This is a genomic window from Pelagihabitans pacificus (assembly GCF_009371985.2).
GTDB classification, from domain to species: Bacteria; Bacteroidota; Bacteroidia; order Flavobacteriales; family Flavobacteriaceae; genus Pelagihabitans; species Pelagihabitans pacificus.
Genome location: NZ_VIKU02000003.1, coordinates 461,372 through 519,042 on the forward strand (window position 1 = coordinate 461,372; position 57,671 = coordinate 519,042).

Genomic DNA, 57,671 nt, shown 5'->3' on the forward strand with positions numbered 1-57,671 from the left:
GTTTCATCGGAAGTCTTCAAAAAGCTTAAAAGATCCAATACCGCTTTCGTGGTGGTCGATTCGTTTCCGTGCATTTGCGACCACATCAAAATCTTCTGCGTACCCTTACCGACGGTTATGACAGGAATCGGATTGCCCATCACGGATTCCCCAACCTTGGTTACAAAAAAACCGGTCGATTTCTTTTTAAAAAAGGGTTCGAGATGGGCCAATGTAACATATCTACCGGTAACGGATTTTTCTTTAATCGTGTCGTAATCGAAAGCAATGCTGTTCATACCATCTTGAATCGGGATACAAATGTAACATCAATATAAATTACATTTGTAATCCGCATAAGTTACAGATGTTATTTAAAAAAGGAGCTCGAAACCTCTTTTTTTATACATCTGTAAACGAAAAAGGACGTATTCATAAGCTTGAATTATAAATAACTATTAATCAGTATTTTAAAATATGATACGTTAATTAAAACTATCAATTATTGAAGGTTGAAAACCAGCGTTTGGGAGGCTGGGAATGATTCTTTTTTGTATGTTTGATGAAAATTAGTTACAATGGTAAACACCGAGGATTTTATCCGGCGATTGGAGCAGTTGTTACACTATTATGGGCTCTCGGCTTCCGCTTTTGCAGATAAGGTTCAGGTGCAACGTTCCAGTATTTCGCACTTGCTTTCAGGTCGAAACAAACCAAGCCTTGATTTTGTCTTGAAGGTGGTGAAGACTTTTCCCGAGGTGAATCTTTATTGGTTGTTAAATGGCAAAGGAAGTTTTCCTGCCGAAGCCAAAAGCGGTGAATCTTCCAAAGCCGCTCCTGCCCCCTCGGTCACAAAATCGCTTCCCCAAGCGGACCCTTCCGAAAAAACAATCGAAAAAATTATCATTTTTTATTCCGACGGCAGTTTTAAGTCGTATCACGGCCACTGAGTTGTAAAACAATTTCTTTATTTTGCGACATGATGAGAAAAGTCTTTTTCAGTGTTCCTATTTTATTTCTAGCTTTCTCCTGCTATGCCCCGCAAAGGGATTGTAAGGCTTTCACCGACGGGAAGTTTTCCTTTACCACGGTCATCGATGGCGAAGAGGTTACCACAACCTTCTTGCGATCGGGTGATTTGGAAATCGACTATTTTCAAGGGAAAGCCGATTCTTCCTCGGTTCGATGGATCAATGACTGTGAATACATCGTTCGAAAACTAAGCCCGAAAAACAAGTCGGAGGAGCAGGCCGTACATATGAAAATATTGTCCACCACGGATAATTCCTATACATTTGAATACAACATGGTCGGTGCTAGTAAAAAGTCGAAGGGAACCGCCATAAAAATCGACTAAACTATGTTTGAAATCTTCACCAGTCCGGACGCATGGATCGCTTTGCTGACCCTGACGTTCTTGGAAATCGTTTTGGGTATCGATAACATTATCTTCATCTCTATCGCGGCAGGTAAACTCGAAAAGGGGCAACGTAAAAGAGCGACCAACATCGGATTGGCCCTAGCCATGGTGTTACGTATTGTGCTGCTGTTTGGTATTTCGTTACTCACCACCATGAAAAAACCCTTTTGGATGATCGATACCGATTGGATATCCGGCGGTATCAGCGGGCAGGCATTGATTCTGTTCGCAGGTGGCCTCTTCCTTCTCTATAAAAGCACCAAAGAGATTCATGAAAAGGTCGAGGATAGGGGCTATGATGAAAGGGAAGTAAAAAAAGCACGTTCTACTTCGTTTACCAATGCCATTTTGCAAATAACCGTTATTAACATTGTCTTTTCCTTTGATTCGATTCTAACGGCGATCGGGATGACCAACGGTATATCTCCCAACCCCAACGATGCCCTGATTCTGATGGTCGTGGCCGTGGTCATCTCGGTAATCATCATGATGCTTTTCGCCAACCCTGTCGGCAATTTTGTGAGCCGTCACCCTTCCGTCCAGATTTTAGGCCTTTCGTTCCTGATTCTCATCGGGTTTATGTTGGTTGCCGAAGCTGCCCACCTATCGCATTTGGTGGTCTTTGGAAACGAAGTCGGTACCATCCCAAAAGGATACCTCTATTTTGCAATTGCATTTTCGTTGATGGTCGAGTTTGTCGATTTGAAACGACTTAAAAATAAGAAGGTCCCCGCAGAGACCTTGGATAATGAATAACCCCGTATTAAAAAAAGTGCCCCCAAATGAAACATTTTGAAAAAAGAGTTTTTACCACCTTGGCCTGTGTTCTTCTTACCCTATTGGTAAAGGCACAGGATATATACGGCGAATGGAAAACCATCGATGACGAAACGGGAGAGGCCAAATCCGTGGTCGAAATTTATGAGAATGACGGTAAGGTCTATGGAAAAATAGTCGAGCTACTTCAGGAAGAAGACCGTGGAAGGCTTTGTACCAAATGTGAGGGGGATGACAAGAACAAACCGGTCAAAGGGCTGGTCATCATGAAGGAAATGAAAAAAGATGGGGATGAATATGAAGATGGCACCATTTTCGACCCCAAGAAAGGAAAGCGGTACGACTGTAAGATATGGATCGACGACGACAACCCCGACATCCTGAACGTTAGGGGGTATGTCAGCTTTTTCTACCGTACCCAGCAATGGCATCGGAAATGATGACTAAGGCATAGTCGCCGAAGTGCTACAGGAACGCGATTGCATCCTCTACCCCTCTTTCTGGTTTGTTTAAGCCTCCGGATCGCCTAATTGGGCCTACTAAAGGCCACCGCTGGATTTTTCTTTTTTTGCTCCCGGAAAAGGCGTTGCTGCTGCTTTACCGTCATGGTGCTACCGTCATGGCTCCACCCCGGGGGGCCAAAGATATACATGAGCTTATGGGTTAGTTTCGGAGACTTTTTGGTGTCGTTCCAGATATCTTTGAACTCATGGGTAAGAATAACCAAGGGATTATAGGAATTAGGCGCATGAATGACCCCGTACTTTACGTCGATATCATCGTCCAATTCTTTCCAAGTACCGAATAGTTTGTCAAAAATGTTTAAAAAGCCACCATGGTTTTTATCCAGATACTCCACGTTTTGGGCATGGTGTACCTGATGCATGGTATGGGTGTTGAAAATCTTTTCAACCCATCCCATCTTGGGAACATACACCGAATGTAACTGAAATTGCCACAATGCTTCGATACCCAAGGCAACGACCACCATTTCCGGAGGGAAACCGATGGCAGGCATCCACATATAGAACAAGGGCTTGTAAAGAATAGTGAACCAACCGTTACGAACCGCTGTACCCAAATTAAAATTGTCCGAGGAGTGGTGCACGATATGCGCAGCCCACAAAATGCGGATCTCATGATTTGCGCGGTGAAACCAATAATAGGTGAAGTCATCTGCCAACTGACAGAGCAACCAGACATACCAGGCATAGCCAAAAGATTCATAACCCATGATATTGGTACGCACCCCGTCTACCAGTGGATTGAAGAACTCAAAAGTATATTCAAAAATGACGATGGCCGAAACAACTTTGACCAAAGGAGCAATAATCGCCGATCCTATACCCATGGCACCACTGGCAAACAAATCCTTCCACTCGTATAAATGGTCGTCTCCGTGTGTTTTGCTATATGTTAATTCGAGAAGTATAAAAGCGATGAAGCAAGGAACACCGTATACCAGGGGGTTGGTAAAATCCATTTAAATTAATTTCCGTTAAATATAGGGATAAACATTTCTAATTGAAGAAGTTGTTTAACAGTTACCTCTGATTATAATCATTTTAAGGGAGGAATCATAAACAATTCACTCTTTTAACTGTTTTAACAAGCTGTTCTGTTCTTTCATCAATTGCTCCATACTGGCCAACAACTCGATGTCTTTCGGTGTTTTAACAGCCTCGTCCTTCGGGTCTTCCGCTTTGTCCTTGAATTTATTAAAAGCTTTCAGTACCACGAAAATGGTCAGGGCAATGACTCCAAAGTCGATAACGACCTCTAGCAATTCCCCGTATCCAATGGCCACCTCCTCTACCGTATCACCCGCTTCGCGAAGCACCCATTTCTTATTGGCCAAGGTAACATTATTGGTCAATAATGACAGCGGTGGCATGGCCACTTTCTTTACCAAAACATTTACTACGTTATTGAAAGCGGTACCGATGATGATTCCAATGGCCATATCGACCATATTCCCTTTCACCGCGAAATTTTTGAATTCCTTTACAAAGTTTTTCATCCGTATAGTTATGTTATATCAAAGGCAAGATATAATGCGCGATTGTTTTGCAGATGGATAGCACCGTTGTGGCCTTGCCTGAATACATAGCACTTAGAATAAGGTCAACGTACCGTCTTCATCGTCTTGTCCCTTGTCAGTTTTCTTTTTGTCACTGGTGTCTTTGGACGCTTTGGGGCTTTCTTTTTCTGCAGTTGCATCTACCTTCTCTTCGTCGATTACTTCGATTTCCTCTGGATTCTGGGGTTCCGGGGCTTCATAAGGGAGGGGTTCCATTGCGTTGATTTCCAATACTTTTTCTTTGGTAAGCTGATTGCCCATCGCCGTGATACCTTTAACGGCGATGAACTCCTCCAGATTGAGCTCAAGGTTCTCTTTACGATCCTGCCCCCGTTTCTTGGCAAAAACAATTTCCGCTTGAGGTCGGTAATCGGTAAAAATAGCTTCCAGATAGGATTTTGGATGGTCGCTGATAATCATTTCTTCCTTATCGGGATTCTCCACCAAGAAACGTTTCACGTAGAACAACTCTTTTTCCCCCGCCCAGTAGATGGCGCTCAGGGGTTTGTTTGGAATCCATTTTTCCAACACTACCATATCATCGTCAAACCGCAACGTCAACTCTGGAATAACCGTTTTGACCATGCCTCTTTGATTCACGATCAGCAAGCGGTCATCACTCGTAAACTCCCCGAGGTATTCCCCACGCTCATCGGTATTCAAACGTTGCACCGTGTCGTCGAACCAAAGCTTTCTGGGCTTCAGGGTAGAAAGGCCTTTTTCTTTCAGTTCAATTCGTTTTACCGAATATTTGGTAACGATATTGCCCTTGGAGGCCCGCCCCTTGATCAATACATCGGCAAAATCGACATCCCACTTTAATTTTTTGATGCTTCCTACCTGTCGAAGCATCACGGTAACCACTTCCGCCTCTCCATTGGGATTGGCCGAAAAATAGAGTACATCGGTCCCGGACTTCCCGGTTCCCAGGTCATAGGCCTTATCACGGGTTATACTAGTGACGGCAAAACGTTTGATGTACGTTGCGCCCCCTCTACCGTCTTTGTAGATCATGTTGTAAATAGTGCGTTTATCTTTCTTTTTAAAGACCGCGACATGCAAAATATTCTTACCGACAAACGTTTTCGAATCGACTTTGGTAACCATCATTTTGCCATCCTTGGTAAAGACGATAATATCATCGATGTCGCTACAATCCGTTACATACTCATCCCTTCGCAAGGACGTGCCTACAAAGCCCTCTTCCCGGTTCACGTAGAGCTTTGTATTGCGAATCACCACCTTGGTTGCCTCGATTTCATCGAATATGCGGATTTCCGACTTGCGTTCCCTACCCTGACCATAGGTGCTTTTCAGGTTTTTGAAGTAATCGATGGCAAAATCGACCAGATTTTCAAGGTGGTGTTGTACCTCGGCGATTTTTTTCTCGAGATTATCCAGATTTTGTTGGGCCTTATCCAAATCGAACTTGGAGATACGCTTGATACGGATTTCCGTCAAACGAACGATATCATCCTGGGTCACCGCTCTTTTCAAGTTTTTCACATGCGGTTTCAACCCCTTGTCGATGGCGGCAATGACCCCTTCCCAGGTTTCTTCCTCCTCGATATCCCGATATATACGGTTTTCGATAAAGATTCGCTCCAGCGAAGCATAATGCCATTGCTCTTCGAGTTCGTTCAGCTGTATTTCCAGCTCCTGTCTCAACAGGTCGACCGTGGCATCGGTAGAGCGACGTAGCATTTCAGTGACACCGATAAACAGGGGCTTATTGTCTTCTATAATACACGCCAACGGAGATATTGACGACTCACAGGAGGTAAAGGCATATAGGGCATCAATCGTCTTGTCTGGCGAAATACCGGAGGGCAAATGAACCAGAATCTCAACTTCCGCGGCCGTATTATCCTCGATTTTCTTGATTTTAATCTTCCCCTTATCATTGGCCTTGAGGATGGAATCGATTAAAGAAGAAGTATTGGTTCCGTAAGGTATTTCACTGATTTTCAGTGTATTTTTATCGTGCTGGGCAATCCTTGCCCGAACCCGGATCTTACCCCCTCGTAATCCGTCATTATAGTTGCTTACATCTATGATACCTGCGGTAGGGAAGTCAGGGAACAATTTGAATCGCTGTCCTTTCAAATGCTTAATCGAGGCATCTATCAGCTCGTTAAAATTGTGCGGCATCACTTTGGTCGAGAGCCCTACCGCAATTCCCTCGGCCCCTTGGGCAAGCAAGAGTGGGAATTTAACCGGAAGATGCACCGGTTCTTTTTTTCGACCGTCGTAAGAGAGTTGCCATTCGGTAATCTTCGGACTAAAAACTACCTCCAACGCAAACTTCGACAGGCGTGCTTCGATATACCGGCTAGCGGCCGCCCCATCCCCCGTTAGAATGTTCCCCCAGTTCCCCTGGGTATCGATCAATAGGTCTTTCTGACCGATCTGTACCATGGCATCCGCGATGCTGGCATCACCGTGGGGGTGGTATTGCATCGTATGCCCAACTACGTTGGCCACTTTGTTGTAGCGGCCATCGTCGAGCTCTTTCAAAGCATGCATAATACGTCGTTGTACCGGTTTAAAACCGTCCTCGATGGCGGGTACGGCCCGCTCCAAAATTACATAGGATGCATAATCGAGGAACCAATCCTTGTACATGCCCGACACCCGGGTCAGGGCATCGTCTTGCGCGGTATCCTCCACGGGCTCTTCGTCGGTAGTGTCTAACGTGTCTTCTGCTCCTTCTAGCGAATCCCCATTTTCATTAGGCCCTGCCGATTCATCATTGGATTGGCCTTCCTCTCCGCTCGGCAAGTTTAGTTCGTCATTTTCTTCCATTCGGAAAGATTCGTATTAGTCTGGTTATAGTTGGTTTTCTTCTACTAAATCTATTTCTACTTTCAAGTTTTCAATTATAAATTCCTGACGGCTTGGGGTATTTTTCCCCATATAAAAGCTCAACAGTTCCTCGATAGACATTGCCTTGTCGAGCATTACCGGTTCTAACCGGATATCGTCCCCGATAAAATGCTTGAATTCATCCGGAGAGATTTCGCCCAGCCCTTTGAAACGGGTGATTTCCGGTTTACCGGAAAGCTTGGCAATAGCCGCCTTTCGCTCCTCCTCGCTGTAGCAGTAGATAGTCTCTTTTTTGTTCCGCACACGGAACAAGGGGGTCTGCAGAATATACAAATGGCCTTCCTTGATCAATTCTGGAAAAAATTGTAGAAAGAAGGTAATCAGCAACAAGCGAATGTGCATGCCATCTACATCGGCGTCGGTCGCGATAACGATATTGTTATAACGCAGGTCCTCCATCGATTCCTCGATATTTAGTGCCGCTTGCAATAGGTTGAACTCCTCGTTTTCATAGACGATTTTTTTGGACATGCCGTAGGAGTTCAAAGGTTTGCCCCTTAAACTAAAAACCGCTTGGGTATTTACATCCCTGGACTTGGTAATCGAACCGGAGGCGGAATCCCCCTCTGTAATGAAAAGGGTACTATCCAAACGATTATCCTTTTTCATATCACCCAAATGTACCCGACAGTCCCGAAGTTTTTTGTTGTGTAGGTTCGATTTTTTGGCGCGATCCCTGGCCAGTTTCCGAATACCGGACAGTTCCTTACGCTCTTTTTCGGCCATCATGATCTTTCGCTGCAATTTTTCGGCCGTTTCGGAATTTTTATGAAGGTAGTTGTCGAGATACTTCCCGATAAAATCATTGATATAGGTACGAACCGTCGGAAAATCACCCCCCATATCGGTCGATCCCAGTTTGGTCTTGGTCTGGCTTTCGAATACAGGTTCCATGACCTTGATGGAAATGGCGGAAATAATCGATTTTCGAATGTCCGAGGCATCGTAGTTCTTTCCGTAAAAATCCCGAACGGTCTTAACAATGGCTTCCCTAAAAGCGGATTGATGTGTTCCCCCCTGCGTGGTATGCTGGCCGTTGACGAAGGAATGGTACTCCTCGCTATACTGGGTTTTGCTATGGGTGATGGCCACCTCGATATCGTCGCCCCTTAAATGGATGACGGGGTACAACAGGTCTTCACTGTTGTTATTATCCTCCAACAAATCCTTTAATCCGTTTTCCGAATGGAATTTTTCCCCGTTGAAAACGATTGTCAGTCCAGGATTTAGATACACATAATTTTTAAGCATGCGTTCTACATACTCATTACGGTATTTGAATTTCTTAAAAATGGCCTCATCGGGTATAAAAGTTACTTTGGTCCCCTTCCGCTTGGAGGTTTCCACCGGGCCTTCCTCGGTCACCAGATTGCCTTGCTTGAACTGCGCCGTTTTAATTTTGTTTTCCCTGGAGGATTGCACCTCGAAGTAGCTGGAAAGGGCATTCACTGCCTTGGTGCCCACTCCATTGAGACCGACGGATTTTTTGAACGCACGGGTATCATATTTACCCCCGGTATTCATTTTGGAAACCACGTCGACCACTTTTCCCAAAGGAATGCCACGACCGTAATCGCGCACCTTCACCGTTTGGTCCTTGATGCTGATTTCTATGGTCTTGCCCGCTCCCATGACAAATTCGTCGATACAGTTATCGATGACTTCCTTTAGCAGGATGTAAATTCCATCATCGGCAGAGGAGCCATCACCCAACTTTCCGATGTACATTCCAGGACGCAGACGAATATGCTCTTTCCAATCGAGCGAGCGAATATTATCTTCGGTATATTGGGTATTCTGAGACATCTTACGGGGTTTTGTGAAAGTGATGCTAAAGATAGCACGACTCTGAAAAAGATAAAACCCCTAAGTGTTAAAGTAATTAACAACGAAAATAGGGAGATTGTTGATAGCAGGGGTCTAAAGTTCCAAGTTGAAAATCAATGAATGCTATTTTTCAAAATTGAACCTTGAACAAAAAAGCTTGAATGAGGCCCTACACGTTGAACCTAAAATGCATCACATCACCGTCCTTGACGATGTACTCCTTGCCTTCGACACGCATTTTACCCGCTTCCTTTACTTTGGCCTCGCTGCCGTATTGCACATAGTCATCATAGGAAATCACCTCGGCCCGGATAAAGCCTTTTTCAAAATCGGTATGGATGACACCTGCCGCTTGAGGCGCGGTGGCACCTTTCGGAATCGTCCATGCGCGCACCTCCTTTTCCCCGGCGGTGAAATAGGTCTCCAGGTTCAACAATCGATAGGCACCCCGGATCAAAACTGCGGAACCCGGTTCGGAAAGCCCTAAATCCTCCAAAAATAGTTGACGTTCCTCATAGGTGTCCAGCTCGGTGATATCGGCCTCGGTGCCCACCGCCAGGTAAATTACCTCGGCATTCTCGTTCGCAACCGCCTTCTTCACCCGGTCCACATAGGCGTTGCCCGTTACGGCAGCTGCCTCATCCACATTACAGACATACATGACCGGTTTATCGGTAATAAATTGCAACGGTTTCACGTACTCCGCCCGGGCGTCCTTTTCGATGTCGATGGCGCGTACCGAAATACCCGCTTCCAATCCTTCCTTGATTTTTAATAAGACCGCCTCTTCTTTTTGGGCTTCCTTGTTTCCTGTTTTGGCGGCCCGTTTTACCTTATCGAGTTTCTTTTCTACCGTTTCCAAGTCCTTCAGCTGCAGCTCCATATCAATGGTCTCCTTGTCGCGTATGGGATCTACCGACCCGTCGACATGAACGACATTGTCATTGTCAAAGCATCGCAGCACGTGAAGAATGGCATCGGTCTCACGGATATTGCCCAAAAATTGATTTCCGAGTCCCTCACCCTTGCTAGCACCCTTCACCAGCCCGGCGATGTCGACAATCTCGACAGTAGCAGGGACCACCCGCTCCGGGTGCACCAAACTTTCGAGCTTTTCCAATCGTTCGTCCGGCACATTTACAACTCCGATATTGGGCTCTATGGTGCAGAAAGGAAAATTCGCGCTCTGCGCCTTGGCATTGGAGAGGCAATTAAAAAGGGTCGACTTACCTACATTGGGCAATCCTACGATACCTGCTTTCATTTTTTCTACTTTAGGGGCGCTGTGATATTCGCCATACTTCTAATTCGGGCGCAAAGATAGTTGTTACATTCCTATTGAGCGACACCCATGGCAATGAATTGGCGTCGAACACCGGGGAAGGATTTCGTACCCTAAGGTATAAAGGGGAGTTAGACGAAATACCTGTGCGCTTTTTAGTATTTTAGGCGGTATGCAAAACCAACTAGTGTTACAAGGAATACCCTATGACGAAAAGTCGTCCTTTCTGAGAGGCCCCGCCTTGGCGCCCCCATTGATTCGAAAAGCTTATCACAGCGATTCTGCCAATTACTTTGCGGAATCGGGATTGGAGCTGCGACCGGAAATCTTCAAGGATGTAGGGGACTATGAAATCGATTCGTATTTTGATATTGAAAAAATCACAGCTGAAAATCTAAGCAAAGGACACCCCTTGATTACCTTGGGCGGAGACCATTCCATCACCTTTCCAATCGTTAAAGCATTTCATCGGGTGTATGGTGCTGTACAAATATTGCATATCGACGCCCATGGGGATTTGTACCACGATTTTGAAGGAGACCCCTATTCCCACGCTTGTCCGTTTGCACGCATCATGGAGAACCAATTGGCTTCCCGACTGGTACAGGTGGGTGTGCGTACCCTCTCGACCCATCAAAGGGAGCAGGCAAAAAAGTTCAGGGTCGAGATTATAGAAATGAAGCATTTCGATGCAAATAAATTCCCTGAATTCAAGAAGCCCATCTACCTTTCCTTGGATATCGATGCAATCGATCCGGCCTACGCGCCGGGAGTTTCCCATTACGAGCCTGGCGGACTCAGCATAAGGCAGGTAATCGACATCATCCACAAAATAAGGGTGCCCATTCTCGGGGCCGATATCGTGGAATATAATCCTACCCGGGATATCAATGATATGACGGCAATGGCAAGCGCCAAGTTATTGAAGGAGATTGCGGCTAAAATATTGGAATATCGTTTGTAGCCAAAAAGGGTCCCAAAATTATAGGATGTTGAACCACTCCTTGTCATTGAAAAAAACAACATAGAGGATATAGAGAAAGAGCATCAGAAAAACAAGTAGGGTTAACATGCTCAGAAAACATCCCAACTTTTTCCAAAATCCCGTATACCCTTCCTTTCTTTCCATAAAAAAGCCCAGACATATATCCGGGCGAATCGTTTAGCGTACCGTGGTACTATCTAAAAAATAGCCTTCAAACTATTGCCCCTATCCGTCGGGGTGCATAAACTTTTGCTTGCCCAACAACTCTTCCTCCGTCTCCACTCGATCCTCGTCGGGCACACAACAATCTACCGGACAAACAGCGGCACATTGTGGCTCTTCGTGAAAGCCCATACACTCGGTGCATTTATCCGGCGCGATATAGTAAATTTCATCACTAAGGGGCTCTTGCACCTCATCGGCATTGACTTCTTTCCCGTCTGGTAGTACCACCGCACCCTTCAAGGAGGTGCCATCGCTGTAACGCCATTCATCGGCACCCTCGTAAATAGCGGTATTGGGGCATTCAGGTTCACAAGCTCCACAATTGATACATTCGTCAGTAATAATTATTGCCATATTTTCTTCTTCTTGATGCTGAATTTAATTAGTGCCGCTGAAATCGCGACTACTTTAAGCTCATAAATTCAATTGAGTATCCGTATTTTTGCGCAAAGGTAAAGCGGAATACAATCTTTGACAAATATATGGGCGGCCAACCTGAAACATTTAGTGCTTTCGTAAAACTCGGCGGGTTTCTTAGGGATTTCTGCAATGGTACCTCCGGGGAAGCGCCCTGGGTAGAAAAATTAACGAACGCTGTCACCCAAGCCAAACATCAGAATGGCTGGTTTACCGAGGATAACGTGCTGTTCGCGCTGAACAGCTGGGGAAACCTTCTAACCGAGGAAGCGCTCGGCGGCTGGCTATCGCGATATAAGCTTCTACAGGACCCGTATCCCGGGGAAGAAAAAACGGTTGCCCTTATTATGGCGGGCAACATTCCCTTGGTCGGTTTTCACGATTTTTTATCCATACTACTGACCGGAAATAGGGTACTGGCCAAATTATCCTCCAATGATACCGTATTAATCTCTTTTATAAGGGATTACCTAGTTTCACTTGAGCCAATAATACAATCTAAAGTTGTACTGGTGAAAGGTACATTGCAGGATTACGATGCGGTCATTGCCACGGGAAGTAACAACACGGCCCGTTACTTCGAATACTACTTCGGCAAAGGACCGAATATCATTCGAAAGAATCGAAATTCGGCAGCCGTACTCACTGGGAAGGAAACCAAGGAACAACTAGCAGGGTTGGGAGAAGATATTTTTCGCTACTACGGTTTAGGCTGTAGAAGTGTTTCCAAGCTTTTTGTACCCGATGGATACGATTTTGACCTTTTTTTTCAAGCCCTTTATCCTTTTCATGCAATTATCGACCAAGCGAAATACGCCAATAACTACGACTATAACAAAGCGGTTTATTTGATGTCCGATTTCCAGTTACTCGACAATGGTTTTCTTATCTTAAAGGAAGACACTGGATATGCCTCGCCCATTGCCAGCTTGTTCTATGAACACTATAAAGACCTCTCCTCCCTGAAGAGCCGGTTGCAAAATGATCGGGACCAATTACAATGTGTTGTTTCCGAAGGGGTCGTGGAAAACGAGGTCGCTTTTGGACAAACGCAGTCCCCTGCCCTTTCAGATTACGCAGACGGGGTGGATACTGTTGATTTCCTGTTGAAAATATAATACATTTAAAAGGTTCCTAATAGCAGGATTTCTCCCTAAATTTATGACCTTTGGCTTCATTTAACAATCATTTTAATCCGATATAAATTCTGCACCGGTATGAAAAAACACAATTTTAGCGCAGGTCCTTGTATACTGCCCCAAGAAGTACTTTTAAAAGCCTCCGAAGCGGTAATGGATCTCAACGGCTCGGGCCTGTCCTTGATAGAAATCTCCCACCGTAGCAAGGATTTCGTAGCCGTCATGGAAAAAGCGCGTTCATTGGCCTTGGAACTTCTTGGATTGGAAGACCAAGGGTACCAAGCCCTTTTCCTTCAGGGGGGTGCAAGTTTGGAATTTCTGATGGTCGCCTATAATCTCATGGAGTCCAAAGCCGGCTATTTGAATACAGGTACTTGGAGCGATAAAGCCATCAAGGAGGCCAAACTTTTCGGTGAAGTGGTCGAAGTGGGTTCCTCAAAAGACGAAAACTTTAATTATATCCCCAAAGGATACACCATCCCGGAAGGTCTCGATTATTTGCATTTAACATCGAACAACACCATTTTTGGCACCCAATTGAAAAAATTTCCAAAGACCGAAGCACCACTGGTGTGCGACATGAGTTCCGATATTTTTTCTAGGCAGCTCGATTTTTCACAATTCGACCTAATCTATGCAGGTGCACAAAAAAATATGGGTCCCGCCGGCACCACTTTGGTTGTGGTCAAGGAAGCTATTTTAGGGAAAGTATCCAGAAAAATCCCTTCGATGCTAGATTATCAGGTGCATATCGCAAAAGACAGTATGTTCAACACCCCTTCGGTATTTGCGGTATATGTATCGATGCTTACCCTGGAATGGCTCAAGAACTTGGGCGGAATTTCCGCAATAGAGGAAATAAACGAGAAGAAGGCGCAGTTGCTTTATTCGGAAATCGATTTGAATCCTGTGTTCGAAGGCTATGCCAACAAAGAAGACCGTTCCCACATGAACGCCACCTTCAATCTTGCCGATGAAGGCTTAAAGGAAACTTTTGACCATATGCTGAAAGAGGCAGGTATCAACGGCCTCAACGGACATCGTTCCGTTGGAGGGTACAGAGCGTCGATGTACAATGCCCTGTCTTTGGAAAGTGTCGGTGTCCTGGTCGATGTCATGAGTGAAATGGAACGTAAAGGATAATATACAGGGCCAATAAAACAACGGCCTTGGAATTATTCAATAGCCGTTTTGTATCGGAAACCAAAAACATAACAACCAGGAATATACTGATGAAAATATTAGCAAACGACGGAATCTCGGAGACCGGGGTGTCAGCATTGGAAAAAGGGGGGTTCGAGGTTATTACGGTAAAGGTTGCCCAGGAACAATTGGCAAACTATATCAATGAAAATAAGGTGGTCGGTCTGTTGGTACGTAGCGCCACCCAAGTACGCAAAGACCTAATAGATAGCTGTCCGGGCTTAAAGCTTATCGGTCGCGGAGGTGTGGGAATGGATAATATCGACGTGGAATATGCCAAGGAAAAGGGGCTGTACGTAATCAATACCCCGGCCGCATCCTCAGAGTCGGTAGCCGAACTGGTTTTTGCACACTTATTTGGCGGGGTACGTTTTCTACATGACTCGAACCGTGCCATGCCCCTAGAAGGTGACCGTAAGTTCAAAGACCTTAAAAAATCGTATGCCAAGGGAAGCGAACTACGTGGAAAGACCTTGGGAGTCATCGGTTTTGGAAGAATAGGGCAGGCAACTGCTAAAATAGCATTGGGTGTAGGTATGAAGGTCGTGTATACCGATCCATTCATAGAAAAAGCAAGCTTGGAAGTTCCCTTTTTCGATGGGCAATCGGTTTCCTTCGATTTTACTTCGGTCCCAAAAGAGGAAATTCTAAAAACTGCCGACTTCATAACGATTCACGTCCCCGCACAAAAGGAATATGTTATCGGAAAAAACGAATTTGCATTGATGAAAAAAGGTGTGGGTATCGTGAATGCGGCCCGCGGTGGTGTTTTGGACGAAGTAGCCTTGGTGGATGCCCTGGCCGATGGTACCGTCGCCTTCGCCGGACTCGATGTATTCGAATCGGAACCAAAACCGGAGATTCCCCTCTTGATGCATCCTAACATCTCATTGACACCGCATATCGGAGCGGCCACTCAAGAAGCCCAGGATAGGATCGGTACCGAATTAGCCACTCAAATTATCCATTTGTTGGGTGGGGGAAAATAAATACCACAAGCCTTTCGCCAAGGAGGCACTTTTTTGTACATTACCAGCCAATTTTTAAAACACTACACTATGGCAGGATTACTGGATTTATTGAACAGCCCCATGGGCAAACAGCTTATCAACGGGGTTGCCGGGCAAACTGGGCAACCCGAAAACAAGACCGCCGATGTACTTAGTATGGCGATGCCCTTGCTATTAGGGGCCATGAAGAAGAACGTCAAGTCTTCCCCACAAGGGGCACAAGGTCTCATGAACGCACTCTCAAACAAGCACGATGGAAGTATTTTGGACAACCTGGGCGGCCTTTTCGGGGGTGGTGTCGACGAATCGGTAGTAAACGACGGAGCAGGTATTTTGGGCCACGTGTTCGGCGACAGACAGCCACAAGTGGAAAATGCCTTAAGTGAAAAATCAGGGATGGATGCGGGATCGATCGCCAACATTCTAAAAATTGCCGCTCCCATTGTAATGGGTTTTGTTGGCAGACAAACCGCACAAAGTAATGTCAACGATGCCTCCGGCATGAATGCCTTGCTTGGAAGTATGCTGGGCGGACAGCCCCAACAAAATCAGAGCCTTATAACCACCTTGCTCGATGCAGACGGGGATGGTAGCATCCTAGACGATGTGGCCGATATGGTGATGGGAAGTAATAAGAAAAAAGGAGGACTTGGAGGACTTCTCGGAGGGCTGTTTGGCAAATAACGTACGTCTTAACATTTTTTAATAAAGCCGTTCCCCGTGTGGAATGGCTTTTTTCGTAACTTCCTAAGTATGAATAAGAACATACTAAAAATACTTGCTTTTTTGGTACTGATCGGTTTGTTTGCAACGAGTTGTGGTAGTACAAGGAAAACCATAGCCATTTCGGAAGCCGAAGAAGCGGTTTTCAATGAAACCGCAGAAGATACGGTACGGATTGCCAGCGATAAGACCGAGTATGAAATCATCATTATTGAACCGGGTTTCTACACATGGTTACAAAGTATTGCCAGGCCCGAGGGCTACTATTCACAGAATTACCTGGAGAGCCGTAACGCCATTTTTGTCATGAATTGGAACCAACGCGTTTTGATGCCACGACAGTTCAATCCCCAACTCTATTTGTTACAAATCGACTACAACCCACAAATCGATTATGGGTATGAGGTTAATTATAAGCTATACAACTACTTTATCTTTTTTCAACGAAAATACAACCAACGGCTGGGGCCGTTTCTTCCAAGAATCTGATATCTTTGCTAGCGAAAAAATCGCTATGGAAAAATTAAAGAAACGCTGGGGCATCGAATCGAACGTTCAAATAATCGTCATTTGTATTGTCTTTGCCATCACCGGTTCCTCCTCGGTATACGTCGCCAAACCCTTTTTGGAATGGATTGGTATGGCCCGAGAGGCTTTTCCTGAAAATGGTCTTGGTGGGTTCCTCTACTGGACCCTTCGGATTTTGCTGATTTTCCCGTTCTATCAGGTACTGCTTGTAATTTTCGGATGGATGTTCGGCCAATTCCGGTTTTTCTGGAACTTTGAAAAGAAAATGCTTTCCCGGATGGGACTTGGCTTTCTGTTCAAATGAAATTGTGTTTTCTTTAACATGAATGACAATCCATATTGGCTACTTTTAACTCGTGAAAAGTAAAAGTTTCTATCTGAGAATATCTTTTCTGCTTTTGATCCTTTTGGCGGTCAAGGTTTCCTCGTTTCATGTGTATGCCCATGAAGTATATGATGAAACGGTTATCGAGCACTGCAGTATCTGCGATATTGCCGTCGAAAACCAACACCCCCCGTTAAGCCCAAGTCTCGACTATTGGTATGATTTTGTTGAGATTCCTTCCGCTACAACTATCCAATTCGACTACCAGGCGTTGACCTATCAACGGCTTCAGCGTGCTTCGCTCTTCGGAAGACCACCCCCCTGTTAGGATATTGACCCATAGTGCCCAGTGCCCTTCCAAAAATGGGATTTTGGCAGGTAATCCTAATAATTTCAAAAATGAAATTCCTTTTTCTATGCTTCATGACCTTTGGGTCTGTAGCGATTGTTTTAGCACAAGAATGTCCCTATAGCTTAAGCGGTACGGTCATCGATTTTCATGACAAAACCCCTTTGGCCGGTGCTTCCGTTGTGGTGACTGGTCTTGATAGGCAAGTAACTACAGATGCTTCCGGGCGATTTTATATTGATGATCTCTGTGAGGGGTTTGTGGAATTGGAAGTCTCCCACCCTGAATGCATTTCCCGATTCGTGAGAGCGGATGTCGAAGATGAAGAGTCCTTTATAAAGATTACTTTGGAGCATCATTTAGAGGAGTTGGAAGAGGTGCAAGTGGTAGGAAGTGCCATAAAGGAAAGAACCAACTCCTCCCAAGAAGAAACGATCCTAAGCACAGATCTGGAACGCTACACGGGAAATAGTATCGGCGATGCCTTGAAACGGATTACCGGTGTTTCCTCCCTCAACACCGGAGCCGCTATTGTGAAGCCTGTTGTGCAGGGGCTCAGTGGTAGCCGTGTCACCATTTTAAACAACGGGGTGCGCATGCAGGATATGGAATGGGGCGATGAGCATGCACCCAACATCGATATTAACCTGGCGGGTAAAACAACCTTGATCAAAGGTGCTGGTGCCCTGCAATACGGAGGGGATGCCATCGGTGGGGTCATTTTGGTCGAACCCGAAAAAATCAGGGCCCAAGACAGTCTTTATGGAAAGGTGTTGTTGAACGGGGTTACCAACGGTAGGGGTGGCAGTGGAACCCTAGAGTTGACGAAGTCCTATAAAAATGGATGGTTCATCAAAGGGCAAGCTTCCTATAAACGTTTCGGGGACTTGGAGGCCCCCGACTATATTCTTTCCAATACCGGAATTGCTCAAATTGGAGCTTCGTTTTCCCTTGGGAAAAATAGCTTTGAGGAAGGATGGGAAGCCTATTATTCTTTTTTCGATTCGGATATTGCCATCCTTCGGGCCTCCCATATCGGCAACGTCGATGACCTGATCCAAGCCATCAACAGTCAGACACCGAATGTCGTTGAGGACTTTACCTATACCATCGGCAGTCCAAGCCAAGAGGTGACACATCATTTGGCGAAGGGAAGCTATTATAAACGCTTTGAGGGAGCTGGAAAGTTGTCGTTGCAATACGATTTTCAACAGAATCAGCGATTCGAGTACGACCTGCGTAGAGGGGAGACGCGAGACATCCCATCTATTGACCTGAGATTGACCACCCACACCATATCCACCGATTTCAGGGCCGATGCCAGTGAACAAAACCGCATACACCTTGGTCTGATGGCAAGGTATCAGAACAACAGTGCCGACCCATCAACAGGTGTACGTCGTTTGATACCCGATTACGATCGCTACGATTTTGGGGCTTTTGCACTTACCGAATATTATGTCTCTCCGTCTTGGGTAATCGATGCCGGACTTCGATATGATTTTAGCCGGATAGATGCCAGGAAATTCTATCAGGCTTCCCGATGGGCAGAAAGGGGATATGATATCGATTTTAACGATTTGATCATAGAGGACCTTGGATCACAATTATTGACCAATCCGGTTTTGGATTATCACAATTTTTCCGCTACGGCAGGTGTAGAGCACACCTTTGGCGAAGATTCCAAAGTTCGGGCAAATTATGCCTTGGCACAAAGGGCGCCCAATCCCTCCGAACTGTTTAGTGAGGGCCTTCACCATTCGGCGGCACGGATTGAATTGGGAGATTTGCGTATAACCAGTGAAACCTCCCATAAAATAGCCGTTTCGGTGGAAAAAGATTCCGAGAAATGGGGATATGTCCTCGCCCCCTATGTAAATCGTATCAATGACTTTGTCTTACTGGAACCTTCAGGAGTAGAATTTACTATCCGGGGAGCGTTCCCCGTTTGGACCTACCGACAGACTGACGCCATTTTTGCCGGGATTGATGCATCCCTCTATTCCCAATGGACGCCTACATGGCGGAGCGAACATCGGTTTTCCTTTATAAAAGGAAAAGACGAGACCTTGGAAGGCCCATTGATCAATGTTCCACCGGTACATTTGGAAAATGGACTTGTGTACCAGAACCCCCAATTACGAAAACTTCGAATAGCAGTGGAAAGCCGCTATGTTTTTCGACAAAATGAATTTCCGGAAAATATTGAAGTTTTTTCGCCAGTAGCGAATGAGCAGGTGGTTCTAGACATCAATACCCCGCCTCCAGCCTATCATTTGCTTGACTTGGACCTGGAGACAAGGTTGACATTGATTGCAAACAACGACCTTACCTTGGGCCTTCGTGTTACAAATGTATTCAACACCCGCTATCGGGATTATTTGAACCGATTGCGTTTTTTTGCCGATGACCTTGGTCGGAATCTGGCACTTCGTATCAAATGGATCATCTAAAACATAATGAACCTTAACAATTACATTAATTTTTAAACATTTCAACTATGAAACTAGTACAACTAAGCATTCTTTCAATGGCCATTGGTCTACTCACATTCAGTTGCGACAATGATGATGACACTCCCCAAGTCGTTAACGAAGAGGAGGTAATCACAACCCTGAACGTGACCTTGACCCCCCAAACAGGTACTCCTGTTACCCTCCAATCCCAGGATTTGGACGGCGACGGTCCCAACGCTCCCGTGGTAACGGTATCCGGTCCTCTAACATCGGATACTACTTATAACGGCGTTATAACCGTTTTGAACGAGACCGTTTCCCCGGCCGAGAATATCACCGAGGAAGTGGAGGAAGAGGCAGAGGAACATCAATTCTTCTTTAGTGTCGGTGGCGGACTGGAAGCTACCACTGAATACACTAATTTCGATGGCGACCAAAACCCGCTTGGCACCGAATTCCGAATCATTGCAGGGTCCCCCAGCCAAGGTACCTTGACGTTTACACTGCGTCACGAACCTAAAAAACCGAATGATGGAACGCTCTCCGATGCCGGCGGGGAAACCGATATCGCGGTAAGCTTCGACGTCACGGTCGAATAAAGCTTTCCCGGAAATTACGATTTAATGAACGGTGGTTCCATGTTGGTCTTCAAAGGTGGAGCCATCGGTCATTATCCTTTATAAGTGGCTGTTTAGGGTAGGATCAGTAGTCTTGAAAGAAAACATTTGAAAACTTCTTACAATGAATCGCCGTTGAAATAAAACAAAATGATGGCTACAATGATGGCAATAGTGCAGAGGACTATCAAAAAACGATAGATGCCTCTTGACCATTTCCAAAAGGTTTGATGATTCATGACCACAAGTGTTTGAAAGCAATAAAAACCTGCTAGAAACTTAATCCACTTCGATGACCCTTCCCCTTTTTGCTCCTTTTAAAACATAAGTATATAACCACATAAGGGTAAAAGTAGGGATGATATCCAATCCTGGAACAATCTCCTCCAAAAAGGTAATGAAACCGGCAGCCTGGCCCGCTTTTCCCCTGTACATGCGGGTCATGAGCCAACCTGCTACCGGCGCCCAGATGACATCGGCGAAATCCCCGATGAAAGGCAAGGCCAACGAAAGCGCTCCGATACCATCAAAAAGCAGCCCTAGATATAGCTTTTTGTATTTGTTTGCTGTAGTTTTTGACATGATGAAAATTACTGATTCATCGGGTACAAAGCAATAAAAGTGCCAAGATTAAATAGGCGATACCGAGTGGTAAAACCTACATCCCCATCCAAGGCTTTTGGATATTACAGCATCCTTTTGCAGACTAAAAGCACCTTCCCAAGGCTTCCCCCGATACTTTTACGTTAGGGAACTTCAACCAAATTTAGGAAAGATTCGAGCTGATCAGCTTCAAAAATTCATTGCGTGTTTCTATTTTCTCGAACTGACCGCGAAAACCTGAGGTAGTAGTAACAGAATTCTGCTTCTGAACGCCACGCATCATCATACACATGTGGGAGGCTTCGATGACCACGGCCACACCCTGAGGTTTCAAAGTGTTGTTCAAACATTCCAAAATATCATGGGTGAGCCGTTCCTGCACCTGCAAACGCCTTGCAAACACGTCTACGATTCGAGGAATTTTACTAAGCCCCACAATATACCCGTTCGGAATATAGGCAATGTGCGCCTTTCCAAAAAAGGGCAGCATATGATGCTCACAAAGGGAATACAATTCAATGTCCTTGATGATGACCATTTCATCGTATGATTCCTTGAACATGGCCCCCTTTAATATTTCCACAGCGTTTTGTTTGTAACCCTGAGTTAGGAAAAGCATGGCTTTGGCGGCCCGCTCCGGTGTTTTTACCAGTCCCTCACGGGAAACATCCTCCCCTATTTCATCTATTATCCTTTCATAACGCTCTTTTACGTCGTTCGTGATATCGATGTTATACTCCTCTAAACTTTGATATGGTGCCATGTATTTGAACATTCTATTTTTTGTTTATTCATTTTTGACAAATATTAAACAATAAAGCTTGATAATAAAATCGTCGAAAGGAATTTAACCATTTATTATGAATGTTTTACAAGGAGTCTGAATAATGTAGGTATCGGATAAAAAGGTATTTTTGCCATGTCTCCTTGAATATGTACTTTCGGGCGGCAAAAGAACATGTATGATCAAAGCCAACAACATACAAAAATTTTATGGCGAACTTCAGGTATTGAAAGGCGTCGACCTTCATATTAAAAAAGGGGAAATCGTCTCCATTGTCGGGGCCTCCGGAGCTGGAAAAACCACCTTATTACAAATTTTAGGCACCCTGGATGTTCAGTCGAACAAGCAAGATAGTACCTTGTTTATCAACGGCGTAGAGGTCACCAAGCTTTCAAATAGAGAAATGGCCAGGTTCCGAAATGAACATATTGGGTTTATCTTTCAATTTCACCAGTTGCTACCCGAATTCACTGCCTTGGAAAACGTTTGTATCCCTGCTTTCATCAAAAAAACGCCAAAAGGGGCGGCAGAAGAAAAGGCCAGGGAATTGCTGGATTTTTTGGGGCTCTCGGAACGATACGATCACAAACCCAGCGAACTTTCCGGAGGGGAACAACAACGGGTCGCGGTGGCAAGGGCATTGATCAACAACCCATCCATCATCTTTGCCGATGAACCCAGTGGAAATCTAGATTCCGAAAGTGCCGATATGCTGCATCAGCTTTTCTTCAAGCTAAGGGACCAATTTGGACAGACCTTTGTAATCGTTACCCATAACGAGCATCTGGCAGATATGGCAGACCGTAAATTGACCATGGTCGACGGACTCATCGGCAGCGCGGATCAGATGGTTCATACTTAGTGCTTTTGGATTTAATGAAGCCATAACCCCCATCAATACCCATGCGTAAAGAATTAATTGAATTTTTGAAACATCCGGTTTATCGGGAAGATGAAAACCGAGACTTTCAATATCGCTTAGCGGTTTTTTGGCGCTTTTTACTGTTCGCCTTGTTGTTTAGTTTTCTGTTTGGTATTATAAATTCAACCTTGGAGCCACTTTTTGGACTCGAATTGGGTAAACATGCCATCGATGATTTTATGGACCAATATTCTCCCTGGTGGCTGCTGGGGGCAGCGGTCATCGTAGCTCCGGTCGTAGAAGAGTTGCTGTTCAGGGGTCCGATGGTCTTTTTCAGGAACAGTGTTTTTTTTGGGTACGTCTTTTATGTACTGACCCTGTTTTTTGGTTTTTATCATATCACGAACTTTGAAATAAGCACCTCGGTATTATTGCTCTCCCCCTTGTTGGTGGCGCCCCAACTGTGCGTGGGACTCTTTTTGGGCGTCATCAGGGTCAAATTTGGTCTTTCTTGGGCCATCGCCTTACACGCGCTCTATAATCTAATCTTGATCGGCCCTATTGTGTTGCTTCAAATTTTTGATATTGCTCCTGAATGATAAAAATGGAACTCAAGGAATTTTTGGAAGCTAAGGTGTTGCAATACAATCATCCCCGGTTTTTGGAGAGCGACCCGATTCAAATTCCCCATCGATTTTCGGGTAAGGAGGATATAGAGATCAGTGCCTTTCTCACTGCTACCATTGCCTGGGGAAATCGAAAAAGTATCATCAACAATGCATCCCGATTGATGCAACTGATGGACTCGGCACCAATGGAGTTCGTATCAAATTACGAAGCCCATGACCTGGAAAAACTTTTAGGCTTCGTACACAGGACCTTCAATGGCGAAGACTTGGTTTATTTTGTCAAGAGCCTCAGGAATATCTATCAAAATCACGGGGGGTTGGAAGCCTTATTCGCCAAAACCCAACAAAAAGATTCGGTACAAGCGGCTATTTCAAATTTTAAGGAAGTCTTTTTTGAATTGCCCCATTTACATCGAACTACCAAACACATTAGCGACCCATTGAAGGGTTCTGCCGCCAAACGCATTAATATGTTTTTACGATGGATGGTGCGTGATGCCACCACAGGAGTCGATTTTGGTCTATGGAAGCAAATCGACCCCTCGCAACTCTCCTGTCCCTTGGATGTACATTCCGGCAATGTCGCCAGAAAGCTCAAACTACTGCAAAGAAAGCAAAATGACGCCAAGGCGGTCGTTGAACTTGACGGAAACCTTCGCAAACTCGACCCTAAAGATCCCGTTAAATACGATTTCGCGCTATTTGGGCTAGGCGTTTTTGAGAAATTTTGATTCTACTCAAATTGTTGGTCCGTCAACGATTCCACAAAGGCAATAAGGGCACTGACTTCTACCGAACTCAAATTCAGGGAATCTGATGGCAAAGTTTGGTGAGGCACCTCCAAACCCATACCCTGGCCTCCCCCTACATTGTAAAAATTAATTACTTCCTCCAAGGTTTTATAAACGCCATTATGCATGTAAGGTGCGGTCAATTTGGTATTTCTTACAGTTGCAGTCTTGAAGAAAAATTTTTTTTCCTCCACCTTAAACGGATAATACTGTCCGTAATCGTCATCTAGAACAGGGTGTGAAAAACTGGGGCTTTTGGGAACACCTAGGTTCTCGAACTCTGTCTCCATATATTTTGGGGGCACTGTTCCGTTAAAGGCTGGTGGAAAGTGGCAGGTGGCGCAGGCAGCTTTTCCCATGAATAGGTTGAATCCTAAAATCTCCTGGTCGGTCAATAGGTCTTCGGCATTTTGCATACTTCGGTCAAACTTGGAATCAAAAGGAGCCAAACTTCTGACAAACGTCGAAATCGCATTCCTCACGTTCAAATCTGTGACCTGACCATCGTACAGTAGTTCAAACTGTTCCTTGTACTTTGGATTTTGCCTAACCCTTTCGCCCATCGTATTCAAGTCCAAATGAAATTCATTTTCATTGTTTACCACACTTACGATTTGACCCTCCAGGCCATCGCCTCTACCGTCATAAAAAAATGAGGTCTGGTATACCGTGTAAGACAAGGTAGGTGTGTTTCTAAGAAGCTCGACCCCATTAGTACCCAGGGCCTTTTTATAGCCATCTGTAAATGCCTTTTCCTTGACATGACAGGTTGCACAACTAATGGTTCCAGAGCTGGAAAGTGTTTTGTCGTTGAACAGTGCCTCTCCCAGAGCAACTCTTTCTTTGCTAATAGCTGGCGACCCGGGTAGTGAGAACATTTTGAGGTTAAAGAAGTCTTTTGCAAAAAGGTTTTCGGATTTTGGGTTCAGAGGTCTTGAGGTATTCAATGCTATACCCCAATCCTTTGCCGTGGCCTTGATAAGCTTCAACTGTTCGTTGGTGTGCTTTTTGATAAATCGATATCGGTCAAAAGTATCAAAAGCACCCTCTCCAAGACTGGCGATGGTAGCATCTATTTCCGAAATCCATTTCTCGTATAATGTCCCGTCGGCAAAGGCGGGCCTGTAAATCTTGATTACTTCTTTGATAGACTCGTAGTTATAAGAGGCTTCATTCAAAGAATTGGCCAAGACTGGGGAATCGAAACCGGTAATCCCCTTTGTTGCAATATTGATTATAGCATCCCGGACCATTTTTAAATGATGCCTATCTCTCTGGTTGTAAAGGCTGTGGTTTTTTCGGATATACGGTATCCGTGCTTGCAAATACGATACTACGTTGTGTAATTCCTTTTTTGAAAATTCATCCTCCCCAAAAAGAAGCTCCTCCAATACCTGATAACTTTTGGGTTTGAGTTTTTTGATATCGGTATAATCGTCAATCTCGATCTTTAAAAGATTTGGCGCATTCATGGAAAGATAATTTTCATAATCGTAGGCAATGAGCATAGGCTCGGCTCTTTTGTACCACTCCCTGCTCTTCAGAAAATTTGCTTTATTGACCTCTATTGAAAGCGTAGTATCCAACTTATGTATATAGTGGGCAGCGCTATCCAATGTCTGAAAGTAATGCATCCGGATATCTTCATTGAACAGCGAGACCTGATTTGTGGTGACTTCTTTCTTAGGCTTTGGCTCCTTACCTATGCAAGAAACAAGGATAAACAACAGTAGAAAAAGAGAATTTATGGGGGCAAATGTTTTCACGATAACAATAATTTTTAGGTTTAAAAAAAGGTTTCCAAATTTGGAAACCCTTTCTACACTGGACATTTAATACTATCTGGGAAGTCCGGTTAGTTTGAACAGAAAAGAACCTTCTAGCCGTGACAAGCTCTCATCTATGGCCGTAGGATCTACAAATTTTCTACCATCTGCCCTTATAGCTGTTTCGGGTGTGGTTTCAAAGTTCCAACCATGAACTTGGGCGCCCCCCAAGAAGGTTGGTTCACTGGCACCAATAATGTCGGTCACATCAATAAGGCCTGTAATCTCCCAGTAGTTGGTAGTAGTTCCAATCCCTAGGGAAGCCGCTAGTTCTTGATTACACTCCATCACTTCGGCCAAGGTACCGGCATTGATATCGTATTGCCACAATTTCGCATATCCCTGTATGTCAGGATTAAATTCAGCATAGCCATTAGGGTCTTCCTGTATATAAACGTAGTTTTCTGTAACTAAAATATTATCCGGGGAATGCATACCGTCACCGATACCTCCTTCCGCATCGCCATCTACAACAACCGAAAGGGTAGCGTCTCCTATGGGATCATCCGGATTCAACTCTAGCCTGTAGACTCTTCCAAAAGTGGTTCCTCTGTTCGCCAAATCAGGATTGTCGGGCCTTCTTCGCCCTGTTGCATTGAAAAATACGGTCCTATTATTTTCCGCCGAACCCCTTCTCCAATCGATGTCCTCAATTCTTTGAAAACCAATAGCTACAGAATCAATGGCCTCTTGGTTAAGCTCGTTTATCGTTCGTTCGTTCACTTTCACCCATTCTACTTCGTAGGTATTGCCTTCTATCATCCCCATTTCGAATTTAAGGCCACCCCCACCGATAGCGGTTTCTGTGGTGTCTTTCCCCCGGAGTACGTATAAATCACCTCCATTTAAGTCTCCAAGCCCTCCTACATACATGGCAAAGTGCGCCTCGGGATATGTATTGTTACTATCATCGTCACCCATGAAAACCACGGTTTGTCCGGGATAAGCATTCTTACCGATAACGACGGCATTTTCAGTAGACCATTCCCCAAGGGCGGGAAGTCGATCCGCCTCTACCCTATCATCCGTGGAACGAAACGGATTTATTCTGTAAACACCTTTGGCATTGCCGCCCCACTCACCACCTGAAAGGTACAAAGGCCCAAAACCATGCTCTTCAACGGTTACTGATGATCCGGAACACTGGGCAGTGAAGGCCGTTGCTGTCGCATTCACGATGTAATCCCCTTCCAAAGGTTCTAAAGAGGAATTCATGGTGATTCGTGCAATGGAGTAGTCAGACTCCAAATTATTAATAAACGCAAAGGTTCCATTACGATTCGGATAAAGCGCCGCCCCATCCATAAATGAACCATAGACAAAAGTAGAGTCGGATGGTAGAATATCGGTAGAGGTCATAATCATTTTCAATTCCGCACTACCGGCGAACTGGCCTTTGAGTTCAAAAACATCATCGGGTACTACCGAGAATGTTAGTGGAGTAAGTTCTTCTAGGGTCAAATCCAAACCATCCTCCCCGTCTTGTCCGTCTAACCCATCTCTGCCATCCACACCATCGACACCGTCGACACCATCCAATCCGTCCTCTCCATCACAACTATGGAATCCAATTCCCAAACAAGTTATTAGGAATACCTTTAAAAGTAATTTTCTCGTAATCATACTAGTTCTGTTTTTTAGGTTATCAATTATGTTACCAAAACTAGAGACCGTTTCTTAGGCCAGTGTTACTTACATATTGTTAAAGAATTAGGCCTACTTTAAAAAATAGTTACTAGGTAAAATTTGAATGAATTTAGCGTAAGCTCACCCTTATCTAAATGTTAAGTATTTGATTATTAGTTAATTATATAATCATGTTGTTGAATAGACTCTGATAATTCCCTACTGCGCAACGGTATTGACACCTTGTTGGTAGTGGACAAAAGGACTTGAAAACCAGAAAGACTTTCAATGGAATTGCCTATTTTTAAAAAATGACTAATCCAAGTAACTCCGATGAAAAAAACGCTACTCACAGTAACCCTTACCTTACTGACACTCTCCGCTTCCCAAGCCCAAGAACGCAAACTTCCCGTCGATACCGTTGTGACCACCCAACACAGTGTAACCATCAACGGCACGCTTGTCAATTACACGGCCCAAACGGGTACCCAACCCGTGTGGGACGAACACGGAAAACCTATCGCCTCTTTGCACTACACCTATTACACAAGGAATAACGTAAAAAACAGGGATGCAAGGCCGTTATTGATTTCCTTTAATGGGGGTCCAGGTTCGGGTTCGGTGTGGATGCACCTGGCCTATACGGGCCCACGTATTCTCAAAATCGACGACGAAGGCTATCCCGTGCAACCCTATGGGGTAAAGCAAAACCCATTTTCGGTGTTGGATGTCACCGATATCGTTTACGTAAATCCTGCCAATACCGGTTATTCCAGGACCATCCCCGAAAGTGGGGAAGAAGTAGACCGCAAAAAGTTTTTTGGCATCAATGCCGATGTCAAATACCTGGCCGAGTGGCTCAACACCTTTGTAACGCGTAACAATCGATGGCGCTCCCCGAAATATATCATAGGTGAGAGTTACGGGGGTACCCGGGTCATGGGACTTTCACTGGCATTACAAGACCAGCAATGGATGTACTTAAATGGAGTCATTATGGTGTCACCGGCCGATTACAAGGTAATCCGCCAGGACGGACCTGTTTCCGATGCGCTGAACCTCCCCTACTACACCGCTGCGGCTTGGCATCACAAAGCGTTGCCTGCTGCGCTACAGCAAAAAGACTTGCTTGAAATCCTTCCCGAATCGGAGGAATATACCATTAACACCCTGATTCCCGCTCTGGCCAAGGGTTGGAATATTTCGGATAACGAAAAGAAGGCCGTAGCCGAAAAAATGGCCTACTATTCCGGCTTATCCGCAAATGAAATAATCGATCAAAATTTGGTGGTACCAACACGTTATTTTTGGAAGCATCTTTTGAAAGGGAAAGGCGGCTATAATGTTGGCCGTCTCGACAGCCGCTATTTGGGTATCGATCGCCAATTGTTCGGGGAAGGGCCCGACTATAGCGCTGAACTGACCTCCTGGCTTCACAGCTTTACCCCCGCTATCAACTATTATTTACAGGAGGAATTAAAATTTAAGACCGATATCAAATATAATATGTTCGGCCCTGTGAGGCCTTGGGACAATAGTGATGATGAAACGAGAGACAATCTCCGCCAGGCCATGGCACAGAATCCGTACTTGAACGTTTTGGTACAGAGCGGTTATTACGACGGTGCTACGACCTATTTCAATGCCAAATACACCATGTGGCAGGTGGATCCAAGTGGAAGAATGAAAGACCGTTTTGAATTCAAGGGGTACCGAAGCGGGCACATGATGTACTTACGGCGCGAAGACCTGGAGAATGCCAACAATGATCTCCGCGACTTTATCAAACGGACCATGGCGAACGGGAAAAGCGCCAAGTACTAGATGGTAATGCCGGTATGCAATATCGAAAACAAAGCCTATAAAAACTCTTTGAAACACCTCTCGCTACGTGTATCAAGCAACAAACAATAGAACTTTGAAAACAAAGACAAGTATTATTGCGATGGCCTCATTATTAAGTTTGGCGACCAGTTGTGGGCAAGCCATTCCCTCAAAGGAATGGCAAATAAAAACGGCCGTTATGGCCGCGCCCGAGGAATATCGTGATGGGGCCAAAGTATACGGGTATGACAATGACGGAAGTTTTACCACCTTGCGGGAAGGTAACAACGCCTACATCTGTCTGGCCGACGACCCCACGAAAGAAGGGTTCTCCACTGCCGCCTATCATAAGGAATTGGATGAATTCATGGCTCGTGGTAGGGAGTTAAAGGCAGAAGGAAAAGAAGGCCAAGAAATTTTTGATATTCGGGAAGCCGAGGTCAAAGCAGGTACCTTGAAAATGCCCGATAAGGCTACCCTTTGTGTTTTCAACGGAACGGTGCATCCGGAAACCAAGGAAATAGAAGATCCCTATGTACGCTATGTGTTCTATGTGCCATTTGCGACAGGGGAATCCACCGGACTCCCTACCACCCCGACCCCGCCAGGGCATGCCTGGTTGATGGATGCTGGCACGCATCGGGCCCATATAATGATCACACCACCAAAGGAATAGGAATGACGATTTTAATAACTACCCCCACAACGCTTAGATGAAATCAATACATTTCACCAATCCACACCGTCGGAAGCATTTCGATTTTTTCAACGGGATGAACCACCCCCATTTCAACATTACGGCGAATGTGGATATCACACAACTACTACCATACTTAAAATCAAACGAACTCCCCACTTCTTCGAGCATCGTTTATTTGATTGCAAAAGCGGCCAACGACATTCCAGAATTTCGATGGCGCATCCGGGATGGGGAAGTAGTGGAACACCAAAGTGTACAACCTTCCTTTACCGTACCAACGGAGGAAACCGATGTCTTCAGTTTCTGCACTGTAGCGTATACCGCGGATGCGCGGATATTCATCGAAAACGCACAAAAACAAATAGCGGCAATGGGGACCAACCCCTCCTTCGAAGACGAGGAGCATCGCGATGACTATCTATTTTTATCAGCCTTTCCATGGGTGAGTTTTACGGGAATGCAGCACGCCATGCACTACCACCCCTGTGATAGTATACCCCGCATTAGCTGGGGAAAGTTTTTTGAACAAGACGGTAAGATTTGGATGCCCCTTTCGGTTCAGGTACACCATGCGGTCGTAGATGGCATCCACGTAGGCCGGTATTTTCAGTTGATGGAACAAATGGCGGCTTTACCAAGGAATTTTCTCGGGGCAATTTGATGCTTGACAAACTATTTCCATATTTTAGACGACCACTTAACTACTTGGCATGCAACCCAAATCATTCTTGAAGACACTAAAGTTCATACACACATCATTTTTAATAGGGCTTGTTATCGTAACATTTTTTGCCTTCTGGCAACAAAACAGCTTTATTGCCGAAATGGATGCCGATGATTTCCTTATTTATGCGGTCCCGGTTCTAGCAGCAATCGGCTATTTCGTAAGTCAGTGGCTGTTTCAAAAAATGGTAAAAGGCATTGGAAAGGAAGAACCAATATCCAACAAATTGGGTGCGTACCGAACAGCTTCCATCATTAAGTATGCGTTAATCGAAGGTCCGGCCCTCTTTGCATCGGCCGCCTATTATTTGAACGGGAATGCACTGCATCTGGTCATTGGCATATTCATGGTTTTTTACTTATTCAGACAGCGCCCAAGTCGACAAAAAATAGAAACGGCCTTACCCTTGACCAGAGAGGAAAAAATGGGGTTGTTCGGGTAATTTTATATCTTATGGTCCACTAATTGGGTATAGCGCTTTTAGCAACCATTAAAATACAAGAATGAAAAAGATAAAATCTACCCTCCTATCCCTTTTCATCGGAACCGGTATGATCACGGGGGTATTCGCACAGGACTGGCCGAACCTCAAACAGTTTCAAAAAGACAATGAGAAGGTAGGCATGCCCAAAGAGGGGGAAAACAGGGTGGTGTTCATGGGCAATTCCATCACCATCGGCTGGCTGAACTCCCGACCCGAATTCTTTGAAGGAAAACCATATATCAACAGAGGTATCAGCGGACAGACAACACCCCAGATGTTGTTGCGCTTCCGACAGGATGTTATCGCCTTGAAACCAAAAGTAGTGGTTATCCTCGCAGGTACCAACGACATTGCCGGAAACACGGGGCCCGCTACCTTGGAAATGATTGCCGATAACATCAAATCGATGGCCGAACTGGCCAATGCCAACGGTATCAAGGTAATCATTTCCTCTACCCTTCCCGCTTTCGACTACCCTTGGAAGCCGGGTATGGAACCTGGGAAGAAAATTGTCTCCTTAAATCAAATGCTAAAGGAATATAGCGAGACGAACGGACATATATATCTGGATTACCATTCCGCCATGACCGATGAACGAAACGGTCTTCCCAAAAAATATGCGGAGGATGGGGTACACCCTACTATCGAGGGATATCAAGTAATGGAACCCATGGTCGAGCAGGCGATTCAAAAAGCACTATCCAACTGAGTGTGCGGGCTATTTTTTATTTATTATCCATATCTTCGATGTCAAATCCGCAATGGTAGTGGCCAACAGGTACGACATTATAAAGGAAAGTTCCACCGATAGTTACGACACCATCATTATAGGTTCGGGTGCCGGTGGTTTGGCTACCGCAATTTGTTTGGCGAGGGAGGGCCAAAAGGTGTTGGTTTTGGAACAACACGATGTTCCCGGTGGTTGGTGTCATAGTTTTTACCTCAACGGGCACCGCTTCACTCCTGGTGTACATTATGTTGGCCTTTTAGGCGAGGGCGAAGCCACCAATGACCTTTATCGGGGTCTGGGAATCGCTAACGACCTTGTCTTTTTTCGAATGAATCCCGATGCCTATGAACACGTGCATGTCGGGGAGGAACGTTTTGATTTTCCTGCCAACTTCGATAAACTGATTTCAAGGCTTTCCGCTCGATTTCCAAAAGAAAGAAAGCGGATCAACAAGTATTTAAACCTGACCAAAAAGGTCAGTGAGGAGCTGTATTCCCTACCCTACATCAAGGGATTTTGGCAAAAGCTGACCCTTCCCTATCGCACCCGGCATTTTGGGAAGTATGGACTTTTCACCCTGCGTCGGGTCATTAATTGGCATATAAAAGACCCCCTGCTTAAAAATATTCTAAATATTCAATGTGGAGATCACGGGGTACAACCGAGAAAGGCCGCTTTTGTATTGCACTGTGCGTTGATGTACCACTATTTTCAAGGAGGCTATTATCCCATGGGAGGTGGCGGTGCCTTGATCAAGGCCATGACCAACGCGATCAAGCGGCATGGTGGGGAGATTCGAACGAGTACCCCGGTTAGAAGGATCATATTGGAAAATGGGATCCGGAAAAAAGCCGTGGGTGTGGAACTCGAGAATGGGAACCAATTATTTGCAGACCGCATCGTATCGAACGCCGATGTAGGCATTACCTATAATCAATTGATAGGTAAGGAACACCTTAGCCAAAAACTTCAAAAGAAACTGGAAAAGACCAAATACTCCTGTACTTCGCTAATGCTATTCCTTACGGTGGATATGGACGTAAGGGCCGCGGGCTTGGACTCCGGCAACATCTGGATGATGCCCAATCGGGATGCCGATGATTTCTATGATGAGATCCTCACTGCGGATATTACCCAAGGAGAGGCTTTTGACGGAATGTTCATAAGTTGTACTACGCTAAAAGATCCAGCAAGTTTTGATGGGGTACACCATACGATCGAAGCGATTACTTTTATCGACTACCAGACTTTTGAAAAATTCAAGGACGAAAAAGAACCCCGTACCCAGGAGTACCTTGATTTTAAGGAACGGTTGACCCAAAAAATGCTCAATGGAATCGAGAAAGCGGTTCCGGGCATTCGAGACCATATTGTGCATAGTGAACTCGGTACACCAATTACGAATGAATACTATATCAATACTACCGACGGAAACGTATATGGTACGGAGAAGAGTTTAAAGCATATCGGCCCCTTTGCTTTTAAGGCCAAAAGTGAGATTGAAAATCTATACCTCTGTGGAGCCAGTATACTTTCACATGGTGTGGCCGGTGCCTCCCATTCCGGGGTAGATACTGCCTCAATTATCCTTGGCTGCCATCCAGACGACTTGAAAAAGCCCCAAGAAGATCAACAGTTGAGAATCTATGAGGCCGAGGATGCCTCCAATTATCCCGAATGGATGCTTAAAAAAATGGAAGTCAAAAGAGCGCGTGCTGCTTCCAAATCAACCAAGGAATCAATTGCCTGATTCTCCTTCCAAAGGATAATCGGCATCATAAACATGAGCCTCCTCCATATATCCCTGTAACCGTTCTACTATCTCGGGAAACGTTTCGACCAAATTGTGCCGTTCTTCCAAATCGTTCGATAAATCGTACAATTCCCAAGAATCGCTCTCATGGATATGCAGTAATTTATAACGGCCACTGCGCACCGCCTGTGCATCATGGTTCCCCTCGGCAAACTCCCAATACAGGTATTTATGTGGGCGTTGTTCAGCAGCCTTGCCGACTAAGGTCGGAAGAAGGGAAATGCCATCGGTGGCAAACACTGGTTCAACTCCCATTAGTTCGGCAAAGGTGGGAAGCATGTCCCAAAAAGCGGAGGGGAGACCGGTGGTAGTACCGGGAGCTATGGTTCCTTTCCATCTTGCAATAAAAGGAACCCTGATACCACCTTCGTATAAATCGCGTTTAATGCCCCGGAGATTCCCATTGCTATCAAAAAATTCCGGATCAACGCCACCCTCGCGATGAGGACCGTTGTCACTGGTAAATATTACCAAGGTGTTTTGTTCCAGTTCAAGCTCGTTGAGCTTATCTAAAATTCGGCCCACATCCTTGTCCAGTAAGCTAATCATCGCGGCCTTTGATTTTTCTACCTCTGGCCAATCCGTTTTCCCATAGATTCCGCTATCGGGTACTTCCATACCGTGTTCGGCAACAAGATGCCCCTCATTATTGGCATGTGGAATGGTCAAGGGCAAATAAAGAAGAAACGGACGGTCCCTTGGCTTTTCCAAAAACTCCAAGGCCTCTTGTATAAAAAGGTCATGGGAATAATCGTTTTTTTCCACGGCGGCCTGGCCTACCCCCTTTGCGTATCCCTCCGTTGCCATTACTATTTTATTCGACAGCGGCACTTTTTGTCCGTTCCTTATCAAATAGTCGGGGTAATAGTTATGCGCCCTAACTTGGTTGAGATATCCAAAATAGTGGTCGAAGCCGTGTTGGTTTGGTTCTCCCGAAGTACCAACTTCCCCTAGGCCCCATTTTCCGATAAGTGCTGTTTCATAACCGGCATCCTGGGCCATACGCGAAAAGGTGACATCCGTTTCTCCCAGTACATTGTTGTTATTTCCACGTACGGGCGCATGACCTTGGTGAAGTCCGGTAAGTAAGGAGGCCCTAGAAGGTGCGCATACCGTATTCCCGGCATAATAATCTGTAAATCGCAGCCCTTCATTGGCCATTTGGTCGATTTCCGGGGTTTGTATTTTTTGCTGTCCATAGCAACCTACATCACCGTACCCCAAGTCATCGGCGAGTATGAAGATGATATTGGGCCTTGAAATCGCAGCGATTTTTTTGATGGGGCGCTCGTTCGTTTCCTTGCAGGAAAGCACAAGAAGACCTACCACCACCAACCACGGGGCTTGCATTATTAGCCTTATGAATGTTGCCGTCTTACCCAACAAAATTTATTAAAGTGCCTATACCATCTATAGTAATCTGAACCTCATCCCCTACTTGGAGACTGAAATCGTCGGGCGGAACGATTCCTGTTCCCGTCATCAGAAAACAGCCGTTCGGGAACTCACACTCCCTGAACAAAAAGTCGACCAGGTCTTGGTGCTGTCGTTTCATCTGATCAATTCCGATATCTCCAGTAAAAACCACGGTGCCTCCCCTTAAAATCTGAATGGCGATTTTTGTGTCCGAGGCAATCGGTGCTTCGGGCACGTAAATACAGGGGCCTATACTGGCACAACCCTCATATGTTTTGGCCTGTGGGAGGTATAGGGGGTTTTCTCCCTCGATACTGCGTGAACTCATATCATTTCCCACGGTATACCCTTCGATAGTTCCTTCAGAGCAGATAAATAGGGTCAATTCGGGTTCTGGAACATCCCAATGCGAATCTTTCCGAATCCGCACGGTCCCATGGTTACCCACGGTACGTTGGGCAGTAGCCTTGAAAAAAAGTTCGGGGCGTTCGGCATCGTACACCCTGTCATAAAAACTTCCTCCACCCGCTTTTCGGGACTCTTCCATCCGTGCCTCTTTACTGCGTTTATAGGTAACCCCGGAGGCCCATATCTCCTGATTTCCCATAGGGGGTTCTGTAATATTCCCTAACTGGCCGTCCCCTACTGTTGGCAACTCCTCGATTTCAGCCAGTAGTGCTTTATGAAGACCTGTGCGGTTGATAAACGCATCCCAATCGTTGACTTCTTTGACATATACCTTATTTTCTTTCTTAATGATCGCACCTTCGGCCGTCTTATAGATCTGCATACTAACCTTTTTAATCCAATACCTTAAATATAGGTGATTTAAAGGGATAAAACATCGTCCCACTCGGTACTACTTTTTAAAGGGATATTGTTATATCTTGGGCCACCCAATCCATTTAGTATACCAATATGTTCAGTATAGAAAACAAAGTTGCAATTATCACAGGAGCCAGTGGTGCCTTGGCGGGAAGCATTGCCGAAAGTTTGGCAAATGCGGGGGTACGATTGGTCTTATTATCCAGAAAAACGGAAGCTGTGGCCTCTTTAATGGAGGTATTGGGGAAGGACGGTGATCGTGCGAGGGCATATCCCGTGGATATCCTCTCAAAAGATTCCTTGCAAAAGGTGAGGGAAGCTATTCTCAAGGATTTCGGCCGTATCGATATCTTGCTTAATGTAGCCGGAGGTAATCTCCCGGGAGCTACCATTGCCCCGGACCAAAGCGTTTTTGAAATGTCAATTTCCGACTTCAATAAAGTGGTCGACCTGAATCTAAATGGAACGGTGTTGCCCTCGCTTGTTTTTGGGGAAGTCATGGCCCGTCAAAAGGAAGGAGTCATCATCAACTACTCTTCAATGGCCGTAGAAAGGGCAATCACGAGGGTCGCGGGCTATTCCGCCGCCAAAGCGGCCATGGAAAATTTTACCCGCTGGATGGCCGTTGAAATGGCCACCAAATATGGTGATGCCATTCGCGTGAACGCGATCGCGCCAGGTTTTTTTATAGGAAAACAGAACAAGGACCTCTTGACCAATCCCAATGGTTCCTATACGCAGCGTGGTGAAACCATTATCAAAAACACACCTATGGGGCGGTTCGGAAGGGCAGAAGAACTGAATGGGGCCATTCATTTTTTATGTAGCGATACGGCCCGTTTTATCACGGGAATCGTCTTACCTGTCGATGGGGGATTCGGGGCATTTAGCGGGGTTTAATCATTCAGGGGTTATCCCTGAAGTTGAAATCTGCCTGGATTCGTTTGATGTAAAGTGGAGCTATAGGTTTCAAACGGGCATTATACTTCTGTTGGATTTCCCAAATCGAAAAAAATGGTGGTTCATCCAATGCGTACACGCTTTTTGGAATCACAGCGTTTGGGAAACATAATCTATACAACCTAATTTTTATGGAAAATCACCAAACCCCCAATGTACCAATGGTAAGTGAACTTACCGACGAAGCACGTGTCACCTTTTACAAAAAAACCTATACCCACCTGGCAGGTGCTGTTTTGCTATTTATCCTAGTGGAAACATTCTTTTTTCAAATTGATGCGGTCGTGAACTTTGCCCTCTCCCTTACCGGTGGTTATAGCTGGCTCTTATTGCTAGGGGGCTTCATGTTTGTGACCAATTATGCGGAACGACTGGCACTTGGCAGTACGAATACCCATCTGCACTATGCCGGTCTGGTACTGTATGTTATCGCGGAAGCGTTCATTTTTATCCCACTAATTTTCATTGCCATGTATATGGCCGGGGAAGGAGCTTTCGATATTCTCAATCAGGCCGCTATCTTGACGTTATCCTTGTTCACGGGCTTGTCGGCTGTCGCTTTTTTGACCAAAAAAGACTTTTCCTTTCTACGGTCGATTCTCACCATCGGATTTTGTATCGCCCTCGGATTGATTGTTGCAGGCACCCTCTTCGGATTCAATCTTGGCCTTTGGTTCAGTGTTGGAATGGTGGTCTTGGCCTCGGGCTCTATCTTATATCAAACTTCCAATATGATCCACAAGTATCAAGAAAACCAATATGTAGCCGCATCGCTCGGACTGTTTGCTTCATTGATGCTCCTCTTCTGGTATATTTTAAGCATTCTATCGAACGATTGAATGTTCTTGTAAGATAGTAAAAGCCCCAGCCTGGTGTAAGTAAGGACTGGGGCTTTTATATTTTAAAGGCTTTAAAATCTCCGCTCCGGTTGAAATGCGGCAATATCCATAGACGTTTTCTTTCCGCCGATTACCTCGGATACGAGCTTACCGGTAGCCGGACCCAAACTCCATCCCATCATAGCATGACCCGTGGCAAAGGTGAGATTCTTGTAGGCGGAAGACCTACCGATGTAGGGAAGTCCATCTGGGGAGACCGGTCGCATACCTGTCTGGGCCGCATCGATTTCCGCTTGGTGTATTTCCAAATTAGGGTAAAAAGATTTGGCGCCCTTGGCAATCGCGAGCACTCTTTCCTTTCTGATTTTGGTGTTGATTCCGGAGAATTCCATGGTCCCGGCGAAACGGGTAAAACCTTTCATCGGAGTAACCGCCATTTTAGCTTCCATCAATATGGCCGGCATTGAGATTCCCGTTGGTCGGTGCACGTTGATACGATATCCCTTTCCAGCCTGCAAAGGCAATTCAATGCGTAGTTTTTTGGATAGTTCCCCGCTCCAAGATCCTGCTGCCAAGACTACTTCGTCAGCCGTATAGGAGCCTTTGGTGGTTGTTATCTGGTCGATATTTTGTCCTTTGAAACCAATATCCACAACTTCTTCATTCGTTTTAACCTGAACTCCCGTTTTCTTGAGGTACGCCAATAATTTGGGCATGATTTCGGTCGGGGTCGTGTGCCCATCGCATTCGTAGTGGATGGCACCTTTGGCATCAATTTCGATGTCCGGTTCGATGGCGGCCAACTGGGCTTGATTAAGTTCGGCAACTTCCAACCCCAAAAAACTGGCTTTCTCGGCGACCTCCCTTTCATGATGGTACGAAGCATCGGTCTTATAAAGCATTAACAATCCCTTACGTTCCAATTGAAAATCACCCAGATCCCCAGACGCCTTGATTTCTTCAAACAGTCCCCTACTCAAAATGTTGATGTCCTTGATAACCGGAATCGCCTTCTCGACCTTTGCTTTGGTAGACGATTTATGAAAAAACCAGGACCATTTAAAAAAATCGGTATCCCAACGAGGTTTCATGTAAAAGGGACTCGCGGAATTGAACATCATTTTAATACCCATTGCGATCATTCCCGGGGAGGCCAAAGGAATAATATGGCTGGGGGTAATATAGCCCGCATTGACAAAGGAAGCGCCCGAGCTAATATCCGATTTGTCGATTACGGTTACCTGATGACCTTCTTTCTGCAAAAAATAAGCGGAACTCAAGCCCACAATGCCTCCGCCAATGATGATGATGTTACTCAAAGCTTCAATTTTTTAATAGGTAAATGTAGTAATGTGCCGATTATATACCCCATAAATTGTCCAGGAATCAATCTATAATACTTGAAACCCATGCGCATAGGGATCATCATCGTCTATGATAATCGTATTGTACCCGTACACCCTGGCCCAACCTTTAATGCTGGGAATAATGGCCGGGGTTCCGGCAAGGTCGGTCGCTTCTACGACCTTTCCAACAAATTGGGAACCGATATAGCTTTCATGTATAAATTCATCCCCTACCTCTAACTTTCCTTTGGCATACCACTGGGCCATACGCGCCGAGGTACCGGTACCACAAGGAGAACGGTCGATTGCCTTATCCCCGTAAAAAACAGCGTTTCTAGCCGTTGCATGTGGGGAAATGGTCGCGCCTGTCCATAAAATATGGCTGACATTTCGAATGGTATCATCTTCGGGATGGACAAATTGACCCGTGTATTGTTGATTGATCTTCTCCCGTATTTCTTGGCTGAACCGAACGAGTTCGCTGGCGGAAAAATCCTGTATCCCGGAAAAATTGGTTTGAGGGTCTACGATCGCATAGAAGTTTCCACCGTAGGAGACGTCAAACAGCAACTCACCCAACCCGGAACAATCGACGGACAAGTCTGCCGCCGCCAAATACGACTTCACATTGGTAAGCTGTACCCAATCTACTTTTTTTCCCGTTTGCCGGTACTCGATAACTACCAGTCCGGCCGGTGTCTCCATGCGCACGATTCCAGGCTTTTTAGGGTGTAAAAGGCCTTCTTCGATGCCAACGGTGATAGCGCCGATCGTTCCATGGCCGCACATAGGAAGACAACCACTGGTTTCAATAAAGAGAATACCAAAATCGTTTTCCGGATGCGATGGTGGATAAAAAATACTACCGCTCATCATGTCATGCCCTCTTGGTTCGAACATGAGGCCCCGACGTATCCAGTCGTACTCCTTGATGAAATGTTGCCGTTTTTCACCCATTGACTTCCCGAACAAAATAGGACCTCCACTTTTAACGACCCTCACGGGATTCCCGCAGGTATGGGCATCGATACAGACAAAGGTACTACGAGCCATGAGCTGTCTGTTGAATATAGCGGTTGATGCGGTCTTCGAGAATTGCCAAGGTTACGGTACCCTGCCCTAACACGACCTCGTGAAATTCCCTTATATCGAAATGGTCGCCCAATGCTGCTTCTGCCTTCTTCCGAAGCTCTCGAATTTTTAGCTCCCCTATTTTGTAGGATAGTGCCTGACCAGGCCACGAGATGTATCGGTCGGTCTCCGTATTCACTTCGTGTAGCGACAAAGCGGTATTCGAGGCCATAAAGTCCACTACCTGTTCCCGAGTCCAGCCTTTTGCATGAATTCCGGTGTCGACCACCAAACGGCAAGCGCGCCACATTTCATAGGTGAGTTTTCCAAAATGCTCGTAAGGGGTCGTGTACATCCCCATTTCTTCCGCCAAAAATTCGGTGTACAACCCCCAACCTTCACCATAGGCGGAAAGATAGAGGTCTTTTCTAAATTGGGGAATACTATCGCCAAGCTCGGCATTTAACGCCCCCTGCAAATGATGTCCCGGTACGGCTTCGTGAACCGTTAAGGAAGGTAAGGTGTAAAGCGTTCTACTCGGCAAATCATAGGTATTTACCCAATAATATCCGGGATCGGTACTGTTCTTTTCGGTGCCTACGTACCTTCCGCCCGTGTATTTGGGGGCAATGGCATCGGGCACTGGCGCCACCCCATAGGGTTTTCTGGGTAAGGTCTTGAAAAACCGTGGCAACTGCCCATCGGCGCGTTTCGCCATATCCCTTGCGATCATCAACAATTGTCTTGGGGTCTCTGCATAGAATTGCTCATCGGTACGCAGGAATTCAAGAAAATCCGCAAAACTGCCCTCAAACTCCAAATCTTCGATAATTTTTTCCATCTGGCCTTTGATCCTGGCTACTTCCCTTAATCCAATTTGGTGGATGTCCTCTGCGGTATAATCCGTACTCGTGGTATAAAAGTTGATACGATTTTGATAGTACTCTTTTCCCGTCGGAGTCTCCGATACTCCGATAACGGTCCTGGTTTTTGGCAGGTATTCTTCCTCGAAAAAAGATTTAATTTTTTTGAATTGGGGGGTTACCTCGGTTTCGATAACGGTCTTTGCAGCCTCTAGAATCGAATCTTTTACCGCATCGGAAAGGCCCTCCGGCAAGTCCTTAAAGGGAGAATAATAATAACTGTCCTGATAATTTTCCACGATATGGTCGTTATAGGTACTTTCATATCCTTCGAAGATGACCCGGGGTTGGGAAACTCCTTTTTCCAGTCCTTCCCGTAGATTTACGAAATGCTGGTTTACGAATTCTGGAATGGCTTTCAGTTTCTTCAGATATTTTTCTACCTGCTCGTAATTCGTTAACGGGCGAACGTTGTACGTTAGGCTACTGTGAAAACCCGAATCGGATAGCAAGGGATTTAGATAGCGTTCGTAATGATAATAGTCAATTTTATCCTGTAGTACGAACTTCAATAACTCCAAGGATATCTTGTCGGTTTCCCCGAGATGATCGCCGTCGATCTCTAACAATTCTTGTCTCATTTTCTCGGCGAATTCCGCCTCGGCACGGAAGTGCTCTTTTGTAAAAAGACCTAAGGGGTAGGTTTCCTTATCATAACCCTTATGGTCTTCGTAGCGCTTGATGATTGCCGCCAGATGATCGGCAGCATCTTGTGATCGTTCTTGACAACCGGAAGTTAGAACGAACAATAGTAGTACGATAGAAATCGAAAAAAACCTTTTCATGCGGATTCTACCAAGCATCCTGAGTGAATTTATTATCAACTAATCGACTGATTTTTAATGGGTTGTTATTCTTTAGTTCATCAGGTAAAGCAATGTCGGGCCAATTCTGATAGCTCAAGGGACGTACCCATCTTTTTATGGAATGGACGCCCACCGCCGTAAAACGGCTATCGGTCGAAGCAGGATACGGCCCTCCGTGCTGCATTGCCGGGCAGACCTCGACACCTGTAGGCACCCCGTTAAAAATAAGACGGCCCACCCTTCCGTGAAGGGCCTCCACTACCCCTGAATACTTGTATATTTCCTCTGAACTCCCCAATATGGTTCCAGTCAGTTGGCCCTCTAAATTACTGATGATAGTAGTTAGTTCCATTTCATCTTTACAACGCACCACAACTGAGAAAGGGCCGAATACTTCTTTGTGTAGGGTCGGGTTTTTCAGAAATTCATCGCCGTCTACGGTCAGTATCCTTTGTGTCGCATAATTGGGAGCTACCCCTGATTCGACGGAGGCGGCTATGGTAACCCCTGCCTGACTGGAGAGTTCGCTTTTTCCCCTCTCATACTTGTCATGGATGTTCGGATGCAACATACAATTGGGATCCAATCTTTCGATTTCCTCTCCCAAAGATTTAATAAAACCATCCAAGAAAGCACTCCGAAGTCCAAAAATCAATCCTGGATTGGTACAAAACTGTCCGGCAGCCAACGTAATGGAACCTGCATAGTTTTTGGCCCATTCGTTTCCTTTTTCCGAAAGAGCCGATGGTAATGCTATAACGGGATTCACACTCCCCATTTCCGCAAAGACGGGAATGGGCTCCTCCCGTTGTGCTGCCAAGTCGAATAAGGCGCGACCCCCTCCAATACTACCGGTAAAACCGACTGCCTTCACTTTAGGGTGCTTTACAAGTTGCACCCCCACTTCAATGCCGCTACTGTTCAGGTTAGAAAAGACACCATTGGGCATCCCTGTTTTTTTGGCGGCTTTTATGATGGCCGATGCCACCAGTTCACCCGTTCCCGCATGCATGGGGTGACTCTTCACGATTACCGGACAACCTGCTGCCAGGGCGGCAGCGGTATCCCCTCCGGCAGTAGAAAATGCCAACGGAAAATTACTGGCCCCGAACACGACCACAGGGCCCAATGGTACCAATATTTTTCGTAGATCCGGTTTTGGTAAGGGCGTTCTATCGGGAATGCCCGTGTCGATGGTGGCCTCTACCCAAGAGCCGTCCCTTACCAAATCGGCAAAGGAACGTAACTGTCCAACCGTCCTGCCACGCTCCCCTTTCGCCCTTCCTTCCGGAAGTCCCGTCTCGGCACAGTACATGTTGACGAGCTCATCGTCCAATGCCATAATTTCATCTGCGATGGCGTTTATAAAATCCGCTTTTTGCACACCCGAAATAGCACGGTATGCATCAAAAGCCTTGGCGGCAAGGGTCACGGTCATATCGACTTCCTCCTCGGAGGCCTCCGAAAAAATCGTCGGGTTCTCAACATTCAGAAGAGGGTTGAAAGTGCGATAGGTGGTGTCCCCCTCGGCGGAAAGGTCAAATCCGATGTAGTTTTTTCCTGTCAGCATATTAATTTGTGTTTGTTGTCTCGGCGTTTATACCGTGGTATTTAACATTTTATAATCGGGTAGTTCCGGCCGCGAGCGCAATGCTTCCTCTATAATGGCCTGAACCCTTTGCCTTTCGGCTCCTTGTAAAGGTAAACGTGGTGCACGTACCTGCTCCGTACCTATACCGGTGGCAACCTCCGCCAATTTGATGTTCTGTACCAATTGTGGGCTAATATCCAGTTCCAACAATGGTAAAAACCATCGGTAAATCCCAATTGCCTCCTGAATACGCCCGGCTTTTACCAATTCATAAATGGCCACCGTCTCGGCGGGAAAAGCACAGACCAGTCCGGCAACCCACCCGTCCGCGCCAACGAGCAGGCTTTCAAGCGCCAAGGTGTCTACCCCACATAAGATTTTTAAGTTGTCGCCAAAACGATTACGCAACCTCCCTATGTTGGTGATGTCGCGTGTAGACTCCTTCACCGCCTGTACGTTTCGGTGCTCCAGTAGCGACTCGAACATGTCTACCGTGACTTCGATTTTATAATCTACCGGATTATTATAAATCATGATGGGTAGATTACTATTTGAAGCAATTTCCTTAAAATAGGCAATCGTTTCATAATCGGTAGACTTATACCGCATCGGTGGCAAAACCATTAGCGCATCGGCCCCGGCCGTTTCCGCTTGTTGGGCCGCTTCAATAGCTACGCGGGTAGCCTGTTCTGCAATCGTCATGGTCACTGGAATCTTTGCTTCGACCAATTGAACGGTCTCCTTTATCAATGTTTCCTTTTCATCACTTCGTAGCGTACTCGCCTCTCCCAATGAACCACCCAGGATGATACCGTGTACACCCGCAGCTACCTGTGCGTGAATATTTTTCGCGAACATATTCAAATCCAAGTTATCATCCGACCTAAACTTGGTGGTAACCGCTGGCATAATGCCTTGCCATTGTATTTTCATATCCTCTATATTTTCAAATTTACAACAAAAATAACCGCCTTACCATACCAAAAGTTAATCCCATATTAACCAAAAATGTGCGTATTTTAACCATATAATTCATTATGAGCACAATTTAATCCCAAAATTCGCATACATTTAATTCAATGAAGGTCCAACCCTTTAAAATACCGAAACCCGTTCAGTACAACCTGATCATTCAAGTCGATAAGGGAGATACATTTTACCCTCTGTTACACCAGCATGAGGAAATCCAGGTAAGTTGTGTACTATCCGGACAAGGCAAACTGATTGTTTCCGATAGTATCAACCCTTTTACATCAGGAGATATTTTCGTAATCGGTGGCCAAAGCCCCCACCTTTTTCAAAGTGCTACAGGAGGCAATAGGGCCTACATGATTTCGCTTTTCTTTACCCTCGAGAGCTTTGGGAAAGGATTCTTCGAAGTTCCGGAGTTATCCGAAGTGAACTTATTTTACGATACTATCGGAGGTGGAATTAAAATCTGCTCGAAACTAAAATCGATACGAAAGATAATGGAAACGCTACCCAAGGCTTCAAAGTTTGAGAGGTTTTTACACTTTCTTCGGTTAATACAGAAAATAAATGCTGCCAAAAAAAGGGAACTTGCCGCTTTTGTTTCCAGAAAAAAAATATCGCATACCGAAGGTAAAAGGCTTCAGTTGGTTTTTGAATATGTCATGAACCATTTTGACAAAGAGATTACCCTATCCGATATAGCCATGCGGTCCCATATGACCCCGCCCTCGTTTTGTAGGTTTTTTAAACAACATACGAACAAAACTTTTTTTGAATTTTTGATGGAGCTCAGAATCTCCCATTCCTGCGAATTACTCGCAGGCCCCTTGGAACTTCCTATAGCAGAAATTGCAGAAAAATCGGGCTTCAATTCGGTATCGCATTTTAACAGGTCTTTTAAAAGAATTAAGAAAATGACTCCTTCAAGCTTTAAAGGGAAAATGACCGTAGCCACTAATTATCAATGAACGGACCAGGGCATTTTTACCTATTCCCAGCGGGGTCGGTGATTCCTTTAGTTATGAACGATCAATACCGACCTGTGAAAACTCCAATACTCCTTTAGAACAAGATGGGAAAGAAAGCTTCCTTCAAACAAGTTTCGGCCACATTTGGATCGGATTAGTATTGGCAAGCTAGATTCAGCGGAATCTATTCTTTGGGGTACTCCCATCGGCTATTTTGTGATTTTAACAGTGTAATCTATTCGAAACCGCTATTTTCGTTATTTTTGGAAAATTTTGAACTTGATAATTCTTTTTGAAATGAAAAAAATAGCATTGCTTGTCCTGGGACTTACCTTGGGATGTAATTCTTCCCAGAAAACGGTCGTCCAACCTGAAACAACGGCAGTGGTAACGATAGGTCCTGAAACCTATGCGGGATCGATAACGTCAGAGGAACTAAAAACCCATCTTTACACCTATGCTTCCGACGAGTTCGAAGGCAGGGAGACCGGAACGCCCGGTCAGAAGAAAGCAGTAGCCTACTTAAAAGAGGAATACCAAAAGTTAGGTATTCCTGCTGCCAAGGGTGGAGATAATTATTTTCAAAAAGTACCGCTAGAGATGATGAAGCTGCCCAAGGGTTCCATCAGTTTCAACGGCGAGGAGTTGGCACTTGGCAAAGATTTCCTAACCTTTTCCGCTAACGAGGGTAATTACGATGGCATCGTGTACGTAGGTTACGGAATCGAGGAAGGTGACTACTCGGACTATAGCGGATTGGATGTCGAAGGAAAAGTGGTTTTGGTCAAGGCCGGGGAACCCAAGAACGAGGATGGCTCCTATACCTTGTCTGGCTCCTACGAAGCATCCATTTGGAGCAATATGTCGGAAGCGATAGAGAAAAGAAGTGCATTGGCAAAGGAAAAAGGGGCTGTGGGCATGTTTTATTTCGATTCGCAGAACTATCCGCGTTTCAAACGCTATTTCGATTATATGAAGAGGAACAATAGTGGTCAAATGTCGCTTAAGGAAGAAAATGAAGAGGATTATTTCCAAATCTTTTTAACCGAGGAAACAGCCAAAAAAATGATGGCCGATATTCTCACGAATAATACGCCACAGGAGGTGCCCGCTTCCTTGAACGTACAACTGAAAGCCTCAAACTCGGACGTAGATTCCGAAAACGTGGTCGCCCTCCTCAAGGGATCGACCAAACCGGATGAATACGTGGTTATTTCCTCCCATTTGGATCATATAGGAGTAACTGCCGATGGGCAAATCAACAATGGTGCGGACGATGATGGGTCGGGAACGGTAGCCCTTTTGGAAATTGCCGAGGCCTTCAAGCAGGCTGCCCAAGCCGGCAACGGGCCAGCACGCTCCATCGTTTTTCTACATGTAACGGGCGAGGAGAAAGGTTTGTTGGGATCCCAATACTATACTGATAGGGAACCGTTAGTACCGCTGGAAAAAACGGTCGCCAACCTCAATATTGATATGATCGGTCGAATCGATCCCAAAAGGGAAGGAAACCGCAATTATGTTTATCTCATTGGCTCGGACAAACTCAGTACCGATCTTCATGAACTATCGGAAGCGGTCAACAAAAAATATATGAACATCGAATTGGATTATACCTACAACGATGAAAACGACCCCAATCGCTTTTACTACCGAAGTGACCACTACAACTTCGCCAAAAATAACATCCCGATAATTTTTTATTTTAACGGTACACATGACGATTATCACCGCCCCGGGGATACACCTGACAAAATAAATTACGATCTTTTGGAAAATAGGACCCGCTTGATTTTTCATACCGCCTGGGAAGTGGCCAATCGCGATGCACGCGTGGTAGTCGACAAAGCTACGAGGTAAGATTTACGACCGAAACGTTTGAAACCGTTGTCCACAATTTTATTGGATAGCGGTTTTTTGTTGTGCTACTGATTGAGGAACATCCCAATTGGCTTGGGCTCTTTGTTCAGGAAAAGAATCTGCCTATTGTAGGGAAGCCGCAATGCCCGGTGCGCCCCGTAACATCAGTGATCAACCCAATCCAATCTCCAGACTTCCCGACAAAAAAACCCTATCCAATCGGACAGGGTCTGTATTTTTTTGGGTGGAAGACCGGTTTCGAACCGGCGACCTCTAGAACCACAATCTAGCGCTCTAACCAGCTGAGCTACAACCACCATTTCAAAGCGGTGTCAAAGGTAATTTTTTTTGGCTGATCTTTCAAAATAAATATGTTCTTATTTTCGGGCGTATAGAAGTATAAATGGGTGCCAAATGCGTTGATCCTAATCTGTATATCATCGGGATTATCGGTGAAATGCACTTTTTTGACGCCTAAACACACAAAAATCGCCCGTACACAACATATTTTACGCTATCCCAAACACTTAAAGTAATTTAGTCGGTACCAATCAGCACAACCATGCCCCGAATCAAAACCTACGCGCTGAACTTCTATCCGAATTGGCTTACTCGAGCCCTGTTACCGCTATTTTTATGCGTTTGCGCTCCCTTGCTCTTTGCGCAACAGGAAAAAAATGACAGTCTGTTACTGGAGATACGACAGCTTACATCCCAGAAAGGCTTTTCAGTGAAGGATACGGTTTATATCGATTTATTAAATGAGCTGGCTACCGCGCAACGTTTTTACAATACCGACAGCCTATTATCACTTTCAATGAAAGCACTGGCCCACAGTAAAGCGGCCCGGTATCCACTCGGAGAAAGCAAAGCCTTGCTGTCGTTGGGAGACTACTACTCGGACAAAGGAAATTCCAAGGAAGCCATTGCGAATTACCGCTCATCGCTAGAGATTGCCAAAGCCTTACATCATGAGCATCTGCTTCTGAGGGCCCAAAATAATCTGGCCGGCGAGTATGGCTATAAAGGCGACTATGCAAATGCGCTTAACGGCTATCTTGAGGGTCTTGAAATTGCCGAGAAATATCAGAATAATAAAATGCGTTCGATCATCACTGAAAATATCGCCAGCCTGTATGCCTCCCAAAAAGACTACGAACAAGCCCTATTTTTCTACAAGAAGGTTAAAAGAATAAACGAAACGTTGAACGATGAGGTAAGTTCCGCCGAGACCTTTGCAAATATGGCTTCCATTTATGCCGATATGCAGGAAATGGACTATGCCATGTTCAATATCAACAGCAGTATCTCGGTTTTTGAAAGGCATAATATAAAAGATTGGTTGGCATATGCCTATGAGGTGAAGGGGAAGATTTATCTGAAACAACAAAAATTCGATTGGGCATTGTTCTGGTACAGCCAAAGCGAAATGCTTCACTCCTCCTTGGAAGACAATAGGGCGGAAATCGACTTGCTCAACGGTATTGCAGAGACCTATCTCGGACTTCAAAAAGATAGTATCTCACAGCGATATGCCATAAAGGCGTTCGAAATTTCGACCAAGATCAACTTTACTGAAGGAAGACAAAAATGTGCCAAAACACTTTATAAAATACATAAGAACAAACAGGATTATGCCGCTGCCCTTGGTTACCATGAACTCTACCAACAGCTCTCGGACACCATCTCCCGTATAGAAAACCAGAAGAGCCTTTCTCTTTTGAAAACCAAATCCGAACACGAAAAGCAAAAAGCGGAACTCATCTTGCAGAACGAGAAAGAACTGGCTACCCAGAGAAACTATGTCAATGCCGCCCTGGCCATTCTGCTGATTTTCATTGTCGTCACCTATTTGGTGCATCGAAGTGAAAAAATCCAGAAAAACCTTAATGAAGAGCTACGGCTTAAGACGGAAATCCTTGAAAAAAATGAGATAGAACTCAAAAGTATCAACGAAACAAAGGACAAATTGTTTTCGATAGTGGCACATGACCTACGAGGTCCCATTGGTGCTTTCCAAGGGTTGTTGAACCTTTTGAGAAACGGGGAAATCAAGAACAGCGAGTTCATGGATTTCATTCCAAAGCTGGCTCAGGATATCGACCATATATCGTTCACCTTGAACAACTTGCTTTCATGGGGACAGGCTCAAATGAACGGCCTCATTACCAAACCCTCGATCACCTCGATCGACCACCTCGTGACCGATAACATTAATCTATTATCGGAAGTTGCCACGAATAAGTCTATTAAACTGGTAAGTCATATCGCGGAAAATACGATTGCATGGACCGATAGTGATCAAATCGACATTGTTATTCGAAATCTGATAAGTAATGCCATCAAGTTTACCCCTTCCAACGGATTGGTTACAATCGATTCACGGGAAATGAACGATTACTGGGAAATATCGGTAAAGGATACCGGTATTGGAATGGATCGAGAGACACAGGAAAAGATTTTCCATGAGAGTTCCTACATTACCACTTATGGCACCGATAACGAGAAAGGAACCGGACTTGGTCTTTCACTTTGCAAAGAGATGGTCGAAAAAAACAACGGAATGATTTGGGTCGACAGCGTCCCCCAACAGGGTACCTGTTTCTACTTCACCGTACCCAAGGCCAAAAAACAGTACCAAAAAGCCAGCTAAATCAATTTGTCAAGGCTATCAACGGCTACAAAACGTTCTACCGTGAAACCTTCTGCATATTCAACGCCGACCAATCTACCCAAATCCCTGGCCCGGTAAATAATACTATCGATAAAATTCTTGCTGGTTATCGGCGTTTCGGGCTCATCACTCTTTGGATCGTAAAACTGTGAGCTATATGCGAGGATGGCCTCCCTCTTTTTCCCGATATGATCGGAAACATCTACCACGAAATCAGGTTCCAGGTTTTTCCATTGTATATAGTGGTACACCTGCTTTGGACGCCAAGGTTCCTGCCACTCCTCCTCCCCTGCGAATTTGGTATCTATCTTGACAAGTCCACTTAGGAAACAGGCGTCACTCACTAAACTGCTACCTTTGGCATGGTCGATATGGCGATCGTTCACGGCGTTGCACAGCACAATTTCAGGGCGATATTTTCGGACCATTTTAATGATTTCGAGTTGGTGCGGTTTATCATTGACAAAAAAACCATCGGCAAACTCCAAATTCTCCCGAACCGCAACTCCCAGTATTTTAGCCGAGGCCTCTGCCTCCTGATCCCGAATCCCGGCCGATCCCCGAGTGCCGAGCTCTCCACGGGTCAAGTCGACAATACCGACCTTTTTTCCATTGGCCACTTCTTTTGCTACAGTTGCTCCCGCGCCCAGTTCCACATCATCGGGATGTGCGCCGAAAGCCAGTATGTCTAATTTCATAGGAGTTATTTAGTATTGTGAAGCATTAAGGTTTGGTATAAAACTTCATTATGATTAGTGTGAATCAATGCGATGTGGTGACCACCTTGGACCGCACTTTTTCAAGTGCTTGTTCGATGTCCGCTATCAAATCCTCCGGCTCCTCGATACCCACGGAAAAACGGATGAGTCCGTCTTTTATCCCCTGCCGTGCCCTTTCTTCCGGACCAAGAAGCGCATGGGAGGTTTGGGTCGGTGATAAGACCGTACTCTCCACCCCGGCCAAGCTCATGGATGATTTGATAAGTTGTAAGGATTTTTGAAATAAGGAAGCATCCAACTGCTCGTGTAGTTCAAAAGAGAGCATCCCTCCAAAACCATGCATCTGTAATTTTGCCAACTGGTGGTCGGGATGACTGGGAAGTCCGGGATAGTAAACATTTTGGATGTCGTCGTGTCCATAGAGATATTCGGCCATGCGCTGGGCATTTTCATTCTGGGCCTTTACCCGTAGTCCCATGGTCTTGATACTTCTTTCCAACAGCCAAACCGTATAATCGCTAAGGCTTCCCCCTAAATTTTTGGCCAATTGAAAAATGCGTTCCATATTTTCTTGGGTAGAAACAACGGCCCCGGCACAGATATCGGAATGCCCGCCCATGTACTTGGTCGCACTATGGATGACCACATCGATACCAAAATCAATGGGATTCTGATTTACGGGACTTGCGAACGTATTATCGATCATCGTAACAATACCGTTCTTTTTGGCAATCTTGGCAATTGCTGCCATATCGGTGATGGTCAGCAGTGGATTTGACGGTGTTTCGATATAAATCACCTTGGTTTTTTCCTGTATCTTTATTTCAAAGTCTTCTGGGCGTAACCCATCTGTAAAAGAATAGGAAATGCCATATTTTTCAAACTCTTCGGTGGCGAGATTATAGGTCCCGCCGTATAGCGTCCTTTGCAGTACGATATGGTCACCTGCCTTTAGGAATGCCATAATCGATGTACTTACCGCTGCCATGCCGCTGCCAAAAATCAACGCCGCCTCTGCATTCTCTAGGGCGGCCAATTTCTTGCATAAGGCTTCCTGATTAGGCGTATTGAAATAACGGGGATACCGTTTTACATCTACATCCTCGAAGGCATAGGAAGTACTCATGTACAATGGGGAGATCGCTCCTTTGAACACCTCATCCGCAACCTCTCCTACATGGGTACAAATGGTATTTAGGCCTTTTTTCTTTTGGTTCATTATTACAGATTTACAGAAGTTAAAGTTATGGAAATCATTTAAAAAATAAGCCAGTCTTGTTCCAATATAAAGATGGGCCGTGGTAGTGCCCTCCCTACCATGCCGCGAATAGGGAGAACTACCGTTACTTCTAATGTCCTAAAAGCAAACCACCTAGATGAACAGCTACACCTGAACCTTTTTCCAGTATCCCTTTTTGAACCACACCATGGAAATAATGGCCAACAATACCTCGGCCAAAGTGATCGCCGCAAAGACACCTACCGGACCCAGTTCAAAGGTAATGGCCGCCATATAGGCAATCGGCAACTGAAACAACCAAAAGGAGACAAGGTTGATTTTGGTCGGGGTTCCCGTATCCCCTGCCCCATTAAACGCTTGGGTCACTACCATGCCATAGGCATAGAAGATATAGCCGGCGGCAATGATTTGAAGGCATAGTCCCCCATTTTCAATGACCACTGGATTATCGTTGAACCAACCCACAATGGTTTTGGCAAATAGCAGGTATACGACGGAAACGATTGCCATAAAGATGGCATTATACTTTCCGGTCTTCCAAACGGAAATTTCGGCCCTTTCGGGTTTCTTCGCACCCAAATTCTGGCCAACCAGCGTAGCAGCTGCATTACTCATTCCCCAAGAGGGCATTAAGGTAAACAACATGACCCGTATGGCGATCGTGTAACCGGCCAAGACTTCGCTTCCAAATTCGGACATGATCCGCATTAAAAATACCCAACTGGACGTACCAATCAGAAATTGGGCAATCCCACCGGCGGAAACCCTTAACAGATTCAGTATTACCTTCAAGTTAATGACCAAATCCCGTATCCCGATCCTTATTCGGCTCCATCCAAAGAACAATATAGCCAATTGAAACAGCACGGCCGTGCCCCGCCCAATATTGGTAGCGATAGCAGCACCCATTACCCCGAACTCGGGTATGGGGCCCCATCCAAAAATAAAGATAGGGTCAAGGATAATATTAAGTCCGTTCGAGAGTACCAACGCCCACATGGCGACCGAAGCATCGCCAGCTCCACGAAAAATAGCATTGATTAAAAACAACAAAAGAATGGTGATGTTACCTCCTATTAAAAGTTGGGTATACCCATACCCTTCGGCAATCAAATCGGGTTCGGCACCCATAAGCGCCAAAATCTCCTTGGCATATAGGAAACCAACGATCCCCACCAGAAGGGCCACTAGTACCCCCAGTGCAATCGCCTGTACGGCCGCCTCCCGAGCACCTTGCACATCTTTCTCCCCGATTCGACGGGCTACCACGGCAGTGGCGGCCATACTCAGTCCAATAGCGACCGCATAGACCAAGGTTACGACCGATTCCGTAAGACCGATGGTCGCCACCGCATTGACACTGACCTGGGAAACATAGGCAATATCGACGATGGCGAAAATCGACTCCATCATCATTTCCAGGATCATGGGAATCGACAGCATAAAGATTGCCTTTCGGATACTGCCCGATGTGAATTCGGTTTCCTTACCGGTTACGGCAATGATAAAAGACTTAAAAAGTTTTTTTAGGGTGAAATTATTGTGATTCGTCATTTTAAAAGAATTATGTTGGAAGAAAAGAGAAGATGTCAAAAAAAAGTACTGTGGAAAGTCATTTACTTTTTTCTGGCGACGAGGCCTATGACATCTATAAAAAACATAATTCTTATAACTTCATGATACTACAAAGATGTAAAATATTTTCAAAAAATGGGGAAAGCATTGCTTATTTAACATAATTGACCTTGTACCGCCAAAAGCTGAAGGCGCCCAGTACCGCCACTCCCAAAGCAATATACCATACATAATCGGGCGTGATGGCCGCTGCCCCACTCTGTCCGTAGCTGTGAAGCCCGACCAAATAATAGTTGACACCAAAGTAGGTCATCATAATACTGCCAAAAGCTGCCACGCTGAGAAAATTGAAGGTCCATTTTCCGCGAAGCCCCGGTATCAAACGGGTGTGTATCACAAAGGCATAAATCATAATTGAAATAAGGGCCCAGGTTTCCTTGGGGTCCCAACCCCAATAGCGCCCCCAACTTTCATTGGCCCATTGACCCCCCAGGAAGTTGCCGATGGTAAGCATAATCAAACCAACGGTCAACGTTACTTCGTTAATAATGGTCAACTCTTTCAGATTGGTTTCCATCTTGACCTTGTTCTTTCTGGTGGTCAATATCATTAGTAAAAGGGCCACCAAACCAAGAATCATTCCGACGGTCAACGGCCCATAACTACCCACTATGACCGCCACATGAATCATAAGCCAATAACTGTCCAGTACCGGTTGTAGGGTTCCAATAGCGGGGTCAACCCAGTTCTGATGCGCGATCCAGAGCAGCATCCCAGCCACAAAGGCTGAGGCCGCAATGGTCATGTCATTTTTTCTTCCCAAAGAAAGCCCCATGGCCGTGGTCGCCCAGGCAACGTACAAAATACTCTCATAGGCATTGCTCCAAGGGGCATGTCCCGAAATATACCATCGCAATGCCAATCCCGCCGTATGCCAGAGGAAAAGGATAATAATGGTTCCCTTTAGAAAATACACGGCTACCCGCCAAATAGCCCTGTCTTTGAATATTTGGAATACCAGGACAAAGAACATGAACAAACCAACGATAGGATACAAGCGCCAGAGGTAACCAAAAATGTTCAGTTTATTGTAGACCACCTCTGTCTCTATCTTTTTTTCAGACGGAAGCACCTCGCTCCCGTGGTTCTTCTGATTCTGCTTGAAGGCTTCCAATAGCTTATCCGCTTCGGTGTAGTCTCCTGTCTGCCGAGCCTTTTGTAAGGACATCAGGTAATAGGGTATAGCGTTTTTGATGAAATTGGCGTAGAGCGAATCAGATACCTGATACTGCCCCCCACGGAACTCCAAAGCAGAAATCCATTTGTTGTTCTCATCGTTCAGTAGCGGGAAAATTTTGACGATGCTTCCCTGCAAAGCCTGATCGAGTAAACTTAGTCGTATGTTGGCGTCTTTGTAGTCTTGTTGAAATTTGTTCGGATTGTTGGTAGCGGTCGCTTCCCTCAAAAATGGCTCCAACTTGTAGTTGCCTTTTTCATCAAAAAAATCAATGGCCCTTACATAACGTTGTCCTTCCGGAACCCCAATAATTTTACGGATACTGTCGTTCTTGCCTTTTTTATCAATGGCGATGAACTCCGCATTGTACCAAAGTGCCGGATTGGCCATCATCGATAGAAACACCTGATCGGGATTCATTCCCTTAAACTTATTCTTCAAACTCAGCTTCCTCAACAATTCAGACGAAAAAGTATTGATGGGCTTCATACGGCCACCCTCGTCCTGGATGACGAGCTTACCAAATTTTTCGGCATGTTCCTCAGAAACTACGGTCGCCATAATCATAGAGTCGATCTGCTCCGCCGTCGGTGCCTGCCGGCTGTGGTCATGGCCGTCCCCTTCGGAGTGTTCCTGGGCGGCTACGGTCAATGACATACCAAAAATAACGATGGTGGCGAGTGTCTTCTTTTTCGAATTGAGTTTATCGAGAGACTTTGCCAACTCCTTAAAGCGGGTCTTTCCAAAAAACATGATCCCTAAAAGTCCCGCATAGAGCAGGAAGTAACCGACGTAGGTAATCCAGGTGCCCCATTGATCGTGGTTGACCGAAAGGACGGTTCCTTTTTCGTCGGGATGAAAACTGGATTGAAAAAAACGGTACCCTTCATGATCCAATACATGGTTCATATAGATATCGTAATCAAATGGGCGTTCATCCTCTACCGTGATCTTGCTCATAAAGGATGCATATCCCTTTTCCGTACCGGGATATTTTTCGGCGATGAAGTCGTTCAGTTTAATATTGAAAGGCAGTTCGTGCACCTTTGATCCGTAACTGAGCATAAAATCGAGTCCGCCCACCGAAAACTTATCCGAAAATTGGGCAACTCCCTTACCGCCCAATATTTTTTTTCGAACGGTTTCTCCGTTCGCGCTTACCTCCACTACCAAAGCATCCAGCGTAGCCTCGGTAATTTCATTTTTTGGGACCTCCACAATTCCATAGCGTCCCTTGACGATGGGTTCGGGAATCACAAATTGCATTCCGGCTAGGGTATAGAGCGATCGCAGCTGCAATTCCTGTATACTGTCTTTTGCCAATTGACCTTGAAATTGATCCGCCATCCGCATAAAACTTCCCTCAAAAGGGGAACGAATCCGATAACTGCTATCCGTGGCCATGATGTTTATCGCACCATCGGTCGGTTTGTTCAAAGCGAAAAGAACATTGTGGATACTGGAGACTTTCCCTTCTTCCAAATAATGTTCGTGCCGTTGACCGTCGCCGGCCTCTACGATTTTAAGAAAAGGGGTTCCGGTTTCATCCGGGATCATACCTTCCTTGGCGCCTTTCATAAAATCTACGTAGGCGATGGTAAAAGGCTGTCCATTATAATCGGAATTCCATGGCAGATCGGATTTAATGGCCTCCGGTGTAACAATAATGTCTTCCTGAAGTGTCTTACGTCTGGGTTCCCCATTGATCTCCCCATCGACGAAGGCGGTGAGATACGTTTTGTCCGAATAAAACACCTTCTCCGAATTGCCTTCCCGAATGGGCATCATTCCCTCAAAACTAATGTAACGGGTGACAAAGGCGCCTACAATGATCAATATCCACGATAAATGAAGCGTCAAAACAGGCCATTTCTCCCAACGCAGCAAACGATACCGAAAAATATTACCGATAAAATTAATGACAAAGAACACCATGATGACTTCGAACCAAGTAGTGTTATAAATCCAAATACGGGCGGTTTCAGTGCTATATTTACTTTCTACAAAGGTGCCAATGCCCATCGCCACAGCAAAAACCAGGAACAAAACGGCCATTAAACGGGTCGAAAAGAAAATTTTCTTGAGCAGTTCTGTCATCGAAGGACGCTTTGGTTTTCAGCAGGCAAAAATACCACCTTTTTCTCTTTTTGTACCACATTAAAGCCTATATATGGTTAAACAAAATTGTTAATTATTTCTAAAGCTGCAAAGCTGTATTTTATTGTATTTTTGGGCATGCTTAAAGTGGTCATTCTAGGTACCGGAAACGTTGCCAAACACCTGTTCGATGCTTTTTCGGCCAGTACTGCGGTCGAAACCGTTCAAGTGTTGGGACGTAATCCAGATGCGGTAAAATACTTTGAGGAAGAAGCATTGGTCTTCGGAATGCATGAAGTCATCGAAGACCCGGACGTTTATATCATTGCTGTCAACGATGATAGTATTTCAACCGTATCGGAGTCACTCATAGGAAGAAAAGGTTTGATTGCGCACACTTCCGGAAGCGTCTCTCTAGAGGTGTTGGCACAACATGGGAACCACGGAATTTTTTATCCTTTGCAGACCTTCAGCAAAGAACGCCCGATAGATTTCAAATCGGTGCCCCTGTGCATCGAGGCGAATACCGAAAAAAATAAGTCAGTACTCCGAGCCTTGGCAGCATCCGTTTCGGATCGGGTTTACGACATCGATTCGAGACAGCGAAGAAGTCTGCACCTAGCTGCGGTTTTTGCCAATAATTTCACGAATCACCTATACCACTTGGCCCACGAACTGTGCGAGGAACATCAGGTGCCGTTCGATATTTTGAAGCCGCTTATTACCGAGACCGCCAAGAAAATCGAACTTGAATCTCCTTATGAGATGCAGACCGGTCCGGCAAGGCGAGGGGATAAAGCGACCATGGATAAACAGCTAGGGCTACTTAACAGTCCATGGCAGAAAGAACTCTATTCACTGTTAAGCAAATCTATAAAACGAACCTATCAAAAGCACCTTTAAAAAAATAATATAATTTGGGGATTAC

Annotated in this window: 51 protein-coding genes and 1 tRNA gene (1 of these 52 cut by a window edge); 29 read left to right on the top strand and 23 right to left on the bottom strand. The window is 45.4% G+C overall.

Going from position 1 to position 57,671, the window contains the following annotated elements; translation table 11 throughout:
* On the bottom strand, positions 1-278 hold the 5' end (the start) of the coding sequence (locus FK220_RS12645) for a M14 family metallopeptidase (protein WP_152574690.1). The gene continues 832 nt to the left of window position 1, outside the view; 278 of the gene's 1,110 nt are visible here — the first part of the coding sequence; it begins with the start codon at positions 276-278; its stop codon lies off the left edge, out of view.
* A gap of 279 nt (positions 279-557) precedes the next feature.
* Here FK220_RS12645 and FK220_RS12650 point away from each other — a divergent pair, with 279 nt between their 5' ends.
* The 4 genes from FK220_RS12650 to FK220_RS12665 are packed head-to-tail and all read left to right on the top strand — an operon-like array spanning position 558 to position 2,616.
* Entirely contained in the window at positions 558-929 is a 372-nt protein-coding gene (locus tag FK220_RS12650; RefSeq protein ID WP_152574691.1) for a helix-turn-helix transcriptional regulator, read from the top strand.
* A 29-nt stretch (positions 930-958) separates the two neighbouring features.
* A complete protein-coding gene (locus FK220_RS12655; protein ID WP_317168332.1) occupies positions 959-1,336 on the top strand; it encodes a DNA topoisomerase IV in 378 nt (125 codons plus the stop codon).
* 3 nt (positions 1,337-1,339) lie between these two features.
* Positions 1,340-2,155, top strand: a complete 816-nt coding sequence (locus FK220_RS12660; protein ID WP_152574692.1) for a TerC family protein — start codon at positions 1,340-1,342, stop codon at positions 2,153-2,155.
* A 26-nt stretch (positions 2,156-2,181) separates the two neighbouring features.
* Complete coding sequence (locus FK220_RS12665) at positions 2,182-2,616, top strand: DUF2147 domain-containing protein (protein ID WP_152574693.1); 435 nt, start codon at positions 2,182-2,184, stop codon at positions 2,614-2,616.
* An 86-nt stretch (positions 2,617-2,702) separates the two neighbouring features.
* Here FK220_RS12665 and FK220_RS12670 read toward each other — a convergent pair whose 3' ends face one another.
* The 5 genes from FK220_RS12670 to ychF form a co-directional block, all read right to left on the bottom strand.
* Positions 2,703-3,659 carry a sterol desaturase family protein gene (locus FK220_RS12670; protein ID WP_152574694.1) on the bottom strand — a complete coding sequence of 319 codons (957 nt, stop codon included), beginning with the start codon at positions 3,657-3,659 and terminating at the stop codon, positions 2,703-2,705.
* Positions 3,660-3,764: 105 nt separating this feature from the next.
* The gene (gene mscL, locus FK220_RS12675) at positions 3,765-4,196 is read right to left on the bottom strand and encodes a large conductance mechanosensitive channel protein MscL (RefSeq protein WP_152574695.1); all 432 of its coding nucleotides are present in this window, start codon (positions 4,194-4,196) and stop codon (positions 3,765-3,767) included.
* A gap of 93 nt (positions 4,197-4,289) precedes the next feature.
* On the bottom strand, positions 4,290-7,061 hold the full coding sequence (locus FK220_RS12680; protein ID WP_152574696.1) for a DNA gyrase/topoisomerase IV subunit A: 2,772 nt from the start codon (positions 7,059-7,061) through the stop codon (positions 4,290-4,292).
* Positions 7,062-7,085: 24 nt separating this feature from the next.
* A complete protein-coding gene (locus FK220_RS12685) occupies positions 7,086-8,948 on the bottom strand; it encodes a DNA topoisomerase IV subunit B (RefSeq protein ID WP_152574697.1) in 1,863 nt (620 codons plus the stop codon).
* Between the two features lie 190 nt (positions 8,949-9,138).
* Complete coding sequence (ychF, locus tag FK220_RS12690; protein ID WP_152574698.1) at positions 9,139-10,233, bottom strand: redox-regulated ATPase YchF; 1,095 nt, start codon at positions 10,231-10,233, stop codon at positions 9,139-9,141.
* Between the two features lie 190 nt (positions 10,234-10,423).
* Between ychF and speB the strand changes: the two genes are divergently transcribed.
* Positions 10,424-11,215 carry an agmatinase gene (gene speB, locus FK220_RS12695; RefSeq protein WP_152574699.1) on the top strand — a complete coding sequence of 264 codons (792 nt, stop codon included), beginning with the start codon at positions 10,424-10,426 and terminating at the stop codon, positions 11,213-11,215.
* Positions 11,216-11,461: 246 nt separating this feature from the next.
* Here speB and FK220_RS12700 read toward each other — a convergent pair whose 3' ends face one another.
* Positions 11,462-11,815, bottom strand: a complete 354-nt coding sequence (locus FK220_RS12700) for a 4Fe-4S dicluster domain-containing protein (protein WP_152574700.1) — start codon at positions 11,813-11,815, stop codon at positions 11,462-11,464.
* A 128-nt stretch (positions 11,816-11,943) separates the two neighbouring features.
* On the opposite strand from FK220_RS12700, the gene FK220_RS12705 reads away from it, so the two are divergent.
* The 9 genes from FK220_RS12705 to FK220_RS12745 all read left to right on the top strand — a co-directional run bounded on the left by FK220_RS12705 (position 11,944) and on the right by FK220_RS12745 (position 20,210).
* Positions 11,944-12,996, top strand: coding sequence for an acyl-CoA reductase (locus FK220_RS12705; RefSeq protein ID WP_152574701.1), 1,053 nt, complete (start codon positions 11,944-11,946; stop codon positions 12,994-12,996).
* Between the two features lie 99 nt (positions 12,997-13,095).
* On the top strand, positions 13,096-14,160 hold the full coding sequence (serC, locus tag FK220_RS12710) for a 3-phosphoserine/phosphohydroxythreonine transaminase (protein ID WP_152574702.1): 1,065 nt from the start codon (positions 13,096-13,098) through the stop codon (positions 14,158-14,160).
* A gap of 89 nt (positions 14,161-14,249) precedes the next feature.
* Complete coding sequence (locus tag FK220_RS12715; RefSeq protein ID WP_152574703.1) at positions 14,250-15,209, top strand: D-2-hydroxyacid dehydrogenase; 960 nt, start codon at positions 14,250-14,252, stop codon at positions 15,207-15,209.
* 69 nt (positions 15,210-15,278) lie between these two features.
* The gene (locus FK220_RS12720; protein ID WP_152574704.1) at positions 15,279-15,914 is read left to right on the top strand and encodes a DUF937 domain-containing protein; all 636 of its coding nucleotides are present in this window, start codon (positions 15,279-15,281) and stop codon (positions 15,912-15,914) included.
* 69 nt (positions 15,915-15,983) lie between these two features.
* Complete coding sequence (locus FK220_RS12725; RefSeq protein WP_152574705.1) at positions 15,984-16,442, top strand: DUF6146 family protein; 459 nt, start codon at positions 15,984-15,986, stop codon at positions 16,440-16,442.
* Positions 16,443-16,467: 25 nt separating this feature from the next.
* The gene (locus tag FK220_RS12730; RefSeq protein ID WP_152574706.1) at positions 16,468-16,785 is read left to right on the top strand and encodes a DUF6787 family protein; all 318 of its coding nucleotides are present in this window, start codon (positions 16,468-16,470) and stop codon (positions 16,783-16,785) included.
* Positions 16,786-16,837: 52 nt separating this feature from the next.
* Positions 16,838-17,134, top strand: coding sequence for a hypothetical protein (locus tag FK220_RS12735; RefSeq protein ID WP_152574707.1), 297 nt, complete (start codon positions 16,838-16,840; stop codon positions 17,132-17,134).
* A gap of 71 nt (positions 17,135-17,205) precedes the next feature.
* On the top strand, positions 17,206-19,608 hold the full coding sequence (locus FK220_RS12740; protein WP_152574708.1) for a TonB-dependent receptor: 2,403 nt from the start codon (positions 17,206-17,208) through the stop codon (positions 19,606-19,608).
* Positions 19,609-19,655: 47 nt separating this feature from the next.
* The gene (locus FK220_RS12745; RefSeq protein ID WP_152574709.1) at positions 19,656-20,210 is read left to right on the top strand and encodes a type 1 periplasmic binding fold superfamily protein; all 555 of its coding nucleotides are present in this window, start codon (positions 19,656-19,658) and stop codon (positions 20,208-20,210) included.
* Between the two features lie 297 nt (positions 20,211-20,507).
* Here FK220_RS12745 and FK220_RS12750 read toward each other — a convergent pair whose 3' ends face one another.
* Positions 20,508-20,810 carry a hypothetical protein gene (locus FK220_RS12750; RefSeq protein WP_152574710.1) on the bottom strand — a complete coding sequence of 101 codons (303 nt, stop codon included), beginning with the start codon at positions 20,808-20,810 and terminating at the stop codon, positions 20,508-20,510.
* Positions 20,811-20,994: 184 nt separating this feature from the next.
* Positions 20,995-21,594, bottom strand: a complete 600-nt coding sequence (gene folE, locus FK220_RS12755; RefSeq protein ID WP_152574711.1) for a GTP cyclohydrolase I FolE — start codon at positions 21,592-21,594, stop codon at positions 20,995-20,997.
* A gap of 199 nt (positions 21,595-21,793) precedes the next feature.
* On the opposite strand from folE, the gene FK220_RS12760 reads away from it, so the two are divergent.
* Genes FK220_RS12760 through FK220_RS12770 form a run of 3 tightly spaced genes read left to right on the top strand, consistent with a single transcriptional unit; the run spans position 21,794 to position 23,837 of the window.
* Positions 21,794-22,477 carry an ABC transporter ATP-binding protein gene (locus FK220_RS12760; RefSeq protein WP_152574712.1) on the top strand — a complete coding sequence of 228 codons (684 nt, stop codon included), beginning with the start codon at positions 21,794-21,796 and terminating at the stop codon, positions 22,475-22,477.
* Between the two features lie 41 nt (positions 22,478-22,518).
* Positions 22,519-23,076, top strand: coding sequence for a CPBP family intramembrane glutamic endopeptidase (locus FK220_RS12765; RefSeq protein WP_152574713.1), 558 nt, complete (start codon positions 22,519-22,521; stop codon positions 23,074-23,076).
* Positions 23,073-23,837: a TIGR02757 family protein gene (locus tag FK220_RS12770; protein ID WP_152574714.1), complete on the top strand. Its 765-nt coding sequence runs from the start codon at positions 23,073-23,075 to the stop codon at positions 23,835-23,837. The genes FK220_RS12765 and FK220_RS12770 overlap by 4 nt, the downstream gene beginning before the upstream one ends.
* Before the next feature lie 2 nt (positions 23,838-23,839).
* Here the strand turns inward: FK220_RS12770 and FK220_RS20245 are convergent, their stop codons facing one another.
* Both FK220_RS20245 and FK220_RS12780 read right to left on the bottom strand, forming a co-directional pair.
* Complete coding sequence (locus FK220_RS20245) at positions 23,840-25,663, bottom strand: cytochrome-c peroxidase (RefSeq protein ID WP_166204904.1); 1,824 nt, start codon at positions 25,661-25,663, stop codon at positions 23,840-23,842.
* Positions 25,664-25,735: 72 nt separating this feature from the next.
* Positions 25,736-27,346 carry a PhoX family protein gene (locus tag FK220_RS12780; RefSeq protein WP_166204866.1) on the bottom strand — a complete coding sequence of 537 codons (1,611 nt, stop codon included), beginning with the start codon at positions 27,344-27,346 and terminating at the stop codon, positions 25,736-25,738.
* Positions 27,347-27,682: 336 nt separating this feature from the next.
* Here FK220_RS12780 and FK220_RS12785 point away from each other — a divergent pair, with 336 nt between their 5' ends.
* The 6 genes from FK220_RS12785 to FK220_RS12810 all read left to right on the top strand — a co-directional run bounded on the left by FK220_RS12785 (position 27,683) and on the right by FK220_RS12810 (position 33,561).
* Positions 27,683-29,173, top strand: a complete 1,491-nt coding sequence (locus FK220_RS12785; protein ID WP_152574718.1) for a S10 family peptidase — start codon at positions 27,683-27,685, stop codon at positions 29,171-29,173.
* A gap of 94 nt (positions 29,174-29,267) precedes the next feature.
* Positions 29,268-29,849, top strand: coding sequence for a hypothetical protein (locus FK220_RS12790; RefSeq protein ID WP_238719006.1), 582 nt, complete (start codon positions 29,268-29,270; stop codon positions 29,847-29,849).
* 37 nt (positions 29,850-29,886) lie between these two features.
* Positions 29,887-30,534, top strand: a complete 648-nt coding sequence (locus tag FK220_RS12795; protein ID WP_152574719.1) for a chloramphenicol acetyltransferase — start codon at positions 29,887-29,889, stop codon at positions 30,532-30,534.
* A gap of 49 nt (positions 30,535-30,583) precedes the next feature.
* Positions 30,584-31,039: a hypothetical protein gene (locus FK220_RS12800; RefSeq protein WP_152574720.1), complete on the top strand. Its 456-nt coding sequence runs from the start codon at positions 30,584-30,586 to the stop codon at positions 31,037-31,039.
* A 61-nt stretch (positions 31,040-31,100) separates the two neighbouring features.
* Complete coding sequence (locus FK220_RS12805) at positions 31,101-31,790, top strand: SGNH/GDSL hydrolase family protein (RefSeq protein ID WP_152574721.1); 690 nt, start codon at positions 31,101-31,103, stop codon at positions 31,788-31,790.
* 58 nt (positions 31,791-31,848) lie between these two features.
* Positions 31,849-33,561 carry a phytoene desaturase family protein gene (locus FK220_RS12810; RefSeq protein WP_317168333.1) on the top strand — a complete coding sequence of 571 codons (1,713 nt, stop codon included), beginning with the start codon at positions 31,849-31,851 and terminating at the stop codon, positions 33,559-33,561.
* On the opposite strand, the gene FK220_RS12815 is transcribed toward FK220_RS12810, so the two are convergent.
* Both FK220_RS12815 and FK220_RS12820 read right to left on the bottom strand, forming a co-directional pair.
* Positions 33,550-34,974, bottom strand: coding sequence for an arylsulfatase (locus FK220_RS12815; RefSeq protein ID WP_238719007.1), 1,425 nt, complete (start codon positions 34,972-34,974; stop codon positions 33,550-33,552). The genes FK220_RS12810 and FK220_RS12815 overlap by 12 nt on opposite strands.
* 25 nt (positions 34,975-34,999) lie before the next feature.
* On the bottom strand, positions 35,000-35,830 hold the full coding sequence (locus tag FK220_RS12820; RefSeq protein ID WP_152574723.1) for a fumarylacetoacetate hydrolase family protein: 831 nt from the start codon (positions 35,828-35,830) through the stop codon (positions 35,000-35,002).
* 128 nt (positions 35,831-35,958) lie between these two features.
* Between FK220_RS12820 and FK220_RS12825 the strand changes: the two genes are divergently transcribed.
* Positions 35,959-36,765 carry an SDR family oxidoreductase gene (locus FK220_RS12825; protein ID WP_152574724.1) on the top strand — a complete coding sequence of 269 codons (807 nt, stop codon included), beginning with the start codon at positions 35,959-35,961 and terminating at the stop codon, positions 36,763-36,765.
* A gap of 191 nt (positions 36,766-36,956) precedes the next feature.
* Positions 36,957-37,664 (top strand): Bax inhibitor-1/YccA family protein, encoded by a 708-nt coding sequence (locus tag FK220_RS12830; RefSeq protein ID WP_152574725.1) that lies wholly within the window; start codon positions 36,957-36,959, stop codon positions 37,662-37,664.
* Positions 37,665-37,735: 71 nt separating this feature from the next.
* Here the strand turns inward: FK220_RS12830 and FK220_RS12835 are convergent, their stop codons facing one another.
* From FK220_RS12835 to FK220_RS12855, 5 genes are all read right to left on the bottom strand, one after another.
* Complete coding sequence (locus tag FK220_RS12835) at positions 37,736-38,983, bottom strand: NAD(P)/FAD-dependent oxidoreductase (protein ID WP_152574726.1); 1,248 nt, start codon at positions 38,981-38,983, stop codon at positions 37,736-37,738.
* A gap of 72 nt (positions 38,984-39,055) precedes the next feature.
* Positions 39,056-40,063, bottom strand: a complete 1,008-nt coding sequence (locus FK220_RS12840) for a 4-hydroxyproline epimerase (RefSeq protein ID WP_152574727.1) — start codon at positions 40,061-40,063, stop codon at positions 39,056-39,058.
* Positions 40,053-41,807 (bottom strand): DUF885 domain-containing protein, encoded by a 1,755-nt coding sequence (locus tag FK220_RS12845; RefSeq protein ID WP_238719008.1) that lies wholly within the window; start codon positions 41,805-41,807, stop codon positions 40,053-40,055. Before FK220_RS12845 ends, FK220_RS12840 begins: the two co-directional genes overlap by 11 nt.
* Positions 41,797-43,380, bottom strand: coding sequence for an aldehyde dehydrogenase (NADP(+)) (locus FK220_RS12850; protein WP_152574728.1), 1,584 nt, complete (start codon positions 43,378-43,380; stop codon positions 41,797-41,799). Before FK220_RS12850 ends, FK220_RS12845 begins: the two co-directional genes overlap by 11 nt.
* 27 nt (positions 43,381-43,407) lie before the next feature.
* Positions 43,408-44,334, bottom strand: coding sequence for a dihydrodipicolinate synthase family protein (locus FK220_RS12855; protein ID WP_152574729.1), 927 nt, complete (start codon positions 44,332-44,334; stop codon positions 43,408-43,410).
* Positions 44,335-44,480: 146 nt separating this feature from the next.
* Here FK220_RS12855 and FK220_RS12860 point away from each other — a divergent pair, with 146 nt between their 5' ends.
* Positions 44,481-45,341 carry an AraC family transcriptional regulator gene (locus FK220_RS12860; protein ID WP_152574730.1) on the top strand — a complete coding sequence of 287 codons (861 nt, stop codon included), beginning with the start codon at positions 44,481-44,483 and terminating at the stop codon, positions 45,339-45,341.
* A 297-nt stretch (positions 45,342-45,638) separates the two neighbouring features.
* A complete protein-coding gene (locus FK220_RS12865) occupies positions 45,639-47,201 on the top strand; it encodes a M28 family metallopeptidase (RefSeq protein ID WP_152574731.1) in 1,563 nt (520 codons plus the stop codon).
* A 242-nt stretch (positions 47,202-47,443) separates the two neighbouring features.
* On the opposite strand, the gene FK220_RS12870 is transcribed toward FK220_RS12865, so the two are convergent.
* Positions 47,444-47,519, bottom strand: a tRNA-His gene (locus tag FK220_RS12870).
* 244 nt (positions 47,520-47,763) lie between these two features.
* Here FK220_RS12870 and FK220_RS12875 point away from each other — a divergent pair.
* Positions 47,764-49,854: a tetratricopeptide repeat-containing sensor histidine kinase gene (locus tag FK220_RS12875; RefSeq protein ID WP_152574732.1), complete on the top strand. Its 2,091-nt coding sequence runs from the start codon at positions 47,764-47,766 to the stop codon at positions 49,852-49,854.
* Here FK220_RS12875 and bshB1 read toward each other — a convergent pair.
* From bshB1 to ccsA, 4 genes are all read right to left on the bottom strand, one after another.
* Positions 49,851-50,573 carry a bacillithiol biosynthesis deacetylase BshB1 gene (gene bshB1 / locus FK220_RS12880; protein ID WP_152574733.1) on the bottom strand — a complete coding sequence of 241 codons (723 nt, stop codon included), beginning with the start codon at positions 50,571-50,573 and terminating at the stop codon, positions 49,851-49,853. The genes FK220_RS12875 and bshB1 overlap by 4 nt on opposite strands.
* A gap of 64 nt (positions 50,574-50,637) precedes the next feature.
* The gene (locus tag FK220_RS12885) at positions 50,638-51,813 is read right to left on the bottom strand and encodes a trans-sulfuration enzyme family protein (protein ID WP_152574734.1); all 1,176 of its coding nucleotides are present in this window, start codon (positions 51,811-51,813) and stop codon (positions 50,638-50,640) included.
* A gap of 165 nt (positions 51,814-51,978) precedes the next feature.
* Positions 51,979-53,388 carry an MATE family efflux transporter gene (locus tag FK220_RS12890; protein ID WP_152574735.1) on the bottom strand — a complete coding sequence of 470 codons (1,410 nt, stop codon included), beginning with the start codon at positions 53,386-53,388 and terminating at the stop codon, positions 51,979-51,981.
* Positions 53,389-53,560: 172 nt separating this feature from the next.
* Entirely contained in the window at positions 53,561-56,743 is a 3,183-nt protein-coding gene (gene ccsA / locus FK220_RS12895; RefSeq protein WP_152574736.1) for a cytochrome c biogenesis protein, read from the bottom strand.
* Between the two features lie 138 nt (positions 56,744-56,881).
* Between ccsA and FK220_RS12900 the strand changes: the two genes are divergently transcribed.
* On the top strand, positions 56,882-57,646 hold the full coding sequence (locus FK220_RS12900; protein ID WP_152574737.1) for a Rossmann-like and DUF2520 domain-containing protein: 765 nt from the start codon (positions 56,882-56,884) through the stop codon (positions 57,644-57,646).
* Positions 57,647-57,671 lie beyond the last annotated feature (25 nt).

Excerpts from the sequence above, each read along its gene's own strand:
- FK220_RS12650 (WP_152574691.1), top strand. The coding sequence starts at position 558 with ATGGTAAACACCGAGGATTTTATCCGGCGATTGGAGCAGTTGTTACAC.
- FK220_RS12655 (WP_317168332.1), top strand. The coding sequence starts at position 959 with ATGATGAGAAAAGTCTTTTTCAGTGTTCCTATTTTATTTCTAGCTTTC.
- FK220_RS12660 (WP_152574692.1), top strand. The coding sequence starts at position 1,340 with ATGTTTGAAATCTTCACCAGTCCGGACGCATGGATCGCTTTGCTGACC.
- FK220_RS12665 (WP_152574693.1), top strand. The coding sequence starts at position 2,182 with ATGAAACATTTTGAAAAAAGAGTTTTTACCACCTTGGCCTGTGTTCTT.
- FK220_RS12670 (WP_152574694.1), bottom strand. The coding sequence starts at position 3,659 with ATGGATTTTACCAACCCCCTGGTATACGGTGTTCCTTGCTTCATCGCT.
- mscL (WP_152574695.1), bottom strand. The coding sequence starts at position 4,196 with ATGAAAAACTTTGTAAAGGAATTCAAAAATTTCGCGGTGAAAGGGAAT.
- FK220_RS12680 (WP_152574696.1), bottom strand. The coding sequence starts at position 7,061 with ATGGAAGAAAATGACGAACTAAACTTGCCGAGCGGAGAGGAAGGCCAA.
- FK220_RS12685 (WP_152574697.1), bottom strand. The coding sequence starts at position 8,948 with ATGTCTCAGAATACCCAATATACCGAAGATAATATTCGCTCGCTCGAT.
- ychF (WP_152574698.1), bottom strand. The coding sequence starts at position 10,233 with ATGAAAGCAGGTATCGTAGGATTGCCCAATGTAGGTAAGTCGACCCTT.
- speB (WP_152574699.1), top strand. The coding sequence starts at position 10,424 with ATGCAAAACCAACTAGTGTTACAAGGAATACCCTATGACGAAAAGTCG.
- FK220_RS12700 (WP_152574700.1), bottom strand. The coding sequence starts at position 11,815 with ATGGCAATAATTATTACTGACGAATGTATCAATTGTGGAGCTTGTGAA.
- FK220_RS12705 (WP_152574701.1), top strand. The coding sequence starts at position 11,944 with ATGGGCGGCCAACCTGAAACATTTAGTGCTTTCGTAAAACTCGGCGGG.
- serC (WP_152574702.1), top strand. The coding sequence starts at position 13,096 with ATGAAAAAACACAATTTTAGCGCAGGTCCTTGTATACTGCCCCAAGAA.
- FK220_RS12715 (WP_152574703.1), top strand. The coding sequence starts at position 14,250 with ATGAAAATATTAGCAAACGACGGAATCTCGGAGACCGGGGTGTCAGCA.
- FK220_RS12720 (WP_152574704.1), top strand. The coding sequence starts at position 15,279 with ATGGCAGGATTACTGGATTTATTGAACAGCCCCATGGGCAAACAGCTT.
- FK220_RS12725 (WP_152574705.1), top strand. The coding sequence starts at position 15,984 with ATGAATAAGAACATACTAAAAATACTTGCTTTTTTGGTACTGATCGGT.
- FK220_RS12730 (WP_152574706.1), top strand. The coding sequence starts at position 16,468 with ATGGAAAAATTAAAGAAACGCTGGGGCATCGAATCGAACGTTCAAATA.
- FK220_RS12740 (WP_152574708.1), top strand. The coding sequence starts at position 17,206 with ATGAAATTCCTTTTTCTATGCTTCATGACCTTTGGGTCTGTAGCGATT.
- FK220_RS12745 (WP_152574709.1), top strand. The coding sequence starts at position 19,656 with ATGAAACTAGTACAACTAAGCATTCTTTCAATGGCCATTGGTCTACTC.
- FK220_RS12750 (WP_152574710.1), bottom strand. The coding sequence starts at position 20,810 with ATGTCAAAAACTACAGCAAACAAATACAAAAAGCTATATCTAGGGCTG.
- folE (WP_152574711.1), bottom strand. The coding sequence starts at position 21,594 with ATGGCACCATATCAAAGTTTAGAGGAGTATAACATCGATATCACGAAC.
- FK220_RS12760 (WP_152574712.1), top strand. The coding sequence starts at position 21,794 with ATGATCAAAGCCAACAACATACAAAAATTTTATGGCGAACTTCAGGTA.
- FK220_RS12765 (WP_152574713.1), top strand. The coding sequence starts at position 22,519 with ATGCGTAAAGAATTAATTGAATTTTTGAAACATCCGGTTTATCGGGAA.
- FK220_RS12770 (WP_152574714.1), top strand. The coding sequence starts at position 23,073 with ATGATAAAAATGGAACTCAAGGAATTTTTGGAAGCTAAGGTGTTGCAA.
- FK220_RS12780 (WP_166204866.1), bottom strand. The coding sequence starts at position 27,346 with ATGATTACGAGAAAATTACTTTTAAAGGTATTCCTAATAACTTGTTTG.
- FK220_RS12785 (WP_152574718.1), top strand. The coding sequence starts at position 27,683 with ATGAAAAAAACGCTACTCACAGTAACCCTTACCTTACTGACACTCTCC.
- FK220_RS12795 (WP_152574719.1), top strand. The coding sequence starts at position 29,887 with ATGAAATCAATACATTTCACCAATCCACACCGTCGGAAGCATTTCGAT.
- FK220_RS12800 (WP_152574720.1), top strand. The coding sequence starts at position 30,584 with ATGCAACCCAAATCATTCTTGAAGACACTAAAGTTCATACACACATCA.
- FK220_RS12805 (WP_152574721.1), top strand. The coding sequence starts at position 31,101 with ATGAAAAAGATAAAATCTACCCTCCTATCCCTTTTCATCGGAACCGGT.
- FK220_RS12815 (WP_238719007.1), bottom strand. The coding sequence starts at position 34,974 with ATGCAAGCCCCGTGGTTGGTGGTGGTAGGTCTTCTTGTGCTTTCCTGC.
- FK220_RS12820 (WP_152574723.1), bottom strand. The coding sequence starts at position 35,830 with ATGCAGATCTATAAGACGGCCGAAGGTGCGATCATTAAGAAAGAAAAT.
- FK220_RS12825 (WP_152574724.1), top strand. The coding sequence starts at position 35,959 with ATGTTCAGTATAGAAAACAAAGTTGCAATTATCACAGGAGCCAGTGGT.
- FK220_RS12830 (WP_152574725.1), top strand. The coding sequence starts at position 36,957 with ATGGAAAATCACCAAACCCCCAATGTACCAATGGTAAGTGAACTTACC.
- FK220_RS12840 (WP_152574727.1), bottom strand. The coding sequence starts at position 40,063 with ATGGCTCGTAGTACCTTTGTCTGTATCGATGCCCATACCTGCGGGAAT.
- FK220_RS12845 (WP_238719008.1), bottom strand. The coding sequence starts at position 41,807 with ATGCTTGGTAGAATCCGCATGAAAAGGTTTTTTTCGATTTCTATCGTA.
- FK220_RS12850 (WP_152574728.1), bottom strand. The coding sequence starts at position 43,380 with ATGCTGACAGGAAAAAACTACATCGGATTTGACCTTTCCGCCGAGGGG.
- FK220_RS12855 (WP_152574729.1), bottom strand. The coding sequence starts at position 44,334 with ATGAAAATACAATGGCAAGGCATTATGCCAGCGGTTACCACCAAGTTT.
- FK220_RS12860 (WP_152574730.1), top strand. The coding sequence starts at position 44,481 with ATGAAGGTCCAACCCTTTAAAATACCGAAACCCGTTCAGTACAACCTG.
- FK220_RS12865 (WP_152574731.1), top strand. The coding sequence starts at position 45,639 with ATGAAAAAAATAGCATTGCTTGTCCTGGGACTTACCTTGGGATGTAAT.
- FK220_RS12875 (WP_152574732.1), top strand. The coding sequence starts at position 47,764 with ATGCCCCGAATCAAAACCTACGCGCTGAACTTCTATCCGAATTGGCTT.
- bshB1 (WP_152574733.1), bottom strand. The coding sequence starts at position 50,573 with ATGAAATTAGACATACTGGCTTTCGGCGCACATCCCGATGATGTGGAA.
- FK220_RS12885 (WP_152574734.1), bottom strand. The coding sequence starts at position 51,813 with ATGAACCAAAAGAAAAAAGGCCTAAATACCATTTGTACCCATGTAGGA.
- FK220_RS12890 (WP_152574735.1), bottom strand. The coding sequence starts at position 53,388 with ATGACGAATCACAATAATTTCACCCTAAAAAAACTTTTTAAGTCTTTT.
- ccsA (WP_152574736.1), bottom strand. The coding sequence starts at position 56,743 with ATGACAGAACTGCTCAAGAAAATTTTCTTTTCGACCCGTTTAATGGCC.
- FK220_RS12900 (WP_152574737.1), top strand. The coding sequence starts at position 56,882 with ATGCTTAAAGTGGTCATTCTAGGTACCGGAAACGTTGCCAAACACCTG.